Raw genomic sequence first — 47,929 nt, 5'->3', positions numbered from 1 at the left:
AAAACCCTCACACCCTGGCCAGCCGCACCAACCTCGCCAACGCCCTGCACGACCTCGGGGACTACGCGCAGGCCGCCGACCTGCACCGCCAGACCCTCGACATCCGCCAGCGCGTCCTGGGCCCCGAACACCCCCACACCCTGAACAGCCGCACCAACCTCGAAGCGGCACTGGCAGCCATGCGTCGAGGGAACGGGCGGCGCATGCGTTGGCTGTCGGTCATGAGACGCCGGGCACGATAGCGGGGTGCACGACCACGGGTTGCGAGATCCTGTCCCTCTAGCCCAGGCGACTGCGCATCGCTACGGCCGTGGCCCCGCGATCAGAGACGCAACACGGTTCGCCCGCGAATCCGCCCGACTGCTCCCGCCGGAACACCCATACGCGTTGAAGACGCACTCCTTGCCACCTGCGCGGATAACAGGGCGCTTCAACCCACAGTTGACCGGCCTACGGGTCACATGGCACTACAGACCCGCGGGGACGGGCGTCTCCTGCCCGAGCGGTGTGGCCAGGGCGATTGGCTGAGGGCTCTCTCGCGGGACGCGACGACGACGTCGAAGGCGCTGCTGACCGGCTCCGATCCGGTGAGCAGCGGGCTGCGCCACCGCCGGCCGGCCGAGTAGTACGGGAGAGTCGCGGACGGAGACCTCGGGGAGGAACATCGGAGTCATGTAGGCAAGGTGGTGGCTATGGGGATGCCGTCGATGCATTTCAGCGAGAGTTCCGAGGATCCGTTCGCCCTCGGGCGCGGCGCCTCGGCCGTGCTCGACGATCGAGGCGCCGTGGTCGGCTGGAGCACGCGTGCGCAGGAACTGCTGGGTTATCCGGCCAAGGAAGTGATCGGACGGGCGTGGCAGGACCTCCTGGTGGACGCCCGTGACCTGCCTGTCGTGCGGTCCGTCGTGGTGGACGCCATGAGGACGGGGGGCTGGTTCGGGGTCCTGCCCGTCCGACACCGCGACGGACGGCGTATGGAGATGGGGTTCCGGGCCCGCGCGGTCACTCGGGACGGGGACGGTCAGGAGTGGGTCCTGGTCGGAGCCCCCGCCGCGGAGGTCATCGCCTGGCAGCGGGACCGTGCGCTGCTGGAAGGCCTGTACCGCCGGTCCCCGATCGGTCTGGTCACTTACGGCCCGGACAGCAGAGTGATTCGGGTCAACCGTGCGGTCGCCAAGGCGAGCGGTGTCCCGGCCGAGGCGCCGGTGGGCCGTCGCCCTCGCGAATTCATGATCGACGAGGACGCGGGTCCGACCGAGGAGCGGGTACGGCACGTCCTGGAGACCGGCGAGCCGTTGATCTTCACGGAGCAGTCCGCCCGGGCACGCCACGATCCGGGCCGGGAACGGATCGTGTCCGTCTCGGCGTTCCGGATGGAAGACCCCTCGGGACGGATTCTCGGCGTGGCCGAGACGATCGAGGACGTGACCGACCGCCACCGGGCGCAGCGCAGGCTGGCCTTGCTGAACGAGGCAAGCGCCCGGATCGGAACCTCGCTGGACGTGGCACAGACGGCCCGGGAACTGGCCGAGGTGGCCGCCCACGGCCTCGCCGACTACTGCTCGGTGGACCTTCTGGAGCCGGTGACACTCGGTGACGAACCACCCCCCGGTGTGAGAGGTCCGCTGCTCCGAGTAGCCCTCTCGCCCCCGGAACGCCGGGCCCCGTACCAGGAGGGCGAGGTGGTCCCGCTCCTTCCGGACTCCCCGCAGGCGCGGTGCCTGACCGAGCGCCGCCCGATTCTCGACCGGCTGCTGTCCCTCCGCCCCGAGTGGTACGCCATGGACCGGCGGCGGATCGAGATAGCCATGGGTCTCGGCGTTCATTCGCTGATCGTGGTGCCCTTGGTGGCTCGCGGCCTGGTACTGGGCGTAGTGAGCCTGTGGCGCGTGCGCCATTCGGAGCCTTTCGAGGACGACGATGCCGCCGTGGCCCATGAGTTCTCCTCGCGCGCGGCCGTCTGCATCGACAACGCGCGTCGCTTCACCCAGCAGCAGAGCGCCGCTCTGACTCTGCAGCGCAGTCTGCTGCCGAGCGCGGTGTCCGACCTGCCGGCGGTCGAGGTGGCCTGCCGTTACCTCCCGGCGAGCGGTGAACCGGGCATCGGCGGCGACTGGTTCGACGTGATCCCGTTGTCAGGGGCCCGGGTCGCACTCGTCGTGGGAGACGTGGTCGGCCACGGGCTCCACGCCGCGGCCTCCATGGGCCGTCTGCGCGCCGCCGTGCGCACCCTGGCCAGCCTCGACCTGGAACCGGACGAGGTGGTGGCACGGCTGGACGATCTGGTCAGCCTGCTGGCCGCCGAGCTGGAGGCGAACGCCGACGGCAGCGGGTCCACGGTGGAGCAGATGCTCGGGGCCACCTGCGTGTACGCGGTCTACGATCCGGTCTCCCGGCACTGCTCCCTGGCACGCGCCGGTCACCCGGCACCGATGCTGTCCACCCCGGACGGCGAGGTGACCGTGCTCGACCTGCCCGCGGGTCCACCGCTGGGTCTGGGCGGGCTGCCCTTCGAGACGTACGACCTCGACCTCCCCGAGGGCAGCCTCCTCACGCTCTACACCAACGGTCTTCTGGAGGCGCGCAACGGCGACATCGACGCCGCGCTTGACCACCTGTACGCGTGCCTCACCCACGTCGCCGATCCTCTGGACAGCACCTGCCACGCCGTGGTCGAAGCGCTGCTGCCGAAGGAGCACCTCCCCACCGACGACGTCGCGCTGCTCATCGCCCGTACCCGGGTGCTGCCGCCACAGGATGTCGCCACCTGGCAGCTGCCCCTGGAAGCGACCGCCGCCGCCCGTGCCAGGGAGCTGGCCACGGCGAAGCTGACCGAATGGGGGCTGACGGAGCTGACCTTCACCACCGAGCTGGTCGCCAGCGAGCTCGTCACCAACGCCTACCGGTACGCGACCGGCCCCGTCACCCTGCGCCTCATCCGTACGCACTGTCTGATCTGCGAGGTGTCGGACGCCAGCCACACTTCCCCGCACCTCCGACGGGCCCTCAGCACGGACGAGGGCGGACGCGGGCTCTTCCTGGTCGCGCAGCTCACGGAGCGGTGGGGCACCCGCTACGCCCACGACGGCAAGACCGTCTGGACAGAGCAGCCTCTGCCGCACGCATGACCCGCAACGACGAGGGACCCTCATGGGCGTGACTCCTCCCCACACGAAGAGCAGCGTCCAGCGGTCACCTGGTTCCCCACGGACTGTCATAGGCGGGTGAGAGCCTGGACCGGTGCTGATAGAGGGATTCGAGAACGCTCCCGTTGTCGCGGGGGAGGAACTGCTGGCACTGCCGGGGTTCTGGGCGGCCTACCTGATGTGGCTGAGCCGGACACAGGAGTACGACCCCGTCCCGGAGTGGTTCCGTGTCGACGGGGCCGATGCCGACGCGGCCTTCGACGTACTGCGCGACGAGGACCAGTGGCCTGTCTTCCGGATCCCGTTCGCGGGCGACCACACCGCGATGGTCCTCGGCTGCAACATTCCCGAGGATCCGGGAACGGAGTACTTCATCACCCACCCCGAGTGGGGACGGCACGGCCGTCTGGCCACCGTCGGCGGTCAGGTGGCCGGCCCGGGACTCTCCTGGCGAGAACTCCACCACATCGCCCGCACGCCCGACCTCAACGCCCCGGGAGTCCACGCCGAACACGCGCGCCTGCTCCTCCTGCTGCCGACGCTCGGCGACCAGGACATGCCCGAGGACGCCGCAGACATACTCGGCGACGCGCTGGCGCAAGTCGGCCTCCCCGCAACGCAGGCGCCGTCCCTCGCCGAAGCGCTCCTCGCGGACCACCCCTTGTGGGAGCCGGCTGAATGGACGCTGCCTGCCGCCTCCCCGCTCTCGGGCAGCCAGGAGCCCTTCCACGGAATCCTGCACTGCGACGAGTCCATGAGTCCGCGGTGCGGTACTCACCTGGCCCAGGGCATCACCCGAGAGCAGAGCGACCGACTGGCCCACGCGCTCGGCACCTGGGCCGCCACATGAACGGCTCACCCACGGAACCGTTTCCTGGATTGCCGGCACTCGCTCTCACAGAGACGGCAAGCGCATACGAACAAACCGGTCGAGCGCACCCGTCGGAGTGATCCAGTCGGCCCGTGACAAGCTCGCGCTCCTCGTTGATCAAGGCAAAAAGGAATACCGCCGTTCGGATCTCCCCAGGCGGCCCTTCAGGTGATTGCCGGACGCCTCATGAGCCAGGCAGCCGTCACAGGGGTACGACGTCTCAGCAGAGGACCAACCCGCAACGCCGTGAGGAGCTTGGCGATGTACGCAGCAATCCGGCGCTACGAAGGGGTGACCGATTCGGCCGAGGCCGCACGTCTCGTGAACGAGGGGTTCGTGCCGCTCATGCGCCAGGTCTCCGGCTTCGTGGCCTACTACTGGATCGACACCGGGGACGGAGCGATGGTCTCGACCAGCATCTTTGAGAACCGGGCCGGTGCCGACGAATCGATCTCGAAGGCTGCGGACTTCGTGCGGGACAACCTCGCGTCACTGCTCCCCAACCCTCCCCAGGTCATGGCGGGCGAGGTGGTGGCTTCCGCGTGACGGCGGGGCCGCCGCCGGTCGCTCGCGCCGCCACAACTGGAGCAGTGGGCAGGTTCTCGGACGTGTGTCAGGGAAAGGTCTGTGAACACGGCTTGACCCGGGTCATCAAGGCGCGTTCACAGCCTTTTCGCCTGCGTGGCTGTCCCCGCTGAGCTTGCCGTGGAGGACGCACTCCCAGCAGCCCGGCACGACGCCGGGCTCTCTTCGGCTCTGTGGTTCAGTCGGTGTCGTCGCCGCACTTGGGCTCGGTGAGCCTGTCCTGCCCAGCCGTTCGTGTCGGCAGGGACCGCTGGGTGCCGTCCTTGGCGAGCGGCTGGAAGTAGTGGTCCAGCGCCCAGGCGGCCACGCGGGTGCCGGCCCGGCAGCCGACCACGTCCGCCGTACGGGAGTGGACGCCGCCCCACACACGGGCGTCGACGACGTCCCGGTTGAAGCCGTCGGCGGACCCGTAGAACCGTGTGGTGCCGGTGACCTCGGAGGGGACGTAGAGGTCGATGTGCGAGGTGCCGAGGACGCCGGTCAGGGCGCGTGCCACGGCAGCGGCGACGGTCGTATGGCCGGCGATGTAGTCCGGGTGCGGTGGGGTCAGGAGCAGCGGCTCCCAGGCCGGGTCCGCCGTCGTCGCGGGATTGCCGTCGGTGTCGGCGAGGCGGATGGCGGTGATCGGCCGCCAGGAGCCGTAGTGGAACTTGGCGTCCCATGCCGTGACGACGGCATCGGTCGCCGACGCGTTCACCGCGGCGAACAGCCGGGCCGTCTCGGCGATGCCGAGCCGGTGGCGGGCGGCGTGGTCTCGTACGGCTGTCTGGACCTGTTCGACCAGGTTGCCGCTGAAGAAGAGGGCGGTCTCGGTCTGCCGCGCGCTCCTGCCCGAGCCGGTCTTCGCGCCCATGGCCTCCACCTCCTGGACGTCCTCGGCGTAGCGGGCCGAGGAGAGGGCGGGTGGTCCGCCGGGGCGGAACTGCTGCGGGGAGGCGAGCAGGAGGGGGCGGAGCCTGGCGAGCCAGGTGTCGATGAAGGGCTGGAACGCGGGCGGGGTGGGCCGCCAGACCCCCGGTGCCGGGGAAGCGGTGAACGGAACGTCCGCGAACCTTCCGTCCCCTTCCCGGAGTTCGATGACGCGGGCCGCGGCGCGCTTTCCGTAGGCGACGCCCCGGTCTCTGGCCTGACCGGCCGGAAGAGCGGCGAGCGAGTTGGCGTAGGCGGTGTCGAGCCGCTCCTTGAAGGCAGGGAAGTAGGTGAGCAGCACGTCGTGGGCCGCAGTGGCGGCGGCCGCCGCGGAGGATGCCTTGGCCGGACCGCGCTCGCGCCATTTGTACAGGGCGTAGCCGCCTTCGATCCCCACCACGGCGTTGTACACGGCGACGGAGACGAACCCCTCCCAGATCGCCGCCTGCCCGGAGGGGCGTGGGCCCAGGCTGGTCTTGATCGTGTCGGTGGCGATGGCGTTCCACTCGCGGACCACGGCTGCCGGGGCCGCCGCGGTCCGGGTGTCCGCGGCGGGGGAACTCGTCGCGGCGGTGAGCGTCACGAGGGCGACGGCCGCGGCCGCGCAGGTCAATCCCCGGACACGTGAACGCGGAGGAACGGGAAGAGGGGGCTCTTGGTGCACAGCGTCCTCCATGGAGTCGAGTGCCCAAGGCTTAGCAACGGCCCACCGCGCGAGCAAGACAACTCGCCGCGAACCGGACAGGCCCAGGACGCGGGAGTGCCCGCCCGCTCAGTGGTTCGGGCCCTTGACCTGATGATGAGAAACCTGTTCCCGTGCCGTCCGCCACCGTGACCGGGTCTGCTCGACCACGCTGTCCCACTGCCGTTGGACCTCGTGGTCGGAGGGGCGGTGGCCCTGGCGGATCCGGCTGAGCTCGTCCCGTACTTCTCGTCCCAGTGCCACCGACGCGACCAGGACGAGCATGGCCGCGAAGAGGGCGGAGATCATCGCGAAGACGGCGCCGACCACCCCGTAGCGCGCGGCGGAGGAGTTGAACAGGCGCGGCATGTAGAGGGTCGCGCCCACCGAATAGGCCACCGTCAGAACGGCGGCGGTGACGCCGAAGGGGAGCAGGTCCGGCCGGCTGATCCGTTTCGCCGACAGGATCCGGCCGCTCCAGACAAGGAAGGCGGCGGTCACCGGTACCTGACACAACGCGGCGGCCAGACCCAGCGCGCCCCCGCCGAGGAGCGTGGAGAGCGTCGCGGTGACCACCCCATAGCCGCCGAGAGTGAGGATCCACCACAAGCCGTTGCGCGTGTTGCGCACGCTGAGAGGCTTGAGTTCCCATGCCTGTTCGAAGAGCCGCTGCACGGCTCGCGCGAAACTCAGCACCGAGATCGTCAGGAACACGACCCCGAAGATGCCGACGCTCGCACTGGTGCCTTCGGCAGGAGAGAAGAGGGAGTTGACCGCCGTGGCGCCCGCTCCGGTGAGGTCGTAGCGCTTGATGATCCGCTCAGCGGCGTCGTAGTGCACGAAGTTGCCGAGGACGGCGCCGAGGAGGATGGAGAGCGGGACCAATGCCGTCAAGGCGCTGGACGCCAGGGCCATCGAGCGGTCGAAACCCACGATCTTCTGAAACCGGTTGATGACCCGCAACGCGAAGGCGGGACGCAGCCAGAAGGTCAGCGTTCTGACGAGGCGTTCTCGATTGATCCCCGCCGTGCTGCCCTCCGTGAAGATCGGGACCTGTGGGACGACGCGAGCCTAACGGACGGTCACCGGACCGATGAGGGGCGACACGAGCAGCCACATACCGGGCTCGAGCGCGGTGTCAGTTCTGGTCGATGAGCAGGTGGATGGGGCCTCGTAGGACGGGGCTGGGGCGGTACGGGGGCGGGTCGGTCACCAGGGTGGGGTCGGCGAGGCGGTGTACCAGTGCGGTCAGGGCGATCTGGGTTTCCAGTCGGGCCATCGGGCCGCCGAAGCACAGGTGGATGCCGCTGCCGAAGCCCAGGTGCTGGTTGTCCTGGCGATCGGGGTCGAAGCGGTCGGGATCGTGGAAGCGGTCCGGGTCGCGGCTGCCCGAGGCGAGCATGAGCATGATCTGCGAGCCCTTGGGGATGACGGTGTCGCCGACGGAGATGTCGCTGTACGCCGCCCGCCACGGAATGATGTGCACGGGGGGCTCGTAGCGCAGCAGTTCCTCGACCAGCGGTACGACCAGGTCGGGTTCGGTGCGCAGGCGTCGCAGCATCTCAGGGCGGCGCAGCAGCGTGAGCATGCCGTTGGTGATGAGGTTGACGGTGGTCTCGTGGCCGGCGATGAGCAGCAGGTTGGCGGTGCTGACGATTTCGGCGTCGGTCATCCGTCCGTCGGGCCCGTTGTCGTTGGCCAGCCGTGTCAGGAGGTCGTCGCCGGGGTGGCCGTGGCGTAGTTCCAGCAGTCCGCCGAGGTACTGGCGCAGGTTCTTGGTGGCCTGTACGCCGTTTTCCAGTTTCTCCTGCGGGTCGGTCTTGGGGTTGTAGTCGATCGAGTCGATGATGGCGTTCACCCACACGTGGAACCGCGGTTCGTCCTCGCGCGGCACACCGAGCAGGTGGCAGATCACGGTGACGGGGAACGGGTAGGCGAAGTCGTCGACGATGTCGATCCGCTGCTTGCCCGCGAAGTCGTCGATCAGACCGGCGACGATGGCGGTCAGGTCGGGTTCCATGCCGGTCACGAGGCCCGGGGTGTGCGGGGGGCCGAAGTGACGCATCGCCAGGCGCCGCATACGGTCGTGCTCGGGCGGGTCGAGGTTGATGAACGACGGCGTGCCGCGTTCCTGCATCGCGGGCATCGGATGCGTCAGGTTGCGGACGTCGGAGCTCAGGTGCGGGTCGTGCAGGATGCCGCTGAGTTCGCGGTAGGTGCTGATGACGTAACTGCCGTCCTCCTGCAGGGCCACCGGCGTCTTGCGCAGCTCGGCGTAGAGCGGGTACGGGTCGGCCCGGTTCGAGTAGTCGAGGATCCGGGGCAGGATGTCGGGCGCCTCGGTCGTGGTCATGTCGCTTTCCCTCCTGTTCCGTCCTGCCTGTTCCCTCCTAGCGGTGCTGCCGCATGGCGGTGACGCGCCGTTCTCCCGGGTCATGGCCGGTGACGACCACCGTGGCGCCCTGGGCGAGCAGCGTGGGGCCGGGGAAGTCGACGGGCACCGGCTTCGCGTCGAGGGGCTGGTCGGGCGTGGGGCAGGGGGGCGGGAAGGGCGCGGCCGTCTCGATCAGCCGCCGGTAGTGGTCCAGCCACTTCGCGTTGTTGAAGCTGACGGCGGCGGTGACGCGGCCGTGGTACCCGTATGCGGCGACAAAGCGGTGGTCGGCCACGGAGCCCTGGGTGACGACGACCTCGTCGGCGTAGGTCGGTACACCGACGGACTTGATGTTGACGCCGAACTGGATCGACCAGAACGTCGGGATGGACAGGTGCGGCCAGCGGTCCGCCTGGGCGCTGACCATGTTGTGCGCCGCGATCTCGGCCTGCTCCACGGCGTTGGCCCAGTGCTCCAGCGAGATGAACCGGTACTCGTACATCGGGTTCGGGCTGCGTGCCACGTCTCCGGCGACGAAGATGTCGTCGGTGACCAGGCCGTTGAGGTCGAAGGCGCGGCAGCCCGCGTCGCAGGCGACTCCCCATACGCCCACCGCCAGTCCCGAGTCGCGCAGCCACTCGGTGTTGCGGATGCCCCCGAGCGCCACCACCACCACGTCGGCGTCGACCGCACTGCCGTCGGAGAAGTGGGCACGGCGAACCCGCCCCTGCGCGTCGCCCTCCAGCTGGGTGACCTTGACACCGCAGCGCAGGTCGACGCCGTGGGCGCGCTGCATGTCCGCCGCGATCTCGCCGATCATGGCGCCGAGTCCTCCGACCAGTGGGGACGGCGCGAGTTCGGCGACGGTCACCGGGATGTCGCGCTCGCGGCAGACGGAGGCGATCTCGGAGCCGGTGAAGCCCGCGCCGATGATGAGTACGCGGGAGGGCCCGGCGGCGACCGCCCGCTGCAGGCCGGCGGCGTCCTCGCGTGTGCGGACCACGAAGACACCGTCCAGGGCCGCCTCGGCCTCGACGGGCCAGGGCCGGGCCCGTACGCCGGTGGAGATCAGCATGCGGTCGAAGGGGATCGTGCGGCCGTCGGCGAGCCGCACGTGGTTGTTCGCCAGGTCCAGTCCGTCGGCAGGCACGCCCAGGAGCCACTCCGCGTCGATGTCACGACGCCGTGGCAGGGTGGTGCCGTCGGCCGGCACCCATCCGGTCAGTACCTGCTTGGACAGCGGGGGGCGGTCGTAGGGCTCCCCCAACTCGTCACCGATCATGGTCAGCTTCCCGGTGAACCCCTCGTCGCGCAGGGCTTCGGCGGCGCGCAGTCCCGCCAGTGACGCCCCGACGATCACGACGCGGCCGTCGCGCTTGAACCCCTGCAGGGTGTCGGCAGTGCTCATGACGGCGACGTCCCCACCGGCGCGTCCCGGCCTTTCAGCTGGTCGACCAGAATGGCCTGGAGGGGGCAGGCCGCCGCGGCGCGCAACACCTGTTGGCGCTGGGCGTCGTCGGGGTTCGAGGCGTACATCAGCGCTTCCTCGCCATGCATCCGGAACGCGTCCGGAGCCAGGAACGCGCACTGCGCATACCCCTGACACCGGGAAAGATCAACGACAACTCTCATCCCGACCTCCATTGCGGCGAGGCATGCCCTTTTCGAAGAAGGGAGTCGGCAGGTCTCCGCAGGAAGAATCGATCATCGCGAATGAGGCCTCGGCGTCTGCAAAACCGCCCGGAGAACCTGAACTTGCCGTCAAAAGCGTATCCCGCGTGCACGCCGACCGCACGGTGAGGATTCAGGAGGAAGGGATTCAGGAATTCAGGACGTGAGGATGGAGATGCCGTCGCCGAGCAGTTTCAGCCCTATGACGAAGAACAGGACCGCCATCACCGCGACGTTGTGCCGTGCGGCCCGGTCTCTCCAGCCGCCGAGCGTGGTCCTCGCCCGGTCTCCTCCGATCAGGAAGACTCCCAGCGGGGCGAGCAGTCCGAGTGAGCCGATCAGTACGAAGATCGCCAACGACGCGATCTGCTGCCCGACGGGAAGCCCGGCCGAAGCGATCGAGGCACCCGCGGCGATGGTCAGCGGGGCGTTCTTGGCGTTGAGCGCCGCCAGGGCCACCGCGAGTCCGAAGACCTTCGACGGCGTGAGCCGGTCGATCGTGGCCATCCACTTCGGCAGCCGCGCCTGCGAAGCGTCCGAGGGGCGCCGACGCCACAGCCGAAGGCCGAAGAGGACGAGCAGCACTCCCAGGGCAAGTTTGAGGCCGCCCACCCAGGTGGCCGGCTGACTGCGGGTGGAGGAGGAACCCTCCGGTCCGACGATCGCCAGCACCGCCCCGCCCAGGACGCAGAGCCCGAGAATCCAGCCGACGGCGAAGAGTACGCCGTTGAGCCGTCCGCGCGGTGTGGCGAGGACGAGGATCATCGCGATGATCGGGAGCGGGCTGACGGCGACGGCGGCCGCCAAACCCAGGACATCACCGAGAGCTTGCCCCATGGCGGCCTCCGGCAAGGGAAGGATCGGAGCGATCCGGAACAATCCGGAGCGATCCGAGCGATGGATTGCTCCGAGCGACGAAGCGATCGGAACGATCGGAGTGATCGGAGTGATCGGAGTGATCCGAGCAGGCGTGGCTCGGCTGAACCCGCAGAAGTCGATCCCGCGGCCACACACCCCCACAGCCATCGTCGACCGCACACCACCCCGCCGCACGATGTGGCCGGGCCTCAGAACACCCCGGTCATCCCCGCCACTCCGCCGATGAACGCGCTGAGCAGCATCAGGGCGCCCAGCGCACCGAGCAGCACCAGCAGCCCGCGCGGCAGTCGACGCGCACCGCCCTTGCCGCAGACGACCAGAATCCCCAGCAGCAGCACCATCAGGCCGAGCAGGGAAATCGCCAGCCACCCGAACGAGGACGCGGTGCCCGTCTGCTCGTATCCGCCGGAGGCCACCCGCTGCAACGCGACCGTGTCGCCGACGGGCAGGTTCTTGCCGATCGAGGCGTTCGGGTCGACGACGGTGCCGTCGGAGGAGCGGAAGACGCCGCTGCAGTGCGGATAGCGGTGGCCCCCGACGTGTTCCCAGGCGCATGCTTCGACCCGGAGATGCCCCGGGGTGCCGGCCAGGCCCGTGGCGTAGGCGAAGTGCGTTCCCGCGAACCAGGTCAGTCCGATGCCCGCGGCCACGAGAACGACGAACATGACCGCCGGACGGCCTGCCCGGCCTCTCTCCCCGCGCCGACCCCAGCCGTTCATCCGCTCTCCCCCGGAGTGCCCGCCCGAAACAACGCCCCGGTCGCCCCGGCCGTCCCAAGCTACGCTCTCGAACCATGTCTGAGCTGACCGACCTGCCCGACCTCCACGGCGCGACCATCGACGCGATAATCGGCCACGCCGGCCGCGCGACGCTTCCCTTTCAGCGAGCCAACCGGGAGGAGCAGTACGCGACTGCCTTCTGGTTCAACGAGCTCGTGGAGAGCACCTCCGAGAACGAATCCGCGGACGAGGTCGTCCGGCAGTACCTTGTGACCGCCGGCGAGCCGACGAGGGTCGAGATGGCCGAGTTCACCCTTCGGCCGGACCTGTGCGCACCCGCGATGAGTGCGGAGAAACTGATGATGGTCGACTTCGCCGAGGGGTGGATCCATCTCGACGGCCTGGGGGTCGCGGTCATGCCCACGGCCGGGCTGCATGCGCATGGCGCCCGCAAGGGGTGGCGCTGGACGACCGATGAGATCACCGACGGCCTCGCGGCCAGGGACGAGGACATCGCGCATCTCGGTGCGGACCCGGTCGCGGCCTGTCTACTGGGCCACGACGTCGCTGCCGGGAGTGGCGCCCGGGAGCAGGCCGTCGTGGTCGGCGAGGTCGCGCGTGGCAGCGACGGCGGCGTCCGTTGGGTCGGCCGACTGCCACAAGGGTGCGTCGGCGCACCGGTGTTCATCGCCTCCCCCCTCAGCGGGAACAGTTTCAAGCTGGTCTGCGTCGGGGTGGCGCTGCCCGGCGACGGTCACCACACGATCGCGACCTTCGACCGCATCCGCACCGCGCTGCGCGCTCTGCCCGCCGTTGCCCCGGACACCGCGACAGCCCAGGAATCGGCCGGACCAACGACCGAAGCATCGACCCCACCGCTTCCTCCGACACCCGAACCGAAGCGCCGCTGGTGGCAGCGCCGCGGCTGATGTACGGAGGACGCGGTGGGCGGGCCTGCCCGCCCACGGCTCGGGGCGGGAGAACCATCTGCCGCTCGGGCACCACGCCCTGGTCCTCGCCGGACGCTTCGACGCGACGATCGACTTCGACGCGCCGATCGACTTCGGCGGCCTGCTCGGCCACCGAGTCTCCCTCCACGAGCGGGGTTTCGCATGATCAAGTGACAACGCGTCGGTGGCTGGTGTCTCACTTCCGGTAGCCGAGGATCGTCATCATGCCGGACTCCGAGTGGTACTGGTTGTGGCAGTGGAGCATCCACAGGCCCGGGTTGTCGGCGTAGAAGTCGACGACGAGTTTGTGGTGTGGCACCACGTGGGCGGTGTCCTTGCGGGCACCGATCACGCCGAAGCCGGTGAGGGCGAAGGTGTGGCCGTGCAGGTGCATGGGGTGCCACATGTCGGTGGCGTTGATGAGGGTCAGGCGGATCCGTTCGCCGTAGCTGACCGGGTGGCGTTGCTCGACGGAGTACGGCCGGTGGTCGAAGGCCCAGTCGAACTTCTTCATCCCGCCGGTCAGCCTGATGCGCAGCTCGCGGTCCGGCTCGTCGTCGGTGAGGGCCACGGAGTCGTCCGGCACGAGGCGTCTGGCCGGGACGAGCTTGCCGTCGAGTTCGTCCGGGTGCACGGAGGGGTGGGGATTGTCCCCACTGCCGGTGCGCAGGACGGCCAGGGCCCTGGCGTTCTTGCCCTCGGCGAGCGCGACCAGCGGGAACACGCCGTCCTTGGCGGTGATCAGCACGTCGTAGCGTTCGGCCATGCCGAGCAGCAGCGCGTCCGTCTTCGTGTGCTCGACGGGGTAGCCGTCCGTGTGCGTGATCGTCATCTCGTGGCCGCCCAGCGCCACCCGGAAGGCCGTTTCGGCGCCGGCGTTGATGATCCGCAGCCGGATGCGGTCGCCCTTGCGGGCCCGGAAGACCGAAGGAGCCTTCGGGAGACGGCCGTTGACCAGGTAGAACGGGTAGTCGACGCTGCCTCCCTCGCTGTGCAGGATGCGGCTGCGGGAGTTGTGCAGGACGCGGGAGGGGCCGTGGGGCTTCTCGTGGGCGGCCTTGTCATGGGCCTTGCCCCCGGGTTCGTCGTCCTCGCCCATGCCCATGCCCGTCGCCATGCCCTTGCCGTCGAGCAGCTGGGCGAGCACGCCGTCGGGGGTGGAGCCGGCGACGCCGTCCACCCAGTCGTCCAGGATGACGACCCACTCCTTGTCGTAGGACAACGGCTCCCTGGGGTCCTCGACGATCAGCGGGGCGTACAGGCCGCGGTCGAGCTGCAGCCCCGAGTGCGAGTGCAGCCAGTACGTACCCGGGTGGTCCACGGCGAAGCGGTAGTTGAAGTCGTCGCCGGGCTTGATGGGGTGCTGGGTCAGGCCGGGTACTCCGTCCATGTCGCATCGCATGCGGACCCCGTGCGAGTGCAGCGTCGTGGACACGGGCAGATGGTTGGCCAGGTTGAGATCGAGGATGTCGCCCGACTTGATCCGCACCTCCCTGCCGGGCAGCGAGTCGCCGTACGCCCATGATCTGACGGTCCGTCCACCCAGGTCGAGGGTGGTCTCGGCGGCCGTGAGCTTGAACGAGCGGACGGGACCGCCCCCGCGTTTCCTCTCGACGGCCAGGACCTCGGGATCGGACGGGTTCACGTACCCCTTGGGTCCCCTGGGAATGAAGGGCCTGCCGCCGTGACCGACTCCGCTCCCCTGGTGCTCGCCGGGCCCGGGGTGCGAGCCGGATCCGGAGGAGGAGTCGGACCCGGAGCAGCCGGCCAGGAGTCCCGAGCCGGCGGCCGCGATCGAGGCACCGAGCACGGTGCGCCGCGTAGGTGAGTGCATGAATGAATAACACACGTTTTACGCTGATATGTCCTCGAACCCGGCACGGCGTGTCCCCCATTGGAGCAGACCCCGTCACCCTGAAACGGGGGATAAGGTTAGGCTTGCCTTATCCATTGATCGGAGTACTTGTGCGCACCTTGGGGTCGAAGGCCGTCCTGGCCGTTGCCATCGTCGGCGGTCTGCTGGCCGGATGTTCGTCCGGGAGCGGGGACGGGGACAACGGCTCCTCGCAGAGCAAGAACACCGCAGGCGGCGACCGCAATCTCGTGAGCGGGGCCTCCGAGGGCCCCTCCGCCGCCCCCAGCGCCGTCGCCGCCGGGATGGGCGCGGGCAGCGCCGAGGACGGTGAATTCCCTCGGACCGTCGGGCACTTCGAAGGCAAGACGGAGATCAAGAGCGCGCCCGAGAAGATCGCCGCGCTCAGCACCGGACAGCTGGACGACCTGCTGACCTTGGGCATCGTGCCGACCGTGACGACCCGCGCGGACAACGCCGGGCTGGCGCCGGACTATCTGAACGACGCCTTCCCCGCGTACAAGAAGAAGTTGTCGGCCATGACCGACGCGGGGACCCGCACCGCGCCCAACCTGGAGACGCTCGCCGCCGCCAAGCCCGATCTGATCCTGATCAACGACTCGCTCGGCGACCTCTACCCGAAGCTGTCGAAGATCGCGCCCACCGTCGTGACGGCCGGCAACGGCATCAACTGGAAGCGGGATCTGCTCCTCGTCGGTGACGCGGTCGGCAAGGGCGACAAGGCGCAGGAGCTGCTCGACGGCATCGTGAGCGACGCCGCCACGCGGGGCAAGCAGCTCGGCGATCCCGCCGTCTCGATGCTGCGGTTCACGCCGGACCGGACACGGATGTTCGGCGTGTCGTCGTTCACCGGCTCCATCGCCGTCGACATGGGGCTCTCCCGGCCCAAGTCGCAGCAGTTCAAGGCGATCTCGCAGGACATCGGGGCGGAGAGCATCGATGTCGCGGACGGGGACTGGATCTTCTACTCCGTGCAGGGCGACGCCTCCAAGACCGACGCGGGCAGCGTGCTCGCCGGGCCCCTGTGGAAGTCGATGAAGGCGGTCAAGGCCGGGCACGCGGTGAAGGTCGACGACGACCCCTGGTACCTCAACGCCGGCCCCACCGCCGCCCGGCTCGTCGTACGACAGCTCGCGGACACCCTCGGCAAGTGACCGGTCCCACGTCTGTCGCACGCCGCACGTCCGCCCCGGCGGGCGCGCGGCGTGCGACCTGGTTGGGTGCGGCCCTCCTCCTCGCCGTCACCGCCGCCGCCCTCAGCCTCGCCGTCGGCACCCGCCCCGTCCCGCTGTCCGCCGTCCTCGACGCGCTGGTGCACGGCGGGAGCTCACCGGACGCGCTGGTCGTACGGTCGCTGCGGGTGCCGCGGACCGCGATCGGGCTGACCGCCGGTGCCGCCCTCGGACTCTCGGGGGCGGCCCTCCAGGCGGTCACCCGCAATCCGCTCGCCGACCCCGGCATCCTCGGGCTCAGTCAGGGCGCGGCCGCCGGTGTCGTGTTCGCCATCGCGCTCGGCTGGGCGAACGGCTTCGACGGGTACGTCTGGTACGCCTTCACCGGCGCGGTCCTCGCCGCCTGCGTCGTGTACGCCATCGCCTCGCGCGGACGCGGCGGCGCCTCCCCGGTGAAACTGGCGCTCGCCGGCACCGCCCTGTCGGCGATGACGGCGGGAGCCACGACCGTCGTCCTCACCTCGAGTTCGGCCACGCTGGACCAGTTCCGGTTCTGGCAGGTGGGCGCGCTCAGCGGGCGCGACGCGGCAACGGTGGGACGCATGCTGCCCTTCCTCGCCGCCGGTGCGCTGCTCGTAACGGCCTGCGCCCGCGGTCTGGACGCACTCGCGCTCGGCGACGACACCGCACGGGCACTCGGCCACCGGGTCACGCTCGTACGGGGCTGTGCGGCACTCGGCGCGACCGTGCTCACCGCGGCCGCGGTCGCCGCCGCGGGCCCCATCGCCTTCATCGGCCTCGCCGTCCCCCACCTCGCCCGCCGCCTGGTCGATGGCGGCCACCGCTGGACCCTTCCCCTCTCCGCACTGCTCGGCGCCGCCCTGCTGCTCGCCGCGGACGTGGCGGGCCGGGTGGTACGCGCCCCGGCGGAAGTGCCGGCCGGGGTGATGACCGCGCTGGTCGGCGTGCCGGTCCTGGTCGTACTCGTACGACGCAAGGGCATGGCCTCGTGACCACAGCCCCCACGACGCCCACCGAGCCCACCGCGAACCGCACCACGTACCCGCACTCGGCCGGGCTCTCCGTGCTCCGCCACCGTCATCTCTCCCTCCTCCTGCACCGGCGCGCCGCCGCCGTCGTCACCGTCCTCCTCCTGCTCCTCGCGGGCGTGATGCTGCTCGCGGCGTGCGTCGGGCAGACGTACGTCCCGCCGGGCGAGGTCTGGCGGGTGCTGCGCGGTCACGGCGGCCCCTACGACCTGGTCGTCGGCGAACTGCGGGTCCCGCGGATCGTGCTCGGCGCGCTGGTCGGGGCGGCGCTCGGACTCTCCGGAGCGCTCGTCCAGACCGTCACGCGCAACCCGCTGGCCAGCCCCGACGTCATCGGCGTCGGGCACGGCGCCGCCGCCGCGACCGTACTGGCGCTGGCCACCGGAACCGTCGCCTCCCCCGGCGCGCTGCCGGCCGTCGCCGTCACCGGCGGTCTCGCGGCCGCCGCCCTGGTGTACGTACTGGCCTGGCGGCACGGAATGCAGCCGAGCCGGTTCGTCCTGACGGGGGTGGGCATCGGTGTCGCCCTCTCCGCCGTCGTCCAGCTCTACCTCACCGACAGCGAACTGGCCGCCGCCGAGCAGGTCAAGCTGTGGCTGACGGGCAGTCTGAACGGGCGCGGCTGGGAGCAGGCGACCCCCCTCTCCTGGGTCCTGCTCCTCTCCCTGCCCGCCCTGGTGTGGGCGAGCCGCGCGCTGCGCCCGCTCGGACTGGACGCCGACACGGCCGCCGCGCTCGGCGTCCGCGTGCAGCGCACCCAGCTCGGCCTGACCGTGCTCGGGGTGGTGCTCGCCGCGGTCGCGACCGGCGCGGCCGGCCCGGTCGGCTTCGTCGCCCTCACCGGCCCCCAACTGGCCCGCCGCCTCACACGCACCCCGCAACTCCCCCTCGCCGCCTCCGCCCTGACGGGCGCGCTGATCGTGGTCGGCGCCGACCTGGTGGCCCGCACGCTGGTGCCGCCGCTGGAGATCCCGGTCGGGGCGCTCACGTCCTTGGTGGGCGGTCCCTATCTGCTGTGGCTGCTGGGCAGGTCGGGCCGCCGCTGACGGGATCGCTGTACGTACGGTGGAAACACCGAGGGCGCCGATCGGTCGTACGACCGATCGGCGCCCTCGGAACTCCGTCCGTGACTAGATGGTGGCGGTGTCGATCACGAAGCGGTAGCGGACGTCGCTCGCCAGCACCCGCTCGTAGGCGTCGTTGATCTCGGACGCGCTGATCAGCTCGATCTCGGCGCCGAAGCCGTGCTCGGCGCAGAAGTCCAGCATCTCCTGGGTCTCCTGGATGCCGCCGATACCGGAACCGGCGAGGGTCTTGCGGCCGCCGATCACGGAGAAGAGGTTGAGCTTGACGGGCTCCTCCGGGGCGCCCACGTTCACGAAGGCGCCGTCCGTCTTCAGCAGGGCCAGGTAGGCGTCCAGGTCCAGCGGGGCGGACACGGTCGACAGGATCAGGTCGAAGGTGCCGCGCAGCGCCTCGAAGGTCTTCGGGTCGCTGGTGGCGTAGTAGTGGTCGGCGCCCAGCTTCAGCCCGTCGTCCTTCTTGCGCAGGGACTGCGACAGGACGGTCACCTCGGCACCGAGCGCGTCCGCGATCTTGACGCCCATGTGGCCGAGGCCGCCCATGCCGAGGATCGCGACCTTCTTGCCGGGGCCGGCGTTCCAGTGCTTGAGCGGGGAGTACGTGGTGATGCCGGCGCAGAGCAGCGGCGCGGCCACGTCGAGGGAGAGGCCGTCGGGGATGCGGAGGGTGTAGTTCTCGTCGACGACGATCTTCTCGGAGTAGCCGCCGTAGGTCGGCTCGCCGTTCTTGTCGAGGGCGTTGTACGTGCCGACGCCGCCTCCGGTGCAGTACTGCTCCAGGCCGGCCTTGCAGTTGTCGCACTCACGGCAGGAGTCGACGAGACAGCCGACGCCCACGCGGTCGCCGACCTTGAACTTGGTGACGCCGGAGCCGACCTCGGAGACGATGCCGGCGATCTCGTGACCAGGCACCATCGGGAAGATCGCCTCACCCCAGCCCTCCTGGGCCTGGTGGATGTCCGAGTGACAGATACCGGCGAACTTGATGTCGATCAGGACGTCGAACTCACCGACCGGGCGGCGCTCGATGGTGGTGCGCTCCAGCGGAGCCTTGGCGGCGGGAGCGGCGTACGCAGCAACAGTGGTCATGCCGGGGGTTCTCCTAAGGAGTGGTATGTCCTGTGCCCGGCTGCCTTCGGTCGGGCACGCTGTACAGCCTGCCCCAGGCGAGAGCCTTCACCCAGGTCACGGCTTTGCGTACGTCCGCTGGTCCTACTACTGGCGGGGTCAGGTTCACCGGCGTACGACCGTGAATACTGGACGTATGGACGAACAGCCCTCCCCGCCCCTGGACCGGCGTGCCGAGCTCAGCGAGTTTCTGCGCACGCGCCGGGCCCGGCTGAAGCCGGAGGACGTGGGGCTGCCCGACTTCGGCCGGCACCGCCGGGTGCCCGGACTGCGGCGCGAGGAGCTGGCGCAGCTGGCCGGGGTGTCCGTGGCGTACTACACGCGCCTGGAACAGGGCAACGGACGGAACGTGTCGGCGGAGGTACTCGACGCGATCGCCCGCGCCCTGCGGCTGACGGACGCCGAGCACGCGCATCTCACGCACCTCGCGAAGCCCAAGGCGCACAAGAAGAAGCAGCCGGCGCGGCCGCAGCAGGTACGGGGCGCGCTGCGGCAACTGCTGGACTCGATGGACGGCATCCCCGCGTATGTCGGTGGGCGGCGCACGGACATCCTGGCGTGGAACCGGATGGCGGCGACCGTGTTCGGTGACTGGTCGGAGCTGGCCCCGCATGAGCGGAACTGGGCGCGCCTGGTGTTCCTGAAGCCCGAGTACCGCGACCTGTACGTGGACTGGGAGCAGAAGGCGATCGACATCGTCTGCATGCTGCGCATGGACGCGGGCTGTCACCCGGACGACCCGCGGCTGTCGACGCTGGTCGGGGAGCTGTCCGTGAAGAGCGAGGACTTCCGCCGGCTGTGGGCCACGCACGACGTCAAGGAGAAGAGCCACGGAGTGAAGCGGATGCGGCATCCGCTGGTGGGTGACCTCTCCCTCCAGTACGAGTCGTTCCGGCTGCCCGACGACGGCGAGCAGTCACTGGTCACCTACCACGCGGAGCCGGGGTCCGCCTCGGCGGAGGCACTGCGGCTGCTGGCCAGCTGGGGCACGGACGCGACCCGCGCGGGCACGACGACGCCCCTGTAGCCCGGGGCCGCGGGGCGTCAGGGCTGGTACGGCGGGGCCGCTCCCCACGTCCACCTCGGTACCGGCTGGTCCCCCGGAGGGGTCGCGTCGGGGGCGGAGAAGAGGACGGCCAGCCGCGTGCCCCATTCCGCGTAGGCGAGGAAGGCGGAGCGGAACTCGGCGTCCGTGGGCAGGCCCGCGTCGTCCGCCGCGTCCTGGAGCAGGTTGACCCACCGGCGTCGCTGCACCTCGGTGATGTTCTTGCCGAGGTGTTTGGCGACCATGTGGCCGTGGCCGCCCTGGGTCTCGGAGTAGGCATGCGGCCCACCGAAGACCTCGCCGAGCCAGAGGGCGACGTGGGCGGCGTGTTCGGGGGCGAGGCCGGAGAAGACCGGTGCGAGGACGTCGTCCTTGAGGACCTTGTCGTAGAAGACCTCGGTGAGGCGGGCGAAGGCCTCGGCGCCCCCGGCCCAGGCGTAGAGGGTGGGGACCGACGCGCCCAGGCCCCGTACCGTCGTCGGCGTGTAGTGGCGCATCTCCTCGATGTAGGGGATGTAGGGCCGGATCTCGGCGAGGAAGGCGGGGAACAGCTCCGACTTCCGGAATCCCTCGACATGGTCCTCGGTCGAGGTCCAGGTGATCCGCAGGACGAAGTGCTCGAAGTCCTCCTCGCAGCGCGTCAGCTCGTAGTCCACGCAACTCGGCGACGCGGCGAGCTGGGCCGCGGCCCGCGTGTAGGCGGCCAGGAACTCCGCGGACTTCTCCTCGGGAATGCGGTAGCGGATGTACTCGACAGTCGATTCGGTCATACCTCCCACACAAACACGGAAAGCCCGTCGGAAGCTCTCCTTCCGGCGGGCCACCACACCGTGTCAGCGCTCGGCGGAACGACGCCGGTCCGGCATTCCGTCCACCCGGACACGCCCATTCTCAAGGTTCACCATTTCCACACATTTCTACCGCAATACTCCTCATGTCTCTTTCATCCGCATTGTGGAGCAGGAGGCAGAACGGTGAAGACGTTCAGGTACGTGGCAGCGGGCGCGGCAGCTCTCGCCATGACCGCCGGAGTGGCCACTGGAGCGCAGGGCGCGGCCGCGGCCGGCGGCTCGGCGACCCCGACACCGCGGTCGATCGTCGCGGAGCAGTTCACGCTGCGCCTGGCCAGCAACCCCAACCAGGTCGCCAACGTCCGCGGAGGCGGCACCGCGGACGGCGTGCCGATCATTCAGTACCCGTTGTCGAACACCGCCAACGAACGCTGGGAACTGGACGCGGCCGGCGGAAGCTACTACCGCCTCAAGTCCGTCAGCAGTGGAAAGTGCCTCAACGTCCTCGGCGGCGGCACCGCCAACGGCACCCAGATCATCCAGTACACCTGCGGAACCGCGGACAACGAACTGTGGAGGTTCGTCCCCACAGGCATCGGCTACCAGCTCGTCGTCAAATCCAGCAACAAATGCCTGAACGTCGCCGGCGGAGTCGGGGTGGGCAACAACCTGATCCAGTTCGACTGCATCGCCCAAGGCGCCCCCAACGACGTCTGGCTGCCTGTGTGGGAGCCCAACAACCGCTGAGCTCGACCGTGCGACGAAGCGGCACGGCGAAAACCACCCCGCCCTCGCCCCCTCACCGGCCCCGCTCCGTGCGCGGTACCGGCGGCGGGGGCGGGGGCGAACCGCGCGCTGTACGTACTCTTGAGCCGGAGCGCATCACTCCCCGAGAGCCGTACCCGAACTGCGCCACCGCCTCCGGTCGCTCGCACAGAGCCGGACTTCGAAGCCGTGGTGCGGAGCCATGACCGCGCCCGCGCGCTACGGCTGCGCGCCCCATCCGGGCGTCAGGGGCCTGTCACCCCGTCGCGCAGCTCGCGGTAGGCGCCCGTGATGTCCTCGAAGCGCATCGTGGTGATGTCCTCGCGCGAGGGTGTCCCCGTACCGCCGTGGACTTCGTACAGGCGCAGGTCCCGCAGTCCCGCGGCCTTCCGGCACAGCTCGCGTACGAAGCGGCCGTTGCCCAGTTGGTCGATCAGCGCTTCACCGACAGCGCGCTCGCAGGCGGACTCCAGCGCCGACGCCGCCTCCTCGTCCAGGGCATCGCCCTGCGCCTCCAGGATGCGCCGGGCGATGAGCACCAACTCGGGTGCGGAGTAGGAGGGGAAGTCCACACGCGTCGTGAAGCGGGACGCCAGTCCGGGGTTGGTGGCCAGCAGTTCGTTGATCTCGTGCGGGTAGCCGGCGAGGACCACCACCAGCCGGTCGCGGTCGTCCTCGGCCCGCTTGAGCAGGACTTGCAGCGCCTCGTCCCCGAAGGCGTCACCACCCGAGTAACCGCTGTTGGACAACGCGTACGCCTCGTCGATGAACAGCACGCCGTCCAGTGCGGAGTCGATCACGTCGCTCGTCTTGATGGCGGTCTCACCGAGATGCCGGCCGACCAGGTCGACGCGCTGTGTCTCGACGACCTGACCCTTTTCCAGCAGGCCGAGCCCGGCGAAGACCTTCCCGACGATGCGGGCGACTGTTGTTTTGCCCGTACCGGGAGGGCCGGCGAAAACGAAGTGCTGAGGGCTCGCGGTGGACGGCAGACCCTGTTCCCTGCGGATGAGGGACATACGTAACTGGGCCACCATGGTACGCAGTTGCCGCTTGACCGGATCGAGGCCGACCATGTCGTCCAGGAGCGACAGCGCCTCGGCCAGGTCCTCCTCCCTCGTCGCCGGATCGATCGGACCGCCGACCGCCACGCCGGTGGCCTGCGCGGGCCCCGCCACAGGCTCCACAGACGTCGCCGGCTCCGGCAGGGGGACGGCTGAAGCGGCCTCGGGTACCGACGCCCGCGCCCGTACGGCGACGTCGGCAAAGCCGGGGAAGCAGCGGAACGCGTACTGGAACTGCCGCAGGGCCTCCTCGTCCTGGCCGAGCCCCTCCTTCGCGAGGCCTCGCGCGTAAGCGACCTCGCCGTCGAACTTACTGCCCTTGTCGAGGCGCTGGGGTAGTGGCGCCAAGACGCTCAACGCCTCATGGTGGACGCCCTGTTCCACCAGCGCCCGCGCCACATAGAGCTGGGACTCGTCCCGCAGGTAGGGCTCCGTGATACCGCGCGCGAAGGTCAGGACGAGCCGCCAGTCTCGCTTGAGGAAGGCGTACCTGGTGCAGACGAAGCGGGTCTCGTCACAGTCCAGGTAGGCGGCCTCCAGGGACTGCCAGGCCTCGTCCAGCCGGTTCTCGTGCAGGAGCTGGGCCATCCGGGCCAGCCAGAGGTCGCGCTGGTTCTCCAGTCGGAACGTGACGTACACCCCGATGTCGAAGCGGGACTTGAGCGGGGTGCCCAGCTTCATCCGCAGCGCCCCGAAGGTCCCCGCGTGCCACGCCATCCGTTCGACGGCCTCGGCCTGGCGATATCCCGCCGCGTGCAGCCCCAGCCATGCGTCGGCGGCGGCGGGATCGTGCCGCAAGGCCTCGTCGAACCGGTGCGCCGCGGCCTCCGTGCGGCCCTGCTGAAGAAACGCCACGGCCTCCGACCAGGCTCGCTCGCTCCTCCTGGCCGAACGCCACGACGCGGAAGTCCCCGACACTGCCTCTCCCCTCTCAGGCGGACATGGAGCCCGGCCATGGCACAAGAACGACAACGGCCTGTCCGGGACCCGAGTCCCGGACAGGCCGCTCACCTACTGAAGGCTACTTCCCGTAGTACGCGTTGTAGATCGAGACCGTCGACTTGTTGCCCTGCTTGTCGGTGATCTTCGCGTGGAAGGAGATGCCCTTCCCCTTCGCCGGGTTCTTGACGGTGATCTTGCCGTTCTTGACCTTGAGCATCTTCCAGGTCTGGCCGTAGTCGTAGGAGACGTAGACGTACAGCGACTTGAGGTTCTTGCCCGCGGCCGAGCCCTGCACGGAGACCGGGATCGTGACCGTCTTGCCTGCCGTGACACGGCTGTCGAGGCCGGTGGTGGCGTTGAAGCGGACCGTGGAGGTGGGCAGCTTCGTGAAGTCGGCCTTCTTGGACTTGAAGGTCCAGCTGGCGTCGATCCGCGTGGAGGCCGCGGCGACCTTCACCGTGCGCTTGACCGAGGTCGTGAGCTTGTAGGTGGCCTCGGCGGCCGGGACCTTGAACTCCTTCATGCCGACGAGCGGGTCGTCGTTCGAGGCGACCTTCGCACCGTTGCGGTACAGCGTCGTCGTCACGGAGGTGTACAGCGAGGAGCCGGGGTGACCGCTCCCGTCGGCGAACAGCGGCAGGTAGCCCGAGATGCTGTTGCCGTCCCGGAAGACGCCGTAGTCCGCGTTGATCTTCGGACCGAAGACGGCCGTGTTGTACGTCCTCGTGTAGCTCTTGCCCGCCTTGAGGGTCTGCGGGTAGTCGTCCGTGTAGTAGGCCTCGATGATCGGGGTCCCGGTGGCGTCGACGCCCGCGTCCTGCTCGAGGTCGAACGCCCACTGGACCTTCTCACCGGTCGACACGTACAGCGTGCGCGAGGCCGGCAGCTTCTGGGGAACCCCGACGCTCATGCTGCCGTCGTCGGGCAGGAAGCCGTACGCGGTGACCGCGCCCGTCTTGCCGGAGGCCGCGGCCCCGAGGTTCGCCTTCACCCTGGCCAGCTCGCTCGCCTTGTAGTGCTTGACGTGCGCGCCCTGGAGCTTGGTGGTCTTGGTGCCGGTGAAGGTGTCGTACTCGGTGCCCGCGCCCTTGGTCCACTGTCCGGACCAGCTCTGGAAGAGGCCGGAGGAGATCGCCGGGCCGACGTGCGCCACGCGCACGTCCTGGAAGGAGCCCAGGCCGATGCCGGTGCCGATGCCGGTGGCGTCGTCGAAGAAGTCGACGGCTGCCGACAGCGGCTTCGCCCCCGCGTCCGGCACCGTGATGTCGGCGCCCTTGGCGGTACGGGCGTCGAGGGTCACCGTGGTGTTCTTGGTGACGCTCAGCCGGGGCTGGATCAGCCAGTCGACCCCGCCCTTCGCCTCGACCAGGTCCTTCACGAAGAGGGAGTTGAGCACGTACTTGCCCTTGGGAACACGCAGGGTCGCGGTGTCGGCCGTGCTCTGCGACGTGTAGTCCCGGGCCTCGCCGAGGCCGGAGTAGCCCTCCAGGTCGGTGAGGTGCGTGGGCGTCTCACCGGCGCGGTTGACGTACTTGAAGGTGACGTCGTACGACTCCGTCTCGCGCTCGACCGCGACGGCCGTGCGCACGGCCTGGCCGTCGCCGCTCGCCGTCACGTACGCCGAGTACGCGCCGTCGAGGGTGCCGCCGAGCTTCGTGTTCGCGGTGACGTCGACGGAGGCCTTGCCGCCCGCCGGGACGGTGACCGTCTTGGCGCCGAGCGCGAAGAAGCCCGCCGGAGCCGCCTGGCCCTTGGGGTCGGTCGCGGAGATCGCCAGGGTCAGGGTGACGTCCGTCGTACCGAGGTTGCGGTACGTCAGTTGCTTGGTCGTCGCCGTGTCGTCGGTGTGCGGCCACTGCGCGATCCCGAAGCTCACCGACGACGGGTCGGCGATCACGGTCTGCTTGATCGCCTTGTCGACGGCGATCCGGCCCGAACCCTGCTGGAACGGCGTGTACTTGCCGCCCTTCGCGGAGCCCGTCAGCGCACCCTTGAGCTCGGTGTACGTCCAGTCCGGGTGTTCCTGCTTGAGGATGGCCGCGGCGCCCGCGACATGCGGGGTCGCCATCGACGTACCGGAGATGGTCAGGTAGCCCGCGGGCTTCTCACCGACCTCCTGGTCGATGACACTGCCCGGAGCCGCCGCCGCCGTGATGTCCACGCCGGGCGCGGTGACGTCCGGCTTGATGCTGCCGTCGCCGACGCGCGGGCCGGTGCTGGAGAAGTCCGCCAGCTTGTCGTTGTCGTCGACGGCGCCGACGGTGAGCGCGGCGTCCGCGCTGCCGGGGGAGCCGATCGACTCGGGGCCCTCGTTGCCCGCCGCGATCGCGAAGAGGATGCCCTTCTCGGCCGAGAGCTTGTTGACCTCGGCCTCCAACGGGTCGATGTCGGGGGTGTCCTGGCCGCCCAGGCTCAGGTTCACGATGTCGGCGCCCTGCTCGGCCGCCCACTCCATGCCCGCGAGGATGCCCGAGTCGTCGCCGCTGCCGGTGTCGTCGAGGACCTTGCCGTTGAGGATCTTCGCGCCGGGCGCGACACCCTTGTACTTGCCGCCCGACTTGGCGCCGGTGCCCGCCGCGATGGACGCGACGTGGGTGCCGTGGCCGAAGTGGTCGGTGGCGTCGGCGGCGGTGGAGAAGTTCTTGGACTCGATCACCTGGGTCTTGAGGTCCGGGTGGCTCGCGTCGACCCCGGTGTCCAGGACGGCGATCTTGACGCCCTTGCCGTCGTATCCGGCCGCCCATGCCGTGGGGGCGCCGATCTGCGGCACGGACTTGTCGAGGCTCGCCTTGCGGACGCCGTCCAGCCAGACGTGCGCGATGCCGGAGGCCGTCTTCCCGTCGTCGGTGACCGCGGACCACAGCTCGGCCGCGTCCCGCTGCGGCGTCTGCACCGCGTCCGCGTTCAGTGCCTTCAGGCTCCTGCGGAGCGTACCGGCGTCACGGACGTCGGCCTTGGCGGCCGCCGCGGCTCCCCGGTAGCCGACGATCACCTTCAGGCCCCGCTGCTGGGACTTGCGGACCGCCGCCTTGTTGAGCTCGGTGACATCGAAGAGCCGCCGGTCGAGCTTGCCGCCGGCTATGAGCGCCTGGGCGTCGGCCGGCACCACCAGCGTGTGGCCGTCGGCCTTGCGGATCTGCACGGGCACGTGCTCGCGGCCCTTGGCCCGCTCGAAGCCGACGACGCGCCCCTTGGCGTCGACGACCACCCGGTCACCGGTGATCAGGGTGATGCGGTGCTTGGCCGTGATCCCGGCCGCTTTCCCGCCCGCTTTCCCGGCCACGGACACGCCCGCTGTGCGCTGCTCCGCCCGCGCCGACGCCGGGCTGGTCATACCCGCCGCCAGCGCCACGGACGCCGCCATGGCGATGGTCGCCGCGCACGCTCTTTTCACTTGTCTGCGCAAGTCTCCCCCTGGAGCTCAGGTCCGGACGAATCCCCGTTCATCCGGTCGAGGGAAGCCTCGTACGCATGCACGTACACCCCCCGGAATACGCAAGTATGCCCGGGGGGTGATAGCCCCCTCAATAGCGGGGTGAGGGTGAAGAGTTGACGGAGTTGTTCCGCTAAGCTCCCGCACGCTCCTTTTGTGCTTCTTTAAGCACCCGCGTTTTCCTTGACGGAGATCTTTCCCTTGCGAATCGTCGCGAGGCGCGGGGCCTTCTTCGCGATCGAGGAATCGTGCGTGACCATGATGAAAGTGAGCCCGTGCTCCTTCCACATGGCCTCGAGCACCTCCATGATCTCGTCGCGCATGGACTCGTCGAGGTTGCCGGTGGGCTCGTCGGCGAGCAGCACCTTCGGCTGCTTGACCAGGGCGCGGGCGATGGCGACACGCTGCTGCTGGCCACCGGAGAGCTCGGCGGGCAGATGCCCGAGCCGCTCGGCGAGTCCCACCGACTCCAGTGCGTCGGCGGCCCGTTGCCGCCGTTCCTTCACCTTCACACCGAGGGGTACGAGGGCGGTCTCCACGTTTTCCTGGGCGGTGAGCGTGGGAATCAGGTTGAAGCTCTGAAAGACGAATCCGATGTTCTCGCTGCGCACTTTGGTGAGCTTCGCCTCGGACAGTCTGGCCATGTCCGTGCCGTCGAGTTCGACGCTGCCCGCGGTGGGCCGGTCAAGACCGCCGAGCATCTGGAGAAGGGTGGATTTCCCGCCACCGGTGGGGCCCTGGATGACGAGCCGGTCGCCGTCCGCGATGGTCAGGTCGACCCCGGCGAGCGCGTCGACCGTCTCCTTGCCCCGGGTATAGCGCTTGGTGACGCCTCTGAGTTCGTACATGGTGCAACTCCTGGATGAGGTGAAGGGGGTGCCCGGTACAGCGAGCAGCAGTGGGCAATTTCGGGCACCCCCTTGAGAGGGGCTGGGGCCTATTCGACGCGGCGCAGGGCGTCCGCGGGGCGGAGTCGGGAGGCGCGCCAGCCGCCGAAGGCGCCGGCGATCAGACCACCGGTGATGGCGAGGGCCACCGCGCCGACGATGGTGCCGAGGCTGACGGGCGCGGTGAGCGCGACGTCGAGGGCCTTGGACGCGGCCTGCCGGCCGGGACCGCCGAAGCCGCCACCGCCGCCGGGACCGCCCTGGCCTCCGCCGCCGCCCGAACCGCCCACCTGTGCCTGCAGGGTGGGGCTGATCTCGGTGACGACGTAGGCGCCCGCGAGGCCGATCGCGATACCGAGGGCGCCGCCGACCAGACCGTTGACCATGGCCTCGCCGACGACCTGCCGGGTCACCCGGCCCGACTTCCAGCCGAGCGCCTTGAGGGTGCCGAACTCGCGCACGCGCCGGGAGACGGCGGAGGAGGTGAGCAGACCGGCGACCAGGAACGCGGCCACGAGCACCGCGATGGACAGCCACTTGCCGACGTTGGAGGCGAGGCTGGAGGCCGTGGAGAGGGAGCCGGAGACGGTGGACGCGAGGTCGGCGGAGGTGGTGACCGTCGTCCCCGAGATGTTCTTCTGGATGGTGCTCTTCACGCTGGAGATCTGCTGCGAGTCCGACGCCTTGACGTAGATCGTGGTGACCTTGTCCTTGGAGCCGCTGAGCGTCTGCGCCTGCTTGAGCGGGATGTAGAGGTTGGCCGCCGCGTCACCGCTGTCGGGCGTGGCGAGGCCGATGACCTTGTACTTGACGCTCTTGATGGTGACGGTGGAGCCGACCTTGAGCTTCTTCTCCTTGGCGTACGAGACGTCGGCGACGACCACCTTGGTGTCGGTCTCGGACGTCTTGAACGTACGGCCGCTGGTGATCTTCGAGGAGGTCAGCGGGCCGAGGGCGGGCTTGGTGACGTCGGTGCCGTACACCGAGTAGTTGTTGACGTCGAAGTTGGCGCCGCCGCCCTCGACACGGCCCTGCGGGGACTGCTGGGCGTTCGGGCGCCCGCCCCCCTGGCCGGTGCCGCTGTTCTGGTTCTGCTGGAACTGACCCCGCGTGAACTGGCCGTTGATCCTGATGACCTGGAGGCTCAGTCCGCCGACGGAGTCCGCGACGCCCTTCTGGGAGTCGACCTTGGTGACCGTGGAGGCGGCCAGGGTCTGGAAGCCCTGCACCATGACGCGGTCGCTGCTCTGCTCCTTGGTGGAGCCGTTGTCGTTCGCGTCGAAGTTGAAGCGCGGACGCTGGCTGGTACTCGTCGCCGGCGCCGCCGCCTTGGTGACGGTCATGTCCGTACCCAGTCCGTACAGCGACTGGAGGACCTTGCCCTGCGCCTTCTCCATGCCGGACGACACGGAGCTGACCACGATGACCAGGGCGATGCCCAGGGCGAGTCCGGAGGCGACGACGAGCGCCGCCTTCCTGCGGCGGCGCAGTTCGCGCCTCAGGTAGGTGAAGAACATGGCGGAAAGCTAGGTACGGCGCGTGATGGCGCGATAAGCCCCGCATAAGAGAAGGATGAGAAGGCTGTGGCAGCCCGGGAATTCACCTGTGGGCGGTCCCTGAAGGCTGTGAGAACGCCGATGGCGGCGGCGACCCGTGAGGGCCACCGCCGCCATCGGCGAACGAGGAGAGTGCGGCCGGACAGATCCTAGGCGGCCGAGCCCGCCTTCCAGGCGGACCAGCTCAGGTTCCAGCCGTTGAGGCCGTTGTCCGGGGCGATGGTCTTGTCGCCGGTGTTCTTGACGACCACGACGTCACCGATCAGCGAGTGGTCGTAGAACCAGGCCGCCGGCGTGTTCGGGTCGCCCGCACCCTTGGTGTCGGACAGACCCACACAGCCGTGGCTGGTGTTCACCGCGCCGAAGATGGACTTCGCGCCCCAGTAGTTGCCGTGGATGAAGGTGCCGGAGTTCGACAGACGCATGGCGTGCGGCACGTCCTTGATGTCGTACTCGCCCTTGCCGTCGGTCTTCGTGAAGCCGACCGTCGAGCCGTTCATCCGGGTCTCCTTGAACTTCTCGGAGATCACCATCTGGCCCTGGTACGTCTTGTGCTCCGGGGATCCCGAGGAGATCGGGATCGTCTTGATCGTCTTGCCGTCCTGCGTGACCTTCATGGTCTTGGTCTGGGCGTCGACGATCGAGACCTGGTTGCGGCCGATCTTGAAGGTGACCGTCTTCTGCTGCACACCGTAGACACCGCTCGCACCCTGGACGCCGTCCAGGTTGAGCTTGAGGGTGACGGTGGAGCCGCCGGTCCAGTAGTTCTCGGGACGGAAGTCGAGGCGGTTGGCGTTGAACCAGTGGCCGACGACCTCCTGGCCGCTGCTGGAGGAGACGGTGATCCCCTTCTGCACGGCGGCCTTGTTCGTGATCGCCTTGTTGAAGTTGATCGAGACCGGCATGCCGACACCGACGGTGGAGCCGTCCTCCGGCGTGAAGTTGCCTATGAAGCTGTTCGCCGCGGAGACCGTGGTGAACGAGGCGTTCTCGTGGGCGACGAGGCCCGCGGAGTCGGTGGCCTCGGCGGCCACCTTGTACGTGGTGGCGCGCTCGAGCTGGGAGGCGGGCTTCCAGCTCTTCTTGTCGGCGGATATCTGACCGGGCACCGCCGTGCCCGTCTCGGTCGTCATGGTGACGGCCGTGAGCGTGCCCTTGCTCACGGTGACCGCCGCGGCGTTGTTGATGGAGGCGTTGTCGGAACCGTCCGCGGGCGTGATCTTGATCTGGGCCTGGGAGCTCTTCTTGGCCGCCGCCGCATCGGCCTGGGCCTGGGAGGTCTCGCCGTCCGAGGCACTGGCCTTGCTGCCGCCCCCACTGCTGCACGCAGAGAGCACCAGCACTCCGCCGAGCAGGGCGGACGCGGCCGTCAGACCCTTGCGCCGCTTACTGTCCGTCATCACACGCTTCTCCATCGTCGCCAAGTCACCTGGAACCACATGAGCCCCGTTCGAACCCTCTACGCTACGACCGGTTCGTCCCATTCCACATATTTTTGAGGTGTGGGCAACACCACGTCGGTCAACGGTGTCAACCGAATCGACCCGAGTCGACGGACCCCGATCGAGTGGTACCGACAGCCGGACCGAATTCTGGTGCGGAGGTGGTCGGTGCGTCGTCGGAGACGACAAAACCCCGGGCAGCGGTTGCCACCCGGGGTCACGTTTTCCCCAAGAGGCGTCAGCCGACTCCGACTTCCTCGTCGTCATCCTCGTCGCCATCATCCTCGTCGAGGTCCCATTCCGGCGAATCGGGGTCGTAGTCGATCGGCTCACTGCTCCAGGAAGCCTGGGCGAGGTCGACTCCGGGCACCTCGCTGACCAGGTCGAACGGGTCTACGAGATAAGCCAGGGCCTCGGCAGTGTCTTCCGTCACTGCATTCTCGGCGTGGGTCCGCTCGTCGGCCGGCATGCCGGAGTCGTCCGCGATGCGGCGCAACGCGGCCTTGGTGACGGCGTCCGCGTCATCGACTTCCAACACCAGCTCCACGCGAAGCCGGACAAATCGTGATGTCTCAGGAGTACTCATGAGACGGAGCGTACGGCCCGTGGCTCCCGCGACTTTCCCACGACCCGCGCCTTTCATTAGCATCGGCCCACACGGCCAATTCGCCAGCGCCACAAGGGGATCGATATTACGTGTCCGCCGCTCGTCGCTCGTTGCTGACCGCCACCGCAGCGGGAACCCTCCTGGGGGCCCTGTGGTTCGTCCCGTCCGCCAACGCGACCCCGGAAAAGCCTGTTCAGCACAGCAACATGTCGACGAACACCACGTCGAGAACCGTGCTGCAGGCCTCCACGGAGTCGGGCGACACCCAGTCGGGCGCCGCCGATACGAGCGACGCCGGAGCGAACGACACGGGCTCCGACACCACCGGGTCGCAGGACAGCGGGACCCGGCTCGCCGACACCGGAAGCGTCAACACGACGCCGTACGTCGTCGGCGGAACCCTTTTCCTGGGCCTCGGCGCCGGCTTTGTGACCTACTCGGTGCGCCGGGAGCGCACGGCGGCCTTCTGAGCGCGACGCTCCGGCCCGGAACCCCACGGGATACCCATGCGAGACCTGACCGAGCTGACTGATGTCGAGGAGCCCGCGTGGCCGCTCCTCTCCGAGGCGATCTCCAACAGCAGGGTGTCCATGGATGTGCTGCCGGTGGACCCGGCGCAGGCCCGTGGATCCCTGCTGCAACTGCAGGCCAGCGCGCGCTCCTCGCTCGCCGCCTTCGTGCTCAACTGCGGCGGGGTGCTGCTGGACAGCGGCTGGCTGCGCATCTACGGCAGCCCCGACGACGACGCGCCTGCGGGGACGCCGAGCTTCGCCGAGGTCAACGACCTCCCCGAGCGGTTCGACCCGGCGTGGCGGCCGGAGGGCGGGCTCGTCATCGCCCATGACGTCCTCGGCGGCGTCTTCGTGGTCAACGGACCCGACCCCGCGCAGGCGAACCGCCCCGGCGGTCCCGGCGAGGTGCTGTACTTCGCGCCGGACTCCCTGCGCTGGGACGCGCTCGGCGTGGGCCACGCGGACTGGCTCACCTGGCTGCTGGACGAAGGCGGCATAGAGCAGTTCTACGACACCCTGCGCTGGCCCGGCTGGCGCGCCGAGACGGGGCCCATGCCGGGCTCCCACGGGATCACCTTCGACCCGGTCCTGTGGACGGCCGCCAACCGCCGCGACCTTCCCGCGGCCCGTCGCCGCGCCGTCCACATGACGGACCTCATGGACCTCCACCGAGGCACCGGCCTGGAACTCGACAAGATCGACCCGGGCTTCCTGGGCAACTTCGACGACTACTGAGAAGTTCCCGGGTGCCTGGGAGCGCGCCCCTAGAGCGCGCCCCTTGGGGCGCGCTCTAGGGGCGCGGGGAACTGCGCGACCAGCCCCCACCGGCCCGCAGCTGTGAACCGAGCCACAAGCGGAGCGGCTACGCCGCGCGACGCCCGCCGCCCTGCCCGCCACGCTCCGTACGCCGCTGCTGCTGCGGGGCACGCCCACGACCACCGGAGCGACCCGCACCCCCCGTGCCGCCGCCGGTGCCGCCACCGGCCGTACCGCCGGCGGTACGCCGCGGCTGACGGCCCTGCGACTCCGAACCCGCACCCGAACCCGCACCCGTTCCGGCCGGGCGCCTCGCCCCGCCTCCGACTCGCGGCCGTGACCGCTTCTTCGGCTGTTCGGGTTGCTGCGGCACCTCGATGACGACCGGGACGCCGGAGGGCTCGCGGGCGCCGGTGAGGCGGGCGAGTTCCTCGTCGCTGGACGCGATCCGCGCCGTGCGCGGGGTGATGCCGGCGTCGGCCATCAGCCGCGTCATCTCCCGCCGCTGCTCGGGCAGTACGAGGGTGACGACGCTGCCGGACTCACCGGCCCGGGCGGTGCGTCCGCCGCGGTGCAGGTAGTCCTTGTGGTCGGTCGGCGGGTCGACGTTGACCACGAGGTCGAGGTCGTCGATGTGGATGCCGCGCGCCGCGACGTTGGTGGCGACGAGCGCGGTGACCTGACCGTTCTTGAACTGGTCCAGGGTGCGGTTGCGCTGCGGCTGGCTGCGCCCGCCGTGCAGCGCGGACGCCCGGACACCGCTCGCGAGCAGCCGCTTGGTGAACCGGTCGGCGCCGCGCTTGGTGTCGACGAAGAGGATCACCCGGCCGTCGCGCGCCGCGATCCGCAGGGCGACGGCCTTCTTGTCGGTCTCGTCGGCGACGTGGAGCACGTGGTGCTCCATGGTGGTCACCGCACCCGCCGAGGGGTCGACGGAGTGCACCACGGGGTCCGTGAGGAACATCTTCACGAGCCGGTCGATGTTCTTGTCGAGCGTGGCCGAGAAGAGCAGTCGCTGACCGCCCGGCTCGACCTGCTTGAGCAGCGCGGTGACCTGCGGCATGAAGCCCATGTCGGCCATCTGGTCGGCCTCGTCGAGGACCGTGATGGCGACCTGGTCGAGGACGCAGTCGCCGCGCTCGATGAGGTCCTTGAGCCGCCCGGGGGTGGCCACGAGCACCTCGGCGCCGCGCCGCAGCGTGCCGGCCTGCCGGCCGATCGACATCCCGCCGACGGCCGTGGCCACGCGCAGGTTGACCGCGGTGGCGTACGGCGTGAGCGCGTCGTCGACCTGCTGGGCGAGTTCGCGCGTGGGGACGAGGACGAGCGCGAGCGGCGCCTTCGACTCCGCCCGGCGACCCGCCGTACGGGCCAGCAGGGCGAGCCCGAAGGCGAGCGTCTTTCCGGAGCCGGTGCGACCACGGCCCAGGACGTCGCGTCCGGCGAGGGAGTTGGGCAGCGTCGCGCCCTGGATCGGGAAGGGCTCGGTGACGCCCTGCGCGGCGAGGGTCTTGGTGAGGGCCGCCGGCATGTCGAGCGCGTCGAAGGAGTCGACGGCGGGCAGCGCCGGGGTGATGGTCTCGGGCAGGGAGAACTCCTGCGGCGCCACGGCCTTGCGGGCCGGGCCCTTGCCGGTGCCACGGCCGCCGCCGCGGCCCGCGCCCTTCGCGAAGCCGCCGGTCTGGGCGCCACCTCGTGCGTTTGCCGGCCGCTTACGGACGGGACGTTCGGATCGAGTCATGCTGGATCTGGATTTCCTTCCTGGGCCCCACGGACTGCACGCACAGCGCTCGCAACTGACAAGCACTCACAGCACGAGCCGGGACCCGCACCCCGAAGGTGCGGGCCCCGGCTCTGGAAAAGCGCGTCCCCGAAATCAGGCGGGGATGATGTTCTCCGCCTGCAGGCCCTTCTGGCCCTGCGCGACGTCGAACGAGACCTTCTGGCCCTCCAGCAGCTCACGGAAGCCGGAGCTGGCGATGTTGGAGTAGTGGGCGAAGACGTCGGGGCCGCCGCCGTCCTGCTCAATGAAGCCGAAGCCCTTTTCCGAGTTGAACCACTTCACGGTGCCAGTTGCCATGTTTTTCTCCTGAATAGGTAGGGCCCCAATCCGGAGATGCACCGGGAAAAGCCGGAGATGCCGGTAAAACAAAACGCGCCTGCGGAGGATTCCGATCAGGCGCACAAAGTAAATGGGTACCAAAAACGTATCAATGAGACAGTAGCACACTTCGGGCCGCCCCTGTGACAGCGGCGGCCCGAAGGTGCTCCGGTCAGGCCAGCGGTCCGGTCACCGGCTCCACGGCCGCCACCACCCGGCCGCCGCGCACGAAAGCGTCCGCCGCCTCCAGGTCCGGGGCGAGGAAGCGGTCGGGGCCCGGGCCCTGGACGCCGGCCGCGCGGACGGCCTCGATGACGGCCTGCGAGGCGGGGGCCGGGGTCAGACCCTCGCGCAGTTCGATCGCGCGGGTGGCCGCGTACAGCTCGATCGCGACGATACGGGTGAGGTTGTCCACGGCGGTGCGCAGCTTGCGCGCGGCCGACCAGCCCATGGAGACGTGGTCCTCCTGCATGGCGGAGGAGGGGATGGAGTCCGCGGACGCCGGTACGGCGAGGCGCTTCATCTCACTCACCAGCGCCGCCTGGGTGTACTGCGCGATCATCAGGCCCGAGTCGACGCCCGCGTCGTCCGCGAGGAACGGCGGCAGGCCGTGCGAGCGGTTCTTGTCGAGCAGCCGGTCGGTGCGGCGCTCGGCGATCGATCCGAGGTCGGCGGCGGCGATGGCGAGGAAGTCGAGGACGTAGGCGACCGGGGCGCCGTGGAAGTTGCCGTTCGACTCGACGCGGCCGTCGGGCAGCACGACCGGGTTGTCGACCGCGGAGGCCAGCTCGCGCTCGGCGACCGTGCGGGCGTGGGCGAGGGTGTCGCGTCCGGCGCCCGCGACCTGGGGGGCGCAGCGCACGGAGTAGGCGTCCTGGACCCGCGGGGCGTCGTCCTGGTGGTGGCCGGTGAGCTCCGAGCCCTTCAGCACGGCCAGCATGTTGGCGGCGCTGGCGCCCTGCCCCGGGTGCGGGCGGATGGCGTGCAGCTCGGGGGCGAGCACCTTGTCCGTGCCGAGGAGGGCTTCGAGGGAGAGCGCGGCGGTGACGTCGGCCGACTTGTAGAGCGTCTCCAGGTCGGCGAGGGCCATGACCAGCATGCCGAGCATGCCGTCGGTGCCGTTGAGGAGGGCGAGGCCCTCCTTCTCGCGCAGTTCGACGGGGGTGATGCCGGCCTCGGCGAGCAGCTCGCCCGCGGGCCGTACGACACCGTCGGGGCCCTCGGCGTCGCCCTCGCCCATCAGCGTCAGCGCGCAGTGGGAGAGCGGGGCCAGGTCGCCGGAGCAGCCGAGCGAGCCGTACTCGTGGACGACCGGCGTGATCCGGGCGTTGAGGATGTCGGCCATGGTCTGGGCGACCTCGGGCCGCACACCGGTGTGCCCGGAGCAGACGGTCTTGAGCCGCAGGAACATCAGCGCGCGGACGACCTCGCGCTCCACGCGCGGGCCCATGCCTGCGGCGTGCGAGCGGACGATGTTGCGCTGCAGCTGGGCGCGCAGCTCCGGGCTGATGTGCCGGCTCGCGAGGGCGCCGAACCCGGTGGAGACGCCGTAGACCGGCTCCGGCTTGGCGGCCAGCGCGTCCACGATCTCGCGGGCCGCGGCCAGGGCCGCCACCGCCTCTTCGGAGAGCTCGATCCGGGCGCCGCCGCGCGCCACGGCGAGAACGTCGGACGCGGTCACTCCGGACGTCCCCACCACCACAGTGTGCATATCCATATTCAGGAGCGTACGCAGTGAATTCGATGATGTCACTAGTGGGTGGGCGGTTGACCCCTTACTCCGACGTACGTCACACACGCCCGCGCGGACTCAGGGGCGAGGGGGTTCGTGGCGCCCACGGAAGCGGCGGCGTTCCCCCCGCGCCGGGGAGGGCGCGTCGGCGAGACGCACGACCGGGTCGTCGGGGCCCTCGCGCCCGGCGACGACGGGCTTCGCGGCCCGTACGGCCTTCGCGCGGTACTGGGCGGCGTCGGCCAGCCGGAAGAGCCGCCGCGCCGAGCGCACCGGACCGATCGGGTCCGCGGTCGAGGCGACCCCGCACGCCACCCCCTCCCCCAGCTCCAACTCGGCGGCGCGGCGGCAGAGTTCGTCGGCGATGCGGACGACGTCGTCGGCCGGCGGGCCGACCGCGAGCAGGCAGAACTCGTCACCGCCGAGGCGGGCGGCGAGAGTACCCGGGAGCATCGCCCCGCACAGCGACAGCACCGATCCGAACCGCTCCAGGAGCCGGTCGCCGACGGCGTGCCCGCGGGTGTCGTTGACGTTCTTGAGTCCGTTGAGGTCACAGACGACGAGACTGACCGCGGCCCCTTCCTGCCGGTGCAGCTCGATGGCCTCGTCCAGGCGCACGTCGACCGCGCGGCGGTTGGCGAGTCCGGTGAGGGCGTCCGTGAACGCGAGGCGCTGGGCCTCCTCCAGGCGCTCGGTCTGGGCGAGCCCGGCGGAGACGACGGAGGCCAGCACGGTCGCGAAGTCCGCGTCGGCCCGGTCGAAGACGGGTGCCGTGACCGGGCGGGCCACATACAGCTCGCCCCACGCCCGCCCGTGCAGCACGATCGGGGCGACGACGCAGCAGCCACGGCGGCGCCGGCGCAGGGCGGCGACCCTCCCCCGGCCGGCGCCGGGAGGTGCCCCCGGATGGCAGTGGCCGACGGGACCGGCCACCGGCCCGTCGGCGGTCTCCACCCAGGCGTTCGGGCCACCGCCCCCGGCCCAGCGCTCGTGCAGGAACTCGGTGATCTCCGGGAACTGGTGCACGGGGTAGGCCTCGCCGTCCGGGAACTCCTCCTCGTCCGGCGCGCGTTCGCCCACGTTCGCCAGGACGCGCAGCCGGCCGAGCTCGCGCTCCCACACGGAGAGCGCGGCGAAGCTCCCGGCGAGCGCGTGGCAGGCGCCGAGCGCCGCGGCCCGCCAGGACTCGCGCGGGGTGCGTGCCGCCGCCATCCCCTGCGCCAGCTCCACCACGGCCCTCAGCCGTCTGTCCTCACCCATCACTCCAGGCTAGGGATATTCACGACGATTCGGGACATTGGTGAGGCGAACAGGGGTCCGAGTGGCCGTACCGGCCGGAGGGTGCCGGGAAGCGTGGGGGGCTACTCCCCCGGCCACTGCGGCGGGCGCTTCTCGTTGAACGCGGCGACTCCCTCCGCGCGGTCCCCCGAGAAGGCGACGGACCGCCAGGCGGCGTCCTCCACCTCCAGGCCCGCGCGCAGGTCGAGCCCGTGCCCGAGCCGCAGCGCGCGCTTGGCGGCGCGCAGGCCGACGGGGGAGTTGGCGGCGATGCGGGCGGCGAGCGCGAGGGCTTCGCCGCGGTCCTGGCCCGCGTCCACGAGTTCGTCGACGAGGCCCAGCTCCCTCGCCTCGCCCGCCTCCAGCCGTCGTGCCGAGAAGATCAGCTCGGCCGCGCGGGCCGCCCCGACCCGCCGCGGCAGCAACTGCGTACCGCCGCCTCCGGGAATCACCCCGACCGATACCTCGGGCAGCCCGAGCACCGCCGTACGGTCGGCCACGATCAGGTCGCAGGACAGGGCGAGCTCGAAGCCGCCGCCGAGCGCGAAGCCGTGCACGGCGGCGATCGTCGGCATCGGCAGCTCCAGGACGCCGGTGTACGCGGCCCGTGCGACGGGGCGCTGGCGGACCAGGTCGGCATCGCTGAAGGAGTTGCGCTCCTTCAGGTCGGCACCGACACAGAAGGCGCGCTCCGCGGTGGAGGTCAGCACGACCACGCGTACGTCGCGCTCGCCGCCGAGCGCCTCGCAGGCGGCCGTGATGGAGCGGGCCATGTCCGTGGACACGGCGTTCATGGCCTTCGGCCGGTCGAGGGCGAGCTCCGCGACGTACGCGTGCCGCCGTACGACGACGAACTCCCCGAACCGCCGCTCGTCCCCTTGCTCCGCCATGACACCCTCCCGGTGAACGGTTAACGCGGGTTAACTCCCGATGCCTCCGATCATCGCAGCCACCCCCGGCCGGCGAAACCCGTGCCCTCCCCTCCCCTCGCCCCACGCTCCCCGTTCGAGTGACATCCCGCCCAACTCCCGCCCCACACCCCCAAAACGCGCATAACCTGCGCTCCGCCCGGTGCTTCGGGGGGCGCGGGCACATCGGGGAGGGATGACCATGACGAACGGCACGACGACAGACGTGACCAGGCCGTCGAGAACTCCGACGGACACGGGGCCCTCCGGGGGTTCAGCGGCCATGTCGGCGAGGTCGTCGGCCGCCCCCTCGCGGCCCGGCGACGCGGCACCCCGCCGGGCGGCGCGCGTGCCGACCGCCAACCCGTTGATGGCACGGGTGCCGGGCGGCCGCCCCGCGGCGGGGGGCGATGGCACGCGGGCGGGGCGCGGGACAGCCGCCGACCCGCTGAACGGCCACGCACCAGGCGGCCACGCCGCAGCGGGCTCCCCGGCACCCGGCCGCGCTCCGGCGGCGCGCAGGGCCCCGGCCGATCCGATGGCCGGTCGCCCGGCCGCCGACCGCGCGACGGCGGCGGATCCCGGGCCGGCCGACGGCGTGTCCGGGGGCCCGGCGGGGGCGGGCGGCGTGGCAGGCCGCCCCGGGGCGGCCGGTGCCGCGCGGGCGGGCCGGGCGGTGGCCGTCGAGCCGCTGATCGGCCGGACGCCCGCCGGACGCCCGGCGGCAGGCCCCGCACCCGCCGGTGACGCCTCCGCGAGGCTCGCGGAGGACGAGGCGGCCGGCCCGCTCCGGGAGCGGGGCGGCCGGGGGCGGCACCGTAAGCCGCGGCCCCGGCGGGCGCTGTTCGCCGTCGGCGGGCTCGCGCTGGCCGCGGGGGCGTTGAGTCTGGCGCGGATGGCACCGGAGTCGGTGGTCGGCGGCGGAAGCGGGAACACGGAGGCGGAGCCGAGGCCCGGGGTCGCCACGGACGAGGCGCTCGACGCCGCGCCGACCGTCTGGGCCGTGCCCTCCGCGCATCCGGCGTCCCCGGGCCCGACCGGCGCCCAGGGCGGGGCGAGCACGAGCCCGACCTCGGGCATGAGCCCGGCGCCCGCCGCACCGTCGACGGCCGCCTCACCCTCGGCGACGGCGACGATCCCGTCCGCCCGGGCGAGCGTCCCCGTGGGGAGCGTGCCGGACACGACCGGCATCCCGACCGCGCCCGTCGTCGTACCGTCGCAGCCACACACGCAGCCGACGCCGAACCCGAGTCCCACCACCCACGCCCCGGCCCCGGCGCCCGCCCAGAACCCGCCGGGTCTGTGCGTGCCGATCGTCGGCATCTGTGTGAACGATCTGGCGGGCCCCGCCGGAGGCCATTGAGGGATCAGGGTCTGTCGAGGGAGACGTCCATCGAGGGACACAGGACCTACGGCTGGTCGCCGTTCCGCCGGGCCAGCAGCCATGGTTCGACCACGCCGAGGCCGCGGACGGGGCGCTGCCACATCGGCTGGAGGGCGAAGCGGTAGACGGGCGGCTCCTCGCCCTCCTTCTCCGCGGCGGCCGCGGCCTCGGCGGCCTCCGCCTCGGAGGCGGGCGCGTCCGCGGTGCGGATCAGTTCCTCCGCGAAGGCGCCGTCCACCAGGACGGCATCCCGCGGCGCTATCGACGTGAGCCGCGAGGCGAGGTTCACCGTCGTACCGAAGACGTCGCCCATGCGGGTCGTCACGGTGCCGAAGGCGATGCCGACGCGCAGCTCCGGCATCGTCTCGTCGTTGGCCATCGTCTCGATGAGGCGCAGGGCGATCTCGGCGGCGATCCCGGCGTCGTCCGCGGCGTACAGCACCTCGTCACCGAGGGTCTTGATGAGGCGCCCCCCGTGCGCGGCCACCAGGTCGGCGGCGGTGGTCTCGAAGGCCTCGACGAGCTCGCCGAGTTCCTCCTCCTCCATCCGGCGCGTCAGCCGCGTGAAGCCGACGAGGTCCGCGAAGCCGACGGCGAGGCGGCGGTCGACCATCTCCTCGTCGTCGCCGGCCTGGACGACGCGGCCGGTCGCGGCGGCGAGCTGGCGCCGCCAGACGTAGACGATGAACTCCTCCAGCTCGGGCAGGAGCAGCTCGATCAGGGGGTACGTGACCTCGGTGCGCGTCATGCCCGGCTCGGGGGGCTCGGTCAGGCCCTCCAGGAAGGAGTCGATCTGCCATTCGGCCAGGCGGGCCGTGGTCTGCCCGGTGGAGCGGGCGACCTGGACAGCCATCGCCTCGCTCAGCAGGCCCGCCTCCACGAGACCGGCGAGGCGCCGCAGCGCCAGCACGTCGGCCTCGGTCAGCGCCTTGGCCTGGCCGATGTCGGCGAAGCCCATGGCCCGCCAGAAACGCGAGGCCAGTTCCATGGAGACGCCTGCGCTGCGGGCGGCCTGGAAGGGGGTGTAGCGGCGCTCGGCGCCGAGGATGAGCGTTTCGAGGCGCAGCGCGAGGGGGTCCTCGCCGGAGTCGACGGACTCCTCGTCCATCCGGTTCTGCGCGTCCAAGCGGCTCTGTCCGTCCATCCGCCCGGTCGTCTCACCGGTCGGCCCGGCGGTCCTCTCGCCGGCCATGTCACCGAACGCGTCGACGCGTGCGGGCGCCGGGTCGGTGACCGGCCCGGCGGTACGCCCCGGCCCACCGTCGGGGGCGGGGTGCGCACCCGTGCCGGAGCCCGTGTCGTCGACGGTCACGCCTGCTGCCCTTCCGATCTGCCGTGGTCAGGTATCGACCGCGCTCAACTCTACGGCAGGTGTGCGCTGGCTCACTCCTGACTCGTACGCCCGGCCGGAGCCCGGCACCACGATCGGTTCCGGACCCCACCGCTGAGTACGGTCCACCGGCCTCCTCGGCTCACGCCGGCCGCAGATGGACGATGTCCCCCGCTCCCACCGGCTGCTGTACGCCCTCCTCCGTGGCCAGGACCAGACGCCCGTCCCCGTCGACCGCCACCGCTTCCCCGGTGATCGACGTGCCGCCGGGCAGTTCGGCACGCACCACCCTTCCGAGGGTCGCGCATCCCGCGGCATACGTCTCCTGGAGACCGGAGGCGGCGGGGTCGCCGCCCACGGCCCGCCACTTCTCGTACCACTGCTCCAGGGAGCGCAGGACGGCCCGCAGCACGGTGTCACGGTCCGTGGTCGTGGCGCCCGCGAGGGCGAGGGAGCCCGCGCCGGGCACGGGGAGTTCGTCCTCACGCAGGGTGACGTTGATCCCGATGCCGACGACGACCGCGTCGTTCCCGGCGCGCTCGGCGAGGATGCCGCCCGTCTTGCGCTCCTCGCCGCCCACGGTGACCAGCAGGTCGTTGGGCCACTTGAGTGCCGTGTCGACACCCGCCACCTTGGACAGGGCCGTGGCCACCGCGACCCCGGTGAGCAGCGGGAGCCAGCCCCAGCGCTCGACGGGAACCCCGGTGGGCCTCAGCAGCACGGAGAAGAAGAGGCCCGAGCGGGCCGGTGCGGTCCACTGGCGGTCCAGGCGGCCCCGCCCGGCGTTCTGCTCCTCGGCGACGAGGACGACGCCCTCGTCGGCCTTCTCATCCGTGGCGAGGGCCACGAGGTCGGAGTTGGTGGACCCGGTGTGCGGCGTGACCCGGACATCACCCCAGAGCCCGCCCTCGCGGACCAGAGCCCGGCGCAGGGCGGTCCCGTTCAGCGGTGGACGGTCGAGGTCGGACCACCGGTTGTCGTTCGCGTCTGAAGCATCTCGCGGCGTCATGCAACCCACCCTAGGTGTGGTAAACGCCGCACTGCCGAACGGTATCGGCACCACTACCCTACGAGTCAGTAGCAACCCCCTGAGCACATCACCCTCATATTCGCACTGAGCAGGCAGGGAGCCGCATCCCGATGTCCGAGCCGGAAGAGCTGCACCACCCCGACATCCACACGACCGCGGGCAAACTCGCGGATCTGCGGCGCCGCGTCCAGGAAGCGACGCACGCCGGCTCGGCACGGGCTGTCGAAAAGCAACACGCCAAGGGCAAGTTGACGGCCCGTGAGCGGATCGAGCTGCTGATCGACGAGGGCTCGTTCGTCGAGCTGGACGAGTTCGCACAGCACCGCTCGACCGACTTCGGCATGGAGAACAACCGGCCCTACGGCGACGGTGTCGTCACCGGCTACGGCATGGTCGACGGCCGTCCCGTCGCCGTCTTCTCCCAGGACTTCACCGTCTTCGGCGGCGCCCTGGGCGAGGTCTTCGGCCAGAAGATCATGAAGGTGATGGACTTCGCGCTGAAGACCGGCTGCCCGGTCATCGGCATCAACGACTCCGGTGGCGCCCGCATCCAGGAGGGCGTCAGCGCGCTCGGCATGTACGGCGAGATCTTCCGCCGCAACACCCACGCCTCCGGTGTCATCCCGCAGATCTCGCTCGTCGTCGGCCCCTGCGCGGGCGGCGCGGTGTACTCCCCCGCGATCACCGACTTCACGATCATGGTCGACCAGACCTCGCACATGTTCATCACGGGGCCGGACGTCATCAAGACGGTGACGGGCGAGGACGTCGGCTTCGAGGAGCTCGGCGGCGCGCGCACCCACAACGCGGTGTCGGGTGTGGCCCACCACATGGCGGGCGACGAGAAGGACGCCATCGAGTACGTCAAGCAGCTGCTGTCGTACCTGCCGTCCAACAACCTCAGTGAGCCCCCGGTCTTCCCCGAGGAGGCGGACCTCGCCCTCACGGACGAGGACCGCGAGCTGGACGTGATCGTGCCGGACAGCGCGAACCAGCCGTACGACATGCACGCGGTGATCGAACACATCCTGGACGACGCCGAGTTCTTCGAGACCCAGGCGCTGTTCGCGCCGAACATCCTCACCGGCTTCGGGCGGGTCGAGGGCCGCCCGGTGGGCATCGTCGCCAACCAGCCGATGCAGTTCGCCGGCTGTCTGGACATCGACGCGTCCGAGAAGGCGGCCCGCTTCGTGCGCACCTGCGACGCCTTCAACGTCCCCGTCATCACCTTCGTGGACGTCCCCGGCTTCCTGCCGGGCGTCGACCAGGAGCACACGGGCATCATCCGCCGCGGCGCCAAGCTGATCTACGCCTACGCCGAGGCGACCGTCCCGCTCATCACGGTCATCACCCGCAAGGCCTTCGGCGGCGCCTACGACGTCATGGGCTCCAAGCACCTGGGCGCGGACCTCAACCTCGCCTGGCCGACCGCCCAGATCGCGGTGATGGGCGCGCAGGGCGCGGTGAACATCCTGCACCGCCGCACCATCGCAGCCGCCGAGACCGCCGGAAATGGTGACGCCACGCGGGCCCGTCTGATCCAGGAGTACGAGGACACCCTCCTCAACCCCTACACGGCGGCCGAGCGCGGCTACATCGACGCGGTGATCATGCCCTCCGACACCCGCTCCCACGTCGTACGGGGCCTGCGTCAGCTGCGTACGAAGCGGGAATCACTCCCTCCGAAGAAGCACGGCAACATCCCGCTCTAGAACCCCGGACCCTTGGGAGCAGACATGACGATCAAGGTCATACGGGGCAATCCGACCCCGGAGGAGCTGGCCGCCGCTCTGGCGGTGGTCCGAGCGCGCGCCGCGGCGGCCTCCACGCCCCCCGGCGCGCCCGGCACCCGGGACTCCTGGTCGGACCCGTCCCGCATAGCCGCCCAGCACCTGCCCCAGCCGGGCCCCACGGCATGGACGCGCACGTACTGGCCCGCCTAGAGGCACCCCGCCGCCGCCTCGGCCATCACCTCGTACCCGGCGTCATTGGGGTGCAGGTGATCGCCGAAGTCGTACCCACCCCGTAGCCGATCCGGATCCCCCGGATCGGCCAACACCCCGTTGAGGTCCACCACCGCGTCCCACTCCCCCGCCCCGAGAATCCACCCGTTCACCTCACGGCTCACCTTCGCCGCCCGCTCCCCCCAGTGATCGGACCCCCCGAAGGGGAGCAGTGTCGCCCCGATCGCCCGCAGCCCCCGCGCACGAGCCTGCCGTATCAACTCCCGGTACCCGTCGATGAGTTCATCGGCCTCCACCACCGGCGCGGGCTTGTACGTCGGCTGTTCGTCCGTCTCGCTGAACCCGATGTCGTTGAGCCCCAGCAGCACGACGACCGCCTCGACCCCGGCCTGTTCGAGAACGTCCCGACCGAACCGCCGGACGCCCTTCTCCCCGTACCAGGCGGAGTCGTTCAGCAGCAGGTTCCCGCCGATGCCCGCGCCGAGAACGGGCCGGCCCGTGCGCTCGGCGAGCGCGTCCGACCAGCGGCGGTTCGCGCCCGGCGTCGAGCCGAACCCGTCCACGATGGAGTCCCCGAAGAGGACGACACCGTCCGTGCGGCCGCCCGCGTCGACCTCGACGGCCGACAGGAAGTACCAGGACTCGCTCGTCTCGCCGAATCCGTCGCCGTCGAGATCGTCGAGGCGGTCCCCTTCGCCCCGGTGACTCGTCGCGAAGGCCTGGGCGTGGAAGGTCGCGGGCCCGGTGACGGCGTCGAGGTGCAGGGTGACGGTCACGGACTCCAAGGCCTCCACCACGAGTTCGGCGGGGTCGCTGGCGACCTGTCCGCGCGCCGGGATCTCGACACCCCCGGCCCCCTCGAAGGTGAGCCGCCGCAACGAGCCGGGCTCGACGCCGGCCCCCTCGCCCGCACGGGCCACGGTGGCCCCGGCGATCCGCAGCGGCGAGGTGCCGTACGCGTTCGACAGCCGTATACGAACCCGGCCGCCGCCCGCCCCGACGCGGACGACCTGGCGCAGGGACTGGCGCCAGAAGCCCTCCTGGGACCAGTTGGGGGTGAAGCCCACGGCGGGGAGCTGGGGCGATGCGGTCCAGGCGGTGGTGAACACGGCAGCTGCCTCCCTAAAAGGGACCAGAGTTCCTTTAGTGAATGCCATGACCGTAGCAGGCGGAGGCGCACTAAAGGAACCCTGGACCCGTTTAATCGGGTCGGGTGCAAGTTGAGTACGCGTACTCAGGCGGTCGACATCCTCGCCGCCGCACGATCGAAGGCATGCTGTGGTCCGACCCGGAGAACGAGCCGCCCAAAGAACTTCGCGACATGCAGGAGATGTTGCGACGGCTCGGCCTTCTCATGGCGTTGGCCATGCTGCTCGCGATGATCGTCCTCGGAGTGATGTGATCGGCGTGCCGTGATCGGCATGCTCTGATCGGCGCGAGGTGATCGGCTCGAGGTGAGACAGGGGCGAGGTGAGACAGGGCGACGGGGGGCGACACGCCCACGCCGATACCCTGACCGCATGACTGATCAGCCGCGCCGCCGCCTCGTGCTCGCCTCGCAGTCCCCCGCCCGGCTCGGCCTGCTGCGCCAGGCCGGACTCGACCCCGAGGTCATCGTGAGCGGCGTCGACGAGGACGCCGTCTCCGCCCCGACCCCCGCCGAACTCGCGCTCGCCCTGGCCGAGGCCAAGGCCTCCGTCGTGGCCGCCCGGACCGAGGTCCAGGGCGCCCTGGTGATCGGCTGCGACTCGGTCCTCGACCTGGACGGCGAGGCACTGGGCAAGCCCAAGGACGCCGAGGAGGCCACCGCGCGCTGGAAGACGATGCGCGGCCGGGCCGGCACCCTCCAGACGGGACACTGTGTCTACGACACGGCGGCCAAGCGCTACGCGTCGGCGACCGCGTCCACGGTGGTCCGCTTCGGCGACCCGACCGACGCCGAGATCGCCGCGTACGTCGCCTCGGGCGAGCCGCTCCACGTCGCCGGGGCCTTCACGCTCGACGGCCGCTCCGCCCCCTTCATCGAGGGCATCGACGGCGACCACGGCAACGTCATCGGTATCTCCCTGCCACTGGTGCGCCGCCTGCTGGCCGAACTGGGCGTGGGCATCACGGAGTTGTGGACCCCGCGGGAGAAGTGATCAGGTCGCGCTCGGCGTCGGGGGCGCCGTGACCGGGGATCCCCCGGTACCGCCGTTCCCGTTCGCGCCTCCGTTCGCGCCTCCATTGCCGTCCTTGCCGCCCGCGCCGTCACCCGGCGCGGCGTCGGCGGGACCCGCGCTGCGGTCGAAGGCCAACAGAGTGAACACGATCAGCCCGAGCGCCACCATCATGAACACGAACGCGCCCCAGCCCACCAGACCCACCGTGAACGCGCCGAGCAGACCGTGCACCACGGCGGCGCTGATCAGCAGGATGCGGCCGAAGAGGCCCGGGGCGCGGTCGCGCACCGCGACGAGCAGGGCGGCGACGCCGCACAGCGCGAAGTAGAGGCCGAAGACCAGCCCCCCGACCTTGGACGAGACGGACATCATGTCCGAGTCGAGACCCGCAAGAGACATGTCCTGGCGGTCGACGACCACGCCGAGGAACCAGTTCAGCAGCGCGATGCCGATCGCCTCCACGAAGAGCACGATCGCCGCCACCCACGCCACCGGTCTGCGCACCACCGGTCCCCACCCACTTCCGAGTGCTGTTACCCCAAGTATGTTCGAGACCTCCCGAACGCTACTAACGGGTAAACGCCGGGACAAGGGTTCGGCCGCGGGCAAAGAATCGTTGGGCCATTCGTAGGGACTCCACAAAGAAACGCTGTGCGTCGCAGCACGGCCTCACAGAGACCTTGGCCACACAGGAGGGCTAGGGTTCAGCCAAGGATTCCTGCGTACCGCGGTGTGACAAGGGATCTCGCGGGTCGAGCGAGCCTCGAATCACGCTCCGTGTGGGCAAGCTCACCATTGGGGACGGGTCGAAAGGTCGTGTCGGCAGTCCCTAAACTCGGCTTGTTTCAAGGAGGGAGCCATCGTGCGCAAGGTGCTCATCGCCAACCGTGGCGAAATCGCTGTCCGCGTGGCCCGGGCGTGCCGGGATGCCGGGATCGCGAGCGTTGCCGTGTATGCGGAACCAGACCGGGACGCTCTGCATGTCCGGGCGGCGGACGAGGCGTTCGCTTTGGGCGGTGACACCCCCGCCACCAGCTACCTGGACATCGCCAAGGTCCTCCAGGCCGCCAAGGACTCCGGCGCGGACGCCATCCACCCGGGCTACGGCTTCCTGTCGGAGAACGCCGAGTTCGCCCAGGCCGTCCTGGAT

44 protein-coding genes are annotated in these 47,929 nt (G+C 70.4%); 19 read left to right on the top strand and 25 right to left on the bottom strand.

Annotated elements, in window-relative coordinates; all coding sequences use genetic code 11:
• From AQJ27_RS15355 to AQJ27_RS15340, 5 genes are all read left to right on the top strand, one after another.
• Positions 1-242, top strand: a 242-nt coding sequence (locus tag AQJ27_RS15355; RefSeq protein WP_159064358.1) for a tetratricopeptide repeat protein, incomplete at its 5' end; no start/stop codon positions are given.
• Between the two features lie 219 nt (positions 243-461).
• On the top strand, positions 462-626 hold the full coding sequence (locus tag AQJ27_RS56375) for a hypothetical protein (protein WP_159064357.1): 165 nt from the start codon (positions 462-464) through the stop codon (positions 624-626).
• A gap of 66 nt (positions 627-692) precedes the next feature.
• Positions 693-3,128 carry a SpoIIE family protein phosphatase gene (locus AQJ27_RS15350; RefSeq protein ID WP_067368058.1) on the top strand — a complete coding sequence of 812 codons (2,436 nt, stop codon included), beginning with the start codon at positions 693-695 and terminating at the stop codon, positions 3,126-3,128.
• Between the two features lie 112 nt (positions 3,129-3,240).
• The gene (locus AQJ27_RS15345; RefSeq protein ID WP_067368055.1) at positions 3,241-3,996 is read left to right on the top strand and encodes a hypothetical protein; all 756 of its coding nucleotides are present in this window, start codon (positions 3,241-3,243) and stop codon (positions 3,994-3,996) included.
• Positions 3,997-4,278: 282 nt separating this feature from the next.
• A complete protein-coding gene (locus AQJ27_RS15340; protein ID WP_067368052.1) occupies positions 4,279-4,563 on the top strand; it encodes a hypothetical protein in 285 nt (94 codons plus the stop codon).
• Between the two features lie 217 nt (positions 4,564-4,780).
• Here AQJ27_RS15340 and AQJ27_RS15335 read toward each other — a convergent pair whose 3' ends face one another.
• The 7 genes from AQJ27_RS15335 to AQJ27_RS15305 all read right to left on the bottom strand — a co-directional run bounded on the left by AQJ27_RS15335 (position 4,781) and on the right by AQJ27_RS15305 (position 11,836).
• Positions 4,781-6,094 (bottom strand): vanadium-dependent haloperoxidase, encoded by a 1,314-nt coding sequence (locus AQJ27_RS15335; protein WP_235613513.1) that lies wholly within the window; start codon positions 6,092-6,094, stop codon positions 4,781-4,783.
• A 189-nt stretch (positions 6,095-6,283) separates the two neighbouring features.
• The gene (locus AQJ27_RS15330; protein WP_067369228.1) at positions 6,284-7,126 is read right to left on the bottom strand and encodes a YhjD/YihY/BrkB family envelope integrity protein; all 843 of its coding nucleotides are present in this window, start codon (positions 7,124-7,126) and stop codon (positions 6,284-6,286) included.
• Positions 7,127-7,331: 205 nt separating this feature from the next.
• On the bottom strand, positions 7,332-8,546 hold the full coding sequence (locus AQJ27_RS15325) for a cytochrome P450 (protein ID WP_067368049.1): 1,215 nt from the start codon (positions 8,544-8,546) through the stop codon (positions 7,332-7,334).
• Between the two features lie 37 nt (positions 8,547-8,583).
• Positions 8,584-9,975, bottom strand: a complete 1,392-nt coding sequence (locus AQJ27_RS15320; RefSeq protein WP_067368046.1) for an NAD(P)/FAD-dependent oxidoreductase — start codon at positions 9,973-9,975, stop codon at positions 8,584-8,586.
• A complete protein-coding gene (locus tag AQJ27_RS15315) occupies positions 9,972-10,199 on the bottom strand; it encodes a ferredoxin (RefSeq protein WP_067368043.1) in 228 nt (75 codons plus the stop codon). The genes AQJ27_RS15320 and AQJ27_RS15315 overlap by 4 nt, the downstream gene beginning before the upstream one ends.
• A 195-nt stretch (positions 10,200-10,394) precedes the next feature.
• On the bottom strand, positions 10,395-11,075 hold the full coding sequence (locus AQJ27_RS15310; RefSeq protein ID WP_067368037.1) for a GAP family protein: 681 nt from the start codon (positions 11,073-11,075) through the stop codon (positions 10,395-10,397).
• Positions 11,076-11,305: 230 nt separating this feature from the next.
• Entirely contained in the window at positions 11,306-11,836 is a 531-nt protein-coding gene (locus AQJ27_RS15305) for a hypothetical protein (RefSeq protein ID WP_159064356.1), read from the bottom strand.
• A 74-nt stretch (positions 11,837-11,910) separates the two neighbouring features.
• Between AQJ27_RS15305 and AQJ27_RS15300 the strand changes: the two genes are divergently transcribed.
• Complete coding sequence (locus AQJ27_RS15300; protein ID WP_067368029.1) at positions 11,911-12,765, top strand: hypothetical protein; 855 nt, start codon at positions 11,911-11,913, stop codon at positions 12,763-12,765.
• Positions 12,766-12,982: 217 nt separating this feature from the next.
• Here the strand turns inward: AQJ27_RS15300 and AQJ27_RS15295 are convergent, their stop codons facing one another.
• Complete coding sequence (locus AQJ27_RS15295; RefSeq protein ID WP_067368026.1) at positions 12,983-14,620, bottom strand: multicopper oxidase family protein; 1,638 nt, start codon at positions 14,618-14,620, stop codon at positions 12,983-12,985.
• Positions 14,621-14,736: 116 nt separating this feature from the next.
• Between AQJ27_RS15295 and AQJ27_RS15290 the strand changes: the two genes are divergently transcribed.
• The 3 genes from AQJ27_RS15290 (at position 14,737) to AQJ27_RS15280 (ending at position 17,926) form a co-directional block, all read left to right on the top strand.
• Positions 14,737-15,813, top strand: a complete 1,077-nt coding sequence (locus AQJ27_RS15290; protein WP_067368023.1) for an iron-siderophore ABC transporter substrate-binding protein — start codon at positions 14,737-14,739, stop codon at positions 15,811-15,813.
• Complete coding sequence (locus AQJ27_RS15285) at positions 15,810-16,844, top strand: FecCD family ABC transporter permease (RefSeq protein WP_079065001.1); 1,035 nt, start codon at positions 15,810-15,812, stop codon at positions 16,842-16,844. The genes AQJ27_RS15290 and AQJ27_RS15285 overlap by 4 nt, the downstream gene beginning before the upstream one ends.
• A gap of 71 nt (positions 16,845-16,915) precedes the next feature.
• Entirely contained in the window at positions 16,916-17,926 is a 1,011-nt protein-coding gene (locus AQJ27_RS15280; RefSeq protein ID WP_067369222.1) for a FecCD family ABC transporter permease, read from the top strand.
• 84 nt (positions 17,927-18,010) lie between these two features.
• Here AQJ27_RS15280 and AQJ27_RS15275 read toward each other — a convergent pair whose 3' ends face one another.
• A complete protein-coding gene (locus AQJ27_RS15275) occupies positions 18,011-19,051 on the bottom strand; it encodes an NAD(P)-dependent alcohol dehydrogenase (protein ID WP_067368020.1) in 1,041 nt (346 codons plus the stop codon).
• Positions 19,052-19,226: 175 nt separating this feature from the next.
• Here AQJ27_RS15275 and AQJ27_RS15270 point away from each other — a divergent pair, with 175 nt between their 5' ends.
• A complete protein-coding gene (locus AQJ27_RS15270) occupies positions 19,227-20,117 on the top strand; it encodes a helix-turn-helix domain-containing protein (RefSeq protein WP_067368018.1) in 891 nt (296 codons plus the stop codon).
• Positions 20,118-20,134: 17 nt separating this feature from the next.
• On the opposite strand, the gene AQJ27_RS15265 is transcribed toward AQJ27_RS15270, so the two are convergent.
• Positions 20,135-20,905 carry a group II truncated hemoglobin gene (locus AQJ27_RS15265; protein WP_067368015.1) on the bottom strand — a complete coding sequence of 257 codons (771 nt, stop codon included), beginning with the start codon at positions 20,903-20,905 and terminating at the stop codon, positions 20,135-20,137.
• 204 nt (positions 20,906-21,109) lie between these two features.
• On the opposite strand from AQJ27_RS15265, the gene AQJ27_RS15260 reads away from it, so the two are divergent.
• Positions 21,110-21,673 (top strand): RICIN domain-containing protein, encoded by a 564-nt coding sequence (locus AQJ27_RS15260; RefSeq protein ID WP_235613512.1) that lies wholly within the window; start codon positions 21,110-21,112, stop codon positions 21,671-21,673.
• A gap of 263 nt (positions 21,674-21,936) precedes the next feature.
• On the opposite strand, the gene AQJ27_RS15255 is transcribed toward AQJ27_RS15260, so the two are convergent.
• From AQJ27_RS15255 to AQJ27_RS15230, 6 genes are all read right to left on the bottom strand, one after another.
• Entirely contained in the window at positions 21,937-23,610 is a 1,674-nt protein-coding gene (locus AQJ27_RS15255; RefSeq protein ID WP_067368012.1) for an AAA family ATPase, read from the bottom strand.
• 166 nt (positions 23,611-23,776) lie between these two features.
• Positions 23,777-27,061 (bottom strand): S8 family peptidase, encoded by a 3,285-nt coding sequence (locus AQJ27_RS15250; protein ID WP_235613531.1) that lies wholly within the window; start codon positions 27,059-27,061, stop codon positions 23,777-23,779.
• Positions 27,062-27,294: 233 nt separating this feature from the next.
• The gene (locus AQJ27_RS15245) at positions 27,295-27,978 is read right to left on the bottom strand and encodes an ABC transporter ATP-binding protein (protein ID WP_067368008.1); all 684 of its coding nucleotides are present in this window, start codon (positions 27,976-27,978) and stop codon (positions 27,295-27,297) included.
• An 89-nt stretch (positions 27,979-28,067) separates the two neighbouring features.
• Complete coding sequence (locus AQJ27_RS15240) at positions 28,068-29,534, bottom strand: ABC transporter permease (protein WP_067368003.1); 1,467 nt, start codon at positions 29,532-29,534, stop codon at positions 28,068-28,070.
• Between the two features lie 188 nt (positions 29,535-29,722).
• Positions 29,723-30,988, bottom strand: a complete 1,266-nt coding sequence (locus AQJ27_RS15235) for a L,D-transpeptidase (RefSeq protein WP_067368001.1) — start codon at positions 30,986-30,988, stop codon at positions 29,723-29,725.
• Between the two features lie 265 nt (positions 30,989-31,253).
• A complete protein-coding gene (locus AQJ27_RS15230) occupies positions 31,254-31,601 on the bottom strand; it encodes a hypothetical protein (RefSeq protein ID WP_054234746.1) in 348 nt (115 codons plus the stop codon).
• Positions 31,602-31,711: 110 nt separating this feature from the next.
• On the opposite strand from AQJ27_RS15230, the gene AQJ27_RS15225 reads away from it, so the two are divergent.
• Both AQJ27_RS15225 and AQJ27_RS15220 read left to right on the top strand, forming a co-directional pair.
• The gene (locus tag AQJ27_RS15225; RefSeq protein ID WP_235613511.1) at positions 31,712-32,092 is read left to right on the top strand and encodes a cell wall protein; all 381 of its coding nucleotides are present in this window, start codon (positions 31,712-31,714) and stop codon (positions 32,090-32,092) included.
• Between the two features lie 36 nt (positions 32,093-32,128).
• The gene (locus AQJ27_RS15220; RefSeq protein ID WP_067367996.1) at positions 32,129-32,869 is read left to right on the top strand and encodes a DUF2625 family protein; all 741 of its coding nucleotides are present in this window, start codon (positions 32,129-32,131) and stop codon (positions 32,867-32,869) included.
• 127 nt (positions 32,870-32,996) lie between these two features.
• Here the strand turns inward: AQJ27_RS15220 and AQJ27_RS15215 are convergent, their stop codons facing one another.
• From AQJ27_RS15215 to AQJ27_RS15195, 5 genes are all read right to left on the bottom strand, one after another.
• On the bottom strand, positions 32,997-34,631 hold the full coding sequence (locus tag AQJ27_RS15215) for a DEAD/DEAH box helicase (RefSeq protein WP_067367992.1): 1,635 nt from the start codon (positions 34,629-34,631) through the stop codon (positions 32,997-32,999).
• Between the two features lie 135 nt (positions 34,632-34,766).
• Positions 34,767-34,970, bottom strand: coding sequence for a cold-shock protein (locus AQJ27_RS15210; RefSeq protein ID WP_028803001.1), 204 nt, complete (start codon positions 34,968-34,970; stop codon positions 34,767-34,769).
• A gap of 193 nt (positions 34,971-35,163) precedes the next feature.
• Positions 35,164-36,702 (bottom strand): histidine ammonia-lyase, encoded by a 1,539-nt coding sequence (gene hutH, locus AQJ27_RS15205; RefSeq protein ID WP_067367990.1) that lies wholly within the window; start codon positions 36,700-36,702, stop codon positions 35,164-35,166.
• Between the two features lie 99 nt (positions 36,703-36,801).
• Positions 36,802-37,983, bottom strand: coding sequence for a GGDEF domain-containing protein (locus AQJ27_RS15200; RefSeq protein ID WP_067367987.1), 1,182 nt, complete (start codon positions 37,981-37,983; stop codon positions 36,802-36,804).
• Between the two features lie 101 nt (positions 37,984-38,084).
• On the bottom strand, positions 38,085-38,891 hold the full coding sequence (locus tag AQJ27_RS15195; RefSeq protein ID WP_054234739.1) for an enoyl-CoA hydratase/isomerase family protein: 807 nt from the start codon (positions 38,889-38,891) through the stop codon (positions 38,085-38,087).
• A 301-nt stretch (positions 38,892-39,192) separates the two neighbouring features.
• Between AQJ27_RS15195 and AQJ27_RS57890 the strand changes: the two genes are divergently transcribed.
• Positions 39,193-40,272, top strand: a complete 1,080-nt coding sequence (locus tag AQJ27_RS57890) for a hypothetical protein (RefSeq protein ID WP_201264295.1) — start codon at positions 39,193-39,195, stop codon at positions 40,270-40,272.
• A gap of 46 nt (positions 40,273-40,318) precedes the next feature.
• On the opposite strand, the gene AQJ27_RS15185 is transcribed toward AQJ27_RS57890, so the two are convergent.
• Both AQJ27_RS15185 and AQJ27_RS15180 read right to left on the bottom strand, forming a co-directional pair.
• Positions 40,319-41,401 (bottom strand): adenylate/guanylate cyclase domain-containing protein, encoded by a 1,083-nt coding sequence (locus tag AQJ27_RS15185; protein WP_229889303.1) that lies wholly within the window; start codon positions 41,399-41,401, stop codon positions 40,319-40,321.
• Positions 41,402-41,765: 364 nt separating this feature from the next.
• Positions 41,766-42,632 carry a biotin--[acetyl-CoA-carboxylase] ligase gene (locus tag AQJ27_RS15180; RefSeq protein WP_067367984.1) on the bottom strand — a complete coding sequence of 289 codons (867 nt, stop codon included), beginning with the start codon at positions 42,630-42,632 and terminating at the stop codon, positions 41,766-41,768.
• Between the two features lie 131 nt (positions 42,633-42,763).
• Between AQJ27_RS15180 and AQJ27_RS15175 the strand changes: the two genes are divergently transcribed.
• Positions 42,764-44,365, top strand: coding sequence for an acyl-CoA carboxylase subunit beta (locus AQJ27_RS15175; protein ID WP_067367982.1), 1,602 nt, complete (start codon positions 42,764-42,766; stop codon positions 44,363-44,365).
• A gap of 24 nt (positions 44,366-44,389) precedes the next feature.
• Positions 44,390-44,596, top strand: coding sequence for an acyl-CoA carboxylase subunit epsilon (locus tag AQJ27_RS15170; protein WP_067367980.1), 207 nt, complete (start codon positions 44,390-44,392; stop codon positions 44,594-44,596).
• On the opposite strand, the gene AQJ27_RS15165 is transcribed toward AQJ27_RS15170, so the two are convergent.
• Positions 44,593-45,726, bottom strand: coding sequence for an SGNH/GDSL hydrolase family protein (locus tag AQJ27_RS15165; RefSeq protein WP_067367979.1), 1,134 nt, complete (start codon positions 45,724-45,726; stop codon positions 44,593-44,595). The genes AQJ27_RS15170 and AQJ27_RS15165 overlap by 4 nt on opposite strands.
• A gap of 164 nt (positions 45,727-45,890) precedes the next feature.
• Here AQJ27_RS15165 and mmpB point away from each other — a divergent pair, with 164 nt between their 5' ends.
• Together mmpB and AQJ27_RS15160 are read left to right on the top strand one after the other, a co-directional pair.
• Positions 45,891-46,019, top strand: a complete 129-nt coding sequence (mmpB, locus tag AQJ27_RS60160) for a morphogenic membrane protein MmpB (RefSeq protein ID WP_096239832.1) — start codon at positions 45,891-45,893, stop codon at positions 46,017-46,019.
• A gap of 118 nt (positions 46,020-46,137) precedes the next feature.
• Entirely contained in the window at positions 46,138-46,758 is a 621-nt protein-coding gene (locus AQJ27_RS15160; protein WP_067367976.1) for a Maf family protein, read from the top strand.
• On the opposite strand, the gene AQJ27_RS15155 is transcribed toward AQJ27_RS15160, so the two are convergent.
• The gene (locus AQJ27_RS15155) at positions 46,759-47,286 is read right to left on the bottom strand and encodes a hypothetical protein (protein ID WP_067367973.1); all 528 of its coding nucleotides are present in this window, start codon (positions 47,284-47,286) and stop codon (positions 46,759-46,761) included. It abuts the gene before it with no gap.
• A 355-nt stretch (positions 47,287-47,641) separates the two neighbouring features.
• Between AQJ27_RS15155 and AQJ27_RS15150 the strand changes: the two genes are divergently transcribed.
• A partial coding sequence (locus AQJ27_RS15150) for a biotin carboxylase N-terminal domain-containing protein (RefSeq protein ID WP_279636197.1) occupies positions 47,642-47,929 on the top strand: 288 nt, incomplete at its 3' end.

The organism is Streptomyces olivochromogenes (genome assembly GCF_001514115.1).
In the GTDB taxonomy this organism is placed as follows: domain Bacteria; phylum Actinomycetota; class Actinomycetes; order Streptomycetales; family Streptomycetaceae; genus Streptomyces; species Streptomyces olivochromogenes.
This window is presented reverse-complemented; position numbering and strand designations above follow the sequence as displayed.

What these genes read in the sequence shown, in the direction of transcription:
- AQJ27_RS56375 (WP_159064357.1), top strand. Translation starts at nt 462, where the DNA reads ATGGCACTACAGACCCGCGGGGACGGGCGTCTCCTGCCCGAGCGGTGT.
- AQJ27_RS15350 (WP_067368058.1), top strand. Translation starts at nt 693, where the DNA reads ATGGGGATGCCGTCGATGCATTTCAGCGAGAGTTCCGAGGATCCGTTC.
- AQJ27_RS15340 (WP_067368052.1), top strand. Translation starts at nt 4,279, where the DNA reads ATGTACGCAGCAATCCGGCGCTACGAAGGGGTGACCGATTCGGCCGAG.
- AQJ27_RS15325 (WP_067368049.1), bottom strand. Translation starts at nt 8,546, where the DNA reads ATGACCACGACCGAGGCGCCCGACATCCTGCCCCGGATCCTCGACTAC.
- AQJ27_RS15320 (WP_067368046.1), bottom strand. Translation starts at nt 9,975, where the DNA reads ATGAGCACTGCCGACACCCTGCAGGGGTTCAAGCGCGACGGCCGCGTC.
- AQJ27_RS15315 (WP_067368043.1), bottom strand. Translation starts at nt 10,199, where the DNA reads ATGAGAGTTGTCGTTGATCTTTCCCGGTGTCAGGGGTATGCGCAGTGC.
- AQJ27_RS15310 (WP_067368037.1), bottom strand. Translation starts at nt 11,075, where the DNA reads ATGGGGCAAGCTCTCGGTGATGTCCTGGGTTTGGCGGCCGCCGTCGCC.
- AQJ27_RS15305 (WP_159064356.1), bottom strand. Translation starts at nt 11,836, where the DNA reads ATGAACGGCTGGGGTCGGCGCGGGGAGAGAGGCCGGGCAGGCCGTCCG.
- AQJ27_RS15300 (WP_067368029.1), top strand. Translation starts at nt 11,911, where the DNA reads ATGTCTGAGCTGACCGACCTGCCCGACCTCCACGGCGCGACCATCGAC.
- AQJ27_RS15295 (WP_067368026.1), bottom strand. Translation starts at nt 14,620, where the DNA reads ATGCACTCACCTACGCGGCGCACCGTGCTCGGTGCCTCGATCGCGGCC.
- AQJ27_RS15275 (WP_067368020.1), bottom strand. Translation starts at nt 19,051, where the DNA reads ATGACCACTGTTGCTGCGTACGCCGCTCCCGCCGCCAAGGCTCCGCTG.
- AQJ27_RS15270 (WP_067368018.1), top strand. Translation starts at nt 19,227, where the DNA reads ATGGACGAACAGCCCTCCCCGCCCCTGGACCGGCGTGCCGAGCTCAGC.
- AQJ27_RS15265 (WP_067368015.1), bottom strand. Translation starts at nt 20,905, where the DNA reads ATGACCGAATCGACTGTCGAGTACATCCGCTACCGCATTCCCGAGGAG.
- AQJ27_RS15250 (WP_235613531.1), bottom strand. Translation starts at nt 27,061, where the DNA reads ATGGCGGCGTCCGTGGCGCTGGCGGCGGGTATGACCAGCCCGGCGTCG.
- AQJ27_RS15245 (WP_067368008.1), bottom strand. Translation starts at nt 27,978, where the DNA reads ATGTACGAACTCAGAGGCGTCACCAAGCGCTATACCCGGGGCAAGGAG.
- AQJ27_RS15240 (WP_067368003.1), bottom strand. Translation starts at nt 29,534, where the DNA reads ATGTTCTTCACCTACCTGAGGCGCGAACTGCGCCGCCGCAGGAAGGCG.
- AQJ27_RS15235 (WP_067368001.1), bottom strand. Translation starts at nt 30,988, where the DNA reads ATGGAGAAGCGTGTGATGACGGACAGTAAGCGGCGCAAGGGTCTGACG.
- AQJ27_RS15230 (WP_054234746.1), bottom strand. Translation starts at nt 31,601, where the DNA reads ATGAGTACTCCTGAGACATCACGATTTGTCCGGCTTCGCGTGGAGCTG.
- AQJ27_RS15220 (WP_067367996.1), top strand. Translation starts at nt 32,129, where the DNA reads ATGCGAGACCTGACCGAGCTGACTGATGTCGAGGAGCCCGCGTGGCCG.
- AQJ27_RS15215 (WP_067367992.1), bottom strand. Translation starts at nt 34,631, where the DNA reads ATGACTCGATCCGAACGTCCCGTCCGTAAGCGGCCGGCAAACGCACGA.
- AQJ27_RS15210 (WP_028803001.1), bottom strand. Translation starts at nt 34,970, where the DNA reads ATGGCAACTGGCACCGTGAAGTGGTTCAACTCGGAAAAGGGCTTCGGC.
- hutH (WP_067367990.1), bottom strand. Translation starts at nt 36,702, where the DNA reads ATGCACACTGTGGTGGTGGGGACGTCCGGAGTGACCGCGTCCGACGTT.
- AQJ27_RS15200 (WP_067367987.1), bottom strand. Translation starts at nt 37,983, where the DNA reads ATGGGTGAGGACAGACGGCTGAGGGCCGTGGTGGAGCTGGCGCAGGGG.
- AQJ27_RS15195 (WP_054234739.1), bottom strand. Translation starts at nt 38,891, where the DNA reads ATGGCGGAGCAAGGGGACGAGCGGCGGTTCGGGGAGTTCGTCGTCGTA.
- AQJ27_RS57890 (WP_201264295.1), top strand. Translation starts at nt 39,193, where the DNA reads ATGTCGGCGAGGTCGTCGGCCGCCCCCTCGCGGCCCGGCGACGCGGCA.
- AQJ27_RS15185 (WP_229889303.1), bottom strand. Translation starts at nt 41,401, where the DNA reads ATGGACGAGGAGTCCGTCGACTCCGGCGAGGACCCCCTCGCGCTGCGC.
- AQJ27_RS15180 (WP_067367984.1), bottom strand. Translation starts at nt 42,632, where the DNA reads ATGACGCCGCGAGATGCTTCAGACGCGAACGACAACCGGTGGTCCGAC.
- AQJ27_RS15175 (WP_067367982.1), top strand. Translation starts at nt 42,764, where the DNA reads ATGTCCGAGCCGGAAGAGCTGCACCACCCCGACATCCACACGACCGCG.
- AQJ27_RS15170 (WP_067367980.1), top strand. Translation starts at nt 44,390, where the DNA reads ATGACGATCAAGGTCATACGGGGCAATCCGACCCCGGAGGAGCTGGCC.
- mmpB (WP_096239832.1), top strand. Translation starts at nt 45,891, where the DNA reads ATGCTGTGGTCCGACCCGGAGAACGAGCCGCCCAAAGAACTTCGCGAC.
- AQJ27_RS15160 (WP_067367976.1), top strand. Translation starts at nt 46,138, where the DNA reads ATGACTGATCAGCCGCGCCGCCGCCTCGTGCTCGCCTCGCAGTCCCCC.